Genomic DNA, 55,976 nt, shown 5'->3' with positions numbered 1-55,976 from the left:
TGTTTCTTCAAACCGAGCATGTCGCTGCGCATGGCCTTCACCTGGCCGACCAGGGTGGCGACCGTGTCGCGTGGGGTGTCGCCCGCAATGCCGAGCGACTTGGCTTGCTCGGCGGATAACTGAATGTTGCCCTGATTAACCGGGTGCTCTGGAGAGGGAGTACTACCCGCGACCCAGCTTTTCAGGATGATCAAAACCACGGCCAACAACGCCGCCGGTACCAGCCATTTGAGCAAGGCGTTAGCTTTCATCGCTAGCACCTCGCGCAACGGGCGGAGGTAATAGCACCGCGTGTTCGAGGCCGGCACCGCGGGTGACGAGGTAGGCAATCGTGGTGTCTTCAGCACTGCCGACAGGTCCGAGGAAAGCATGCTGGAAGGCCGCGGCAAATAGCTTGGCCTGAAGCTGGCGCGGATCGAGTTGCACCGTCTCTAAGCCACGATTGCGCAACTTCACCGCCGTCACCCAGTAATCACCGAGTCGCCAGGCGGCGATGGGCGTGCTGGACACGTTTTCGGTCGGCAGCAGGGCCGGCAATTCGGTGCGCAGCTTGAGCGGGACGCGGCGTACGCCGGGCAGGGACTCCACGGTGCGCAGAGGCCCGTACAGGCTTTGCGCGGCGTAGCGCGTCAAAGCGACCGGGATCGGTGTACGTTCTGGAGCCGGGACGGTGCTAGAGTCAGCTTCGGCAGCTTGCTCCTGAGCGTTCTTGAGAATACGCACGGGCTCCAGCGGTTGATCACCAGGCGTGGCCGCGATATCCAGCAGGATGATTTCACCCGTCGTGACCGATTGCAGTTGCAGTCGGGTCGGGGCAATGGCTTCCGACGCGCGCAGGTACAGCGTGCCGCCAGTTGATTGTACGCGCAGCTTACCTGTCAGGGTTGAGGGCACGCCGACTCGAACATTCTCATCGACAAAGACCACCCGTTCCTGATTGATCACCAGAGGGACCGCGAGGGGTAGGCGTTCCCAGTGCATCAGCTCGACGGCCTGCGCTGCAGCTCCCCATAGCATCAGTGCGACGGTGAGTCCCAGGGTAGACATCCGCTTCATGGCTCACCTCCAGGCAGGGAGATTTTTTGCGGAGTGCCCTGATAACAATCCAGTGCCAGCCCCCATTTATTGCGCTCGGGATCCTGGTCGAAACGCACTACGCGTAATGGATAACGCACCACCACCCGTTTCACCGGTTCCGCGGCGTAATATTCATCGGCATTGAGGTCGAGCTTGACCAACCAGCTGTCGCGGTCGAGTTGCTTGACCCTGAGTTCCGGATCCTCACTGTAACCTCGACCCAGAATTTCGTAGACGCCACGCACCCGCTGGCGCAGTTCGCCGGCGGCCTTGCGGTACTCGTAGTCGCCGTCGAGGAAGGCCTTGCAGGCGGGTGTCAGGTAGGACTGCAAACTATAGATAGCGCGGCGATAATCCTGCTCGCCATCCGAGGGCCAACGGTTGAGCTGACCGAAGATGTACAGGGCAAAGGCATAGACATTCTCTGAGGGGATATCCCACCACTTGCGCGTGCTGCCCGAGCGCAGATCCGGGGGGACATGCACGGTCAGATCGGTCGGTGCCGAGCGCCAGCCGTACCAGAGTCCGGCACAGAGCAGGGTCAGGATCATTACCGCCAGGCGCAGACTGAAGATATGGGCCTGTTGGGCATCCACCTTGTTCCGAAATCGGCTCATGGCTGCCACCGGGACAGGGCAGGACGCAGTCGACTCGAACGGCGAACCGTCCAGGCGCCGGAGTGGAGGATCAGACTGCCGCGACCCAAGCGCCAACGGCTGGCCAGTACCCATTCGAGCTTGCGGTACAACCAGGTCTCGGGGCGGGCCCGTTTGGCCCGACGCAGTAGCGTGCCACCGGCAAATAGCACCAGCGCCATGCTTGCGATCATGCTGGTCGGCGCCACGGCAATCGAGGCGGTGGCGATCGCTAAAGGCACGCCCAGCATCAGACCGACGAGTGCGCCGGCACTGAGTGCCACCCACATCTCATCATTGGTCAAACCGCGCAACACGGCGGGATCACGATTGAGTCGCTCCGGCAGAAAGACCAAGGTGCCGTCGGCAAGACGTTCGATAGTGTCGTTCATGCCAACCTCACAAAATCGCGGCGGCCTTGGTCAGAAACCAGATGATGATCACCACCAGCAGGGCGCCGATGCCAACCACCGCGCCGAGGTCTTTCCAGGTCTTGCGCTGGTTCTGCACGTCGGCATACACGGTCAGGGAATGCCACGCCACACCCAAGAAAGCGAGCAGGGCGATCAGCAAGCCGAGCAGGATACCGCCGTCGTAGGCGTAGTTTTTGATCGTCTCGATCAACCCGGAACCTTCACCACGTGAAGGCGCTTCCATGGTCGGGAGTTCGGCAAAAGCCAGGCTTGGACCGAGCACCAGCAGCAGACCGATCAAGCGCTGGCTCGCGCGATCACGCAGGTTGTTTTTCAGGGGGACAAGGCACTTGAGCATGACGGCGATCTCCTGGATTAGGAAAGGGTGAAGAACATCAGGACCAACAATGCGAGCAGCACGCGCATGGCGCTGCCACCGAAGGCTCCAAAGCGCACACTGCCGGCGGCCCACCCCCGGTAAGCCGTCCACATCACCCAGGCACACCAGAGCAAAGCCAGGGCGAGAACCAGGGACAGCCAGAGCGTCGAACTGCTCTGCGGTGAGAAACCGGAGGCGTTTTGGAACGCCGAGGTCTGAGCTTCAGTCATGGCGACGGCTCCGCGGACGGAGTGTCGAGGCGGTATTCGCCGACCAATTCAGCGGGATCGCGGGGTTGCGCACGGGAAGGAAACAGGTATCCCAGCACACCATGGCGGATGCGTTGGATGTCTTGAGTCAGTTGGGGATAGTCGAAGCGATAGCGGTCATTTGGTTCAAAGGTACTGGCTACCTCAGCTTGCGTCGCAAGGCGTTCGATAATGTCGAGTTGTTGCTGGACCAGGCTGAGCTGTTCCTGCTCATGAGCAGATGCGGCATAGCTGCTGCCTTGAACAATGGTCAGTGAAAGGAGCAAAAAGTTGCGATAGATGGTAATCGACATGATGCTGGCCCATGTGGAGATGGAGCCAGAATCAAGTTAGCGTTTGAATTATTCAGTATTAAACGCGAGGTGCGATGTATCGCTTTTTTAGGGGGAAGCGGAAGAAGACACTCACACTACATCAGCAATCGATTGGACCATAAAGAAAGCTCAGACAGCACTCTTACCCATTAATAATGTGTTGTTCATGCAGCAATGAGTGGATTTGCTCGTGCTTGAAGGCAGCATGGGTGACGAAGAGCTAATCATCGCTTAACATTGGAATGTTCATTTTTCATTTCCCTAAACTGAAGGAAGTTTCACATGTCTCGGTTGGTTGAATTTCGTAAGCTTGAGCAACAACTGGCCGAACAGCTCGCAGAGCTTGAGTCGATGAAAAGTGATTCCGGCCTGAAAAAAGAAATGGAATTTGAGAGCAAATTGCGGGCGTTGCTTGGCGAGTACGGCTTCAGCTTGAAGAACATCATTAGCATCCTAGATCCAGAGGCTGGCCGTCGTACCTCGACACTAATAGCAGCTCCTGTGAAGGCCGCCCGTAAAGCTCGCGATGTGAAAATTTACAAAAATCCGAACTCTGGTGAGCTGATCGAAACCAAGGGAGGTAACCATCGGCAGTTGAAAGAATGGAAAATCGAGTTTGGCGCAGACGTTGTCGAGTCGTGGCGTACGCAGTAAGAACGGTTTGATTGCAAGGGCTCTGCATGCGCCCTTGTTTGTTGGTGAGGGTGATGAGTCCTGAATGCGAATCTTGGTCCCTCTCCTGCACCAATCTTGAGGCACACTCCCAAACTTTGGGAGCCTCCCTTTCACTCAACACTTCGCTCGAAGTGGGGAATCTCGGTCGAATTCTGGCGGGTTAACTCGTGCGGTGTATCAGTTCTGCAGACGCTGGATAACTATCCTGATACCAGGGGGATATACGACGGAAAATATAATTTTTCCGAGTCAGAGATATTTCTTAAATGTAGTTGCCGTGATTGCCATTGCGATGCCAAGCATTACAGCACAAGGCAAAAATACGGCCATAGGGTCGAGCGAAAAGGGCAGGGACAGGTAAATGACCCAGGGCACGACCAACAGTGGTATCACTGCTCGTTTAGCGCGGTGATAGACAAAACTGCTTTCTCGCCCGGCTCCAAATTTGCGCAGGTCGCGACGCATCAAGCCATCGACAAAACCGGTGAGCGTGGCCAACAAAAATAGTGGTGTTGCCAGGACCAGAATGGTTAGGCGCACCACGAAGGTAAAGGTCACATACACCGCCGCCAGCACGAAATCCTCAATGCTCACGTAGAGCTGATTGGTCCAACTCCAGAAACTGATGCCCTGGCTCGATACCCGCGCCTGCTGGGCAAAGTCCGCAAAGCCGGTCTTGACCAACAACCACTGATTGAGAAAATCCAGCCACTGGACAATCGTTGCCCCTGGCTGTCGGATGAGAAGTGAAGATTTGAAGTGCTCGCTGAGCCAGCCCAATTCACTGGTTAGCGTGGCCTGACTATGCCGCCAGCCCTGATCACCCCAGAAGAGCAGCAGGCCCGCGAACTCGATGAGGATCGAGAACAGCAATGAGGCGATCAGCAAACTGATGACGCGCAGTACCAGGCTGATCGCCGAGACGATTAATCCAGGGCGTTGGATCGGTTGTGGCGGCGTGTTCTGGGCGGAAGTCGCCATTGTTCACTCCATTGCGCGCTGCAAAGTTATGTCGTCACAACGCCTTCTGGATCGTTTTCTGCTGAATCGAAACCTGTCGCGGGTACGGACTACCCCACCTGATCCAGATCGAAGTTTGTTGTTGGGCCACCACCACTGGCGCTCCACCATTGCCCCGCCTGCTCGTTGTAGGTGGCCCGCATTCGCTGGGTGAGCTCCTGCAAGTCCTTGGGCATGGCATCATCGTTGGAGGGTTTAGGCAAAGGCATACGGACTTTCCAGAGCTGCCCACCGGCTTGGAAGGAGAACATTTGCCCTTTGGGTAAACTGACGATGTGGGCAGGCTCGATCAACGGCACGCTGGTGCTGCTGACGCGGTCCTGCGAGGACGAAGTGAAGTCCGTATTGGCTTCCGGATCGGAGGTGTCGGTGGCACCCGACACCAGGGTCTTGGTCAGCACGTTGACCTTGGGCAATTGCTGAGTGAGCAGTTCAGCGGTGGCGGTTTCGCGCACCCGCAGCATCTGCAGGGTGTTGAAGTTGCCAATAACCTGGCCAGCTTTGGCGCGGTTGCCGATACGTGCTTCGATATCACTGAGGGTCTGGGTGTAGGCGGTTACCTGAATACCGGCACCGCCGCCCTTATTGATCAGTGGGATGAATTCATCACCCATCAACTCGTTGAACTCATCGGCGTGGAGGTTGATCGGCAACTTGTCACTGCTGTTACCCGATGGGGGCAGGCCATGGTCGATGCCGTGTTTGTAAATGTGTCCGGCGACCGAGACTAAGTCGGCGAACATGGAGTTGCCCACAGCGGCGGCCACCTCGGCGTCGGTCAGAGCATCCAAACCGACGTAGACGATGCCGCGTTTTCGGATGATCTGCATCCAGTCGAAGATTGGCCGCGGGTCATCTAAGTCGGTGTAGTTTGGCGCCAGCAGTTGGGCGGTCTTACCGGTGGTGAGTTTCTCCAGCAGCGGCAGCAGCGAGGCAACGATTTTGTCGAAGTAGGTACGGTCATATCGCACCGCCGAGCGCAGTCCATCCAGTACCGGGTCGAATACCCGCTTCACCGCCAGGTACTGTTCGATGGCCACCACGCGTTTTTCGCGCCCGATCATATGCCGGGGAATGTTCTTCTCGGTGAGCTTGCCTTCAAGCTGAACGATCACCTCCCACGCCTTCGGGTCGGTCTTGGCGAAAAACTGCTGGGCGTACTCGATGAACAGTGCGTCGATGTTGACCACATGCCGTTGGATCTGCAGGTAGTCCGGACGCCGGCCTAACTCGATTAGGGCACGGGCGATGATGTTGACGAAACGCCAGGCAAACTCGCGAAAGGCTGCGGAGTTACCTTCGCCGCTGAGCTGCCCAGCGATGCGTGACGCCACTTCCGAGATACGCCCGAAGCGTCCCACCGCATTGTATCGAGCGGAGATCTCCGGCCAGCCTAGATGGAAAACATAAAACTCCTTATCTCGACCGGCGCGTTTGGCTTCGACATACATGCGCTTGAGCAGGTCGGCATCACCCTTCGGATCGAAGACGATGACCACCTCATGTTCGATGCGATGAATGTCCTGGGTGATGTACACCTCGGCGAGTCGCGTCTTGCCGACACGGGTAGTGCCGAGCACCAGGGTGTGACCGACCCGTTCGCCCAGCGGTAGACTGACTTCTGTTTCGTCAGGCTCGACCCCATGCAACAGCGGCGAGCCACCTACTGGGGGCAAAGGGCGCAACGGATTGAAGGCACTGTCCCAGGCGGTGGCTCGGGCCAGTGTCGAGAACGGAAACGGTGCATGTTCCAGGCGCCGTTCGAGTCCGCGTGCCAAGCGGTAGTGGGTCGGTTGGTCGACATAGTGGGCGACAGCCGGATCCTGGGCCTCGACCAAGCGCTGGGTGTGCAGGCGGGTCCAGAGAAAGCCGCGGCCCATGAACAATCGCTTACGGCTAACCGGAATCTGTCGGCTGGTCAGCTCGTAGCGGGTCAGCCGACGGATATTGCGCCGATAACGCAGCACGTCCCAGGCTTGTCGCAGCCGGAGCAGGCCGAACAGGGCATAGGCCAGTGCCGCAATCAGACCGATTTCGGGTGACAGGGCCACGGCCCAGGGCGAGTACACGCACAACACCGCAGCGGCGATGCAGATCGCTACGGTGTACAGCTCCACCGCTGGCCGGAGCTTGGACTCCATCGCATGCTCGGCCATGGCCTGGACTCACTGTTCCAGTGAGGTGGCGGTGATCAAGACGGGGTAGTGCTCGATCTGCAGGCGGTCTGCGATGTCGTTGCCATTGACCGGCAGGATGGTGATGCCCGGACCGGCTGCTCGAATCCGGGCCAGGGCTTCGGTATCGGCCACTTCGACGGCGAGGCCTGCCGCGCCCATTTCCTGCAGTTCAGCCGCACGTTGACGCAACCAAACCAGAGATTGGGGATTGTCACCGACCAAGAAAAATGGCCGCAAACCAGGCATGTTGAGGGCACGAGGCGTGATTTGGCCGGGGCTCAACCGAGAACTACTGATTGGTAGTATCCAGGCTTCCTCGGCAAACGTGGACAGGTCCGCATGCACGGCCCGGTCAGCCTGAACTCTGTTATTTATGGGCAGGCCCGTAGCTTGGAAATAGGGTTGGGTGACGTCGCCAGCCGGATCCCTGACTACGGTTGGTTTCGCCTGGGCGACAGGTGCCAAGAACAGGATGAAATAACAGGTAAAGAATATTCGCGTCATGGCGGTGTGCCCTGTTTGAAGGAAACCAGCAACCGTTCGAGTTGCCGGGAAAATCCGGCGCGGTAACGCGCCGCCGGCGTTCCTCCTGCCGCGCGGTGATAGCGTCCGGCAGCTGACACCCAGTCACCGGTGGCGGCGTGATGCTCCTGCAGCAGCGCGGCGGTCACGGCGAGATTTCGGTAGGGGTCGAGGGCCTCGCAGGGGCTGGAAAAACGTTGTCCGTGGTAGCCCAGGTTGGTTTGCCCAAGTCCGGCGTCGACCCGCTTGGCGTCATACTGAGTGAGCGCCTGGAGCAAGGCGTGACAGGCAGCCGGGCGAGTGGCGAAGCGGTAGGGGGTTCCGGCGATGTTCAGGGTCCAAGGCCAGGGCAGCAGTCGACCACGGACATGGATACCACTCTCCTGCAGGGCAATCGCGAACAGCACCGTAGAAGGGATGTCCGCGTCATGCGCCGCCAGTTGGTAGGCAGGAGGCGGAAGTTCGTCAGCGTGGACGACGAGTATCGTCAGCATGAGCGCAATACCACTCAGTCGAGGCGTTGCCATTGTCCACTCACCTGTTGAAATGTGGCAGGCAATGGCCCCGGGGCACCCAGGCTGAACCAGCGACCACGGTCATGGTTCAGGGTGATCTGCTGGCGTTGAACCTTGGCCGGATCGATGTCTGCTTGCCGAGCCCAGCTACGGACGCGTTCATCCTCGCCTTGGCTGCCCACCAGGTAGATATCGAACGCCGTGTCGCTGCTTTGCAGACGCTGTGCTTCGGCGGTGCACGCTGGGCAGTGGTCCTCCACAAACAGGACCTGGCGCGGCACGACCGATGAGCTGGCAGGGGACGGGGATGCCATGCCCTGGATCGGCAGCAGCCCGGGAAACAGCTTGGCCCAGGCTGCGGTGTAAGCGTTTTGGTAGGTCAACTCGCGCTCAGCGCGTTTGGCTTCCAGCGCTACCTGTAATTCGGCATAGCGCTGGCGCTCTTGGTCGGTCTCGGCCTCAACCCCGAGTGTGGTCAACGGATCAAGGTTCGGGCTCCAGAAACCGCGTGGGCCGGCTTGGATCTGTTCGAAGCGCGTCCACTCCTGCTCCGTCAGCCCCCAGCTCGCCGCCTGTTCAGAGTGAGAGCGCCTCAGCGGAGCGGACTGCGTGCCCTGGATCTGTAACTGTGTCGTGATGGGGGTACCCATCGCAGCACCTGCGGTCAGTAGCGAAACCAGACAGGCGACGGGGAGTAGTGACGCTCTGTTCATGATCGCTTCTCAAGGGATTTGCACGGTCTGGTCTGGCTGAGTGGCCACCGCGAAGATGGCTGAGTTCGGTTCCAGCACTTTCAGCTGCCAAGTTCCGAGCCGCTCGTCGCTATGCAGCAGCCGGACATCCGTGAGAGAGCGACTGTCATGAGGTGCGACCGCCAGAAAACGCTCACCACCACGGGACTCGACACTCAACACCGAGAACGGTGGCGAGAGCGGGGCGGGCTTGGGGCGAATGGTCTTTTTCAGCTTGGTCGCGGAAGACGTCGGTGGTGGAGTTGATGACAGAGTTTTGAGCCCCAGGAGCTGCCGCTCGACGTGCTCAAGGCGTGCGCGTAGCGCTGTCAGGTCCGCTGCGGTGGCGCGGGCTGTCAGGCCATCACGCAGCTCCTGTAGCTCTTGCGCCCATTGATCCAACATCGGATCGAGGGTATTGGCCTGTTGCTCACCGGAGTCGACCATCTGTTTCAGGTCTTTCAGCGCGTACTGCAGCTTCTCCTGGGCGTCCTTGAACGCGCTTGAATCACGTTGCAGGGTGTCCAGGGTTTGTCGGTATTGCGTGTTCGTGCTCTGTAGTTCTGCCACGCGCTGATACTGGTTATACAAACCACCGCACAGACCGGCGGCCGTTAGGCAAAGTAGCCCGACAATGAGGGTTTGAAACGTCGAGGCCTTCATGAGCGTGCCTCCGACTGATGGGACGAGCCTGGTGTGGCCCGCACGATGCCGACATCAGCCTTCTGTTGTTCGAAGCAGACCGTACGGCTGACTTCATCGGTCGTGAGTTGCCAGACGGGGCCAGCCAGCACTTGTAGCGCGCCGCGCAAAGGGATTGGACCAAGCCGGTAATGGGCCGCGGGCAGAGACCGGGTAAAAAGCACCTTCACTGACGCGGAAACTGGACAGAGCGAATACCCCGAGCGCTGCAGTACGTACTGCAACGCATCCTGCACCGAAGGGCTCAGGCTGGACGGGATGCTCACGTCAATAATTTGGGCGAGAAGGTCGCGTTGCTCTGTGTTGGGCTCGGTGCTAACCAGCGTGTAGCGACCATAACGAAGTTCTGCCGGATGGCTTTCTTCGGCTGGGCCCCTCAAGTGCTGGGCCTGATTTGAGCCACTGCCGATTTCTGGATGGGGCGGCAATGTATTGGGGATTTGCGCAGTGCAAGCGCTCAACAAACCCAGCAGGCAGACAGGCGGGAAAAAACGCTCCATGGAAAAAACCTCATGTCAGATTCAGTGCAGAACCTGACATGAGGTGAAGGAGCGATTCAGTGAGAAAGATGATTTAAGGCGGGTCGTGTTAAAGCCGAACGTGTTGTTACTCATCAAAAATGGCGAGTCCATCCAAAACGGTGGCGTCGGGGTCGAAGATCAACAATCGCACATCCGCCAACGCCGCCAGGTATAACACCGTGACCAGGGCTTCCGGTGTGCCGGCGTCGAGTTGCTCTTGTCTCAAGCTTGAATAACGTTTGCCCTCAATGTTCAGCAAGTTCTCGTCCGTCCATGGTGTGCCGATCAACTTGCAACCGATGCCGCAGCAATCCGGCAACGCGAAAAGTTCGAACAAAAGACCGATTTGCCTCGGAGCGGAGTGACTGACCCACCCTTCCAGATAGAACATCGCTTCTTCAGGAAGGTGTGCGGTACTGATCTCCCAGGCTCGACTGTAGTGTCCCGTTTCGAAGCGCAAGCGATGGACCATGGCTTGGGCTTCTTCCAGGGAGTACAGATCGCCGACGTGATGCTGCTCGTTGAACATCTCGCCCATCACGGCGTAGATCACTTGGCGCACCAGTCCGGTGGACTGGCAGCGTTCATCCAACTCTTCAGGAATGGATTGACCTTCGCTGATCAAGGCGAAATCGTCATTGAACAGGCAGGGGAACAGTTGCAGTTCATCGTCGGGCAGATGGGCCTGTGAGTCGTGCACGGGTCGAAAGCAGGGAGGGCAGTCGTTTTCGTAGGTGATCAGTAGCAGCCGTTCGATATGCAGGTTGTCGTAACCGCGAGCAAATGGATTTGAGGCTACCAGTAGGGCTGGGGCCTGGTGTGTGAGGTTCATGAGGGCTCTCCAGAATGAAAATGAACAAGGCGCCCGAAGACGCCTGTGAGGGTTAAAGCCAGCCATGTTCGGCAAGGGAGAGAGGACGACCTTCACCCACGATGAAGTGATCCAGTACACGCACTTCGATCAAGGCCAAGGCCTCCTTCAGCCGTGCAGTCAAGACGCAATCCGCCTGGCTGGGTTCCGTACACCCTGAGGGGTGGTTGTGAACAAAAATGGCGGCCGCAGCGTTATGCGCCAATGAGCGTTTAACGACCTGTCTGGGGTAAACGCTGGCGCCATCAATGCTGCCGTGAAAGAGGACTTCGAATGCCAGCACCCGGTGCCTGGCATCGAGAAAGATCACACCGAAGACTTCATGCTCTTGTTGCGCAAGGTGCAGTTTTAGGTATGAGGCCACAGTGTCAGGCGACGTCAGGATAGGGCCGCGGGCGAACAGCCGACGATCCAGAATATGCAGCGCTTCGTCGATCAGCTGGTTTTCTTGGACAATGCGATCAGCCTCGAAATCCGAGGTCTCAATCAGTGTGAGTTGGGTGCTCATGGCGGTACCTCCGAAGGGAACAATCAGGGGTACACGCCCGAGGGGAGTGGTATCCCCAAGGTGGGTGTGGAGTCGTGGGCGTTAGCCGATGACGCGCTGTTTACAGCCGAGTGAATCGGTGGCGTTGACCGTGTAGATGTGAACCACAACCGTCACAGGGCAATGGAGAAAAGGCTCTTATTCCCCAGCCGGCTTCGGGATCGAAGTCGGCACTGATGGGCATCAACCGAACCAGCCCACGATGGATACCGGCGATGCGTTTCTCAATTTCATCCGTCGTGTAGTAGAGCGATAACGAGCTGTAGTCCTCGTAAGCCGCCGCGAACAGGCAGGCGTCGCAAAGCCAGAAGGATTCCATGTTGGTTCTCCTGTGCCGATTGAAGACAAGGCGCTCGACGGAGCGCCTTGATGAGGAACATCGTGGACTGTTCAGTCGGACTGAACGGTATGGGTGGCATCACGGCGGGCCGTGCGCGGAGTGGGTGGAGATTCAGGTTCAACCCGAGCCTCTATTGGGTTTCCGATATCCTCAGCTTCGGCATCAGCCGATGGTGCGGATGACTCACTGTTTGGCACTTGCTCAGCAGGTGCTGTTGCTTCCTGCCTGGCGGGCGCTTTGTACTCAAATGTGCCGTTGACTTTGATCCAGTCGATGAACAGCAAACGACCTTTCAGACTGGCGCCCGGTTGGCCTTGTTTATCGCCTTTTTCGTAGAGAAATGGATCGATCCACAGGTCGCCGATACGGAACGACAGCAAGACCTTTTTCTCGGCGTTGACGGCGTCCATATAGAGACGAACCAAGCGTTCAGCTTCACCCCCAGCAACTTTGCAGTCGAAGCGGGTGTACTCCACCGCATCGGTGGCACCGTGCAGGGCGGCGATATCGCAAGCCATGAACGGCTGGCCGCGGCGGACTTGGACTTCACGAACACGGTTGAGGTAACCGATACCGACGGTGTGCAGGTTGAAGTAAGTGGTCGCTTCTTGGGATTGGTTGGCGTGGGCCATGGTGGTTCTCCTGTTTCAAGGGAAAACGGCGACGCACAGCCCCTGACGGGGAAGTGAGCCTCCGTCAGGGTAGGTAAGGTGAAGGTGAGCGATGAACGATTCACCACCGGCAAGCCGATGACGAGCAGAACGATGCGTCTGGGGGAATAGCGGTGCAGCAGAGGAACGTCTGCGGTGGTGATCCGCAGGCATGGGGTAGTGGGCATTCATCACCGCTGAAGCGGTAACCGCGCGAGCTTCCGAACGCTGATCGCACTTGGGTAAACCACCACGAACGTGGCGTAGCCTTGAAGGTTCAAGCTACCTGGGCTGGGCTGTCAACGACAGCGAACCACGCCCTTTGTATAAGCCTGTCACAGGGGAGCGTCAAGACGCTGCAACCCGATTTTTTACGGCCGGAATACGGTGGCGGTCACTGGAATGAGAAAAAGAAGAGCTGGCCTGGTGGGTCACCAGGCGAGGAATAGAAAAGCCACCTTTGACGGTCATACGCAGTCGAAAAGCTCCTCGCAAAGCTTGGTTTAACTGCGCCTTGATTCGTCAACCGACCCTTGTCGTGGCCTGGGTCGGAATATGCTGGCACGCATCCGCGCACAAAGGGTGCCCAGGGTTTCCCCGGCGGGCCCCGGGGCTGAATACGATCGCCGAGGCGGATGACCGCTGTTGCCTTGTAGAGGCAACACTGGTCATCCGCCACCACGATCAGGTCGAGCACAAAACGGGAATGAAATCCCGCAGAGGAGAAGGCTCCGAACTCTAAGAGTCTGACCGAGCTGCCCGGAGCGAATCGGTCTTGGGTCGCCGTTGGCGATGATCCTGAGGCACTACAGCAGAGAGGGTGGGACGACGTCAAGGCAGAGTGCGCCGCCTCAAAGACCCCGGTATCGGATGCGAGCGCATGAACTCACTTGTTGGCGAGATGAGCGGCTAATTGTTCGACGGTTGCCAAGATAAAGGCACGGTCACTTTCTTTCAGTCCACTCAGCAGACCCGCGATCACCTGGCCCTGGTCATTGGGACGATTGCTCGACGCCGTCAGCAGTTCATCCATCCGGCAGTCGAAAATATCCGCCAGTTGCATCAGCTTGACCACGGAAAGCTCCACCACACCTCGCTCTAGACGCGATACAGCTTCGCTGCCGATCCCCAAGCGTTCAGCCACCTCTTCCTGAGTCAGATTACGCTCGCTGCGGTGCTTCGCGATCATGCGCCCGATTTGGGCTTGGGTTGGATGTTTATGTGCCAAGTGATGAGTTCTCCAGTTCAACCCGAATGGTTGAGCAAAGACCCGTTGACATGAACATCCTTAACGGTTGAGTATCGACTTATAAGGTTGTTATATTGGCTGAAATCGCTGTGTAATGCGACGTGGCTTCTATTCCTCCAGGAATCAGAGTCCGAGGTGGTCAGTGAGAATGAGTGGTCTGATAGGGCCAAGCTGAGGAACGGTTGAGCATGGAAGAGAAGAGCGAGAACGTCATGGATCAGATCTGGGATCGAACACTGGAGCTGTTCATCAAGATCCATGATTGCCCGGATAACCCCGAACACTTCGACAGCCTTGTTCATTGGCTCAACGAAAATCCTGATCACCTGAAAGCGTTCAACGAACTGGGGCAGATATGGATTTCGACAGGCATCGCCCTGGCCCGTGAAATCGGACAACCGCTAAGCGACTTAGAGAGGGATCAGTCGCCGTTGATGATGCACTGACCACTACATTGACCCCAATGCTTATGTTGATCTCCAATGGCGCGTTATGGGCGAGGCGTATCTTTTTTGATCGGGGCAGTGCCCTTGCAGTCTGGGTAGTGGGAGCATGACCAGAACGGCCCTGATTTTCCCTTTCGCTTGAGCATTGAGGCGTTGCAAATGGGGCAGGCCGGGCTGGCTTCGACAGGCATGGCTAAAGTCAGTGAACCGCAGTGTGCGACCAACTGCGCAATCCAGTTTGCCTGTTTGGCGACGAATGCATCCAGGCTCAGACGTCCCGCTTCGATTTCGTCCAGAGCCTGTTCCCAGACTGCGGTCATACCCGGATCTGCAACCGCTGTTGGTACCGCTTCGATCAGGGTATGGGCCGCCGCCGAGGCCATTAAGGCGCGTTTTTTCTTCAGCAAATAACCGCGATCAATCAACCCCTTGATGATGCTGGCTCGCGTGGCTTCGGTACCGATACCGGTGGTGTCCCGAAGTTTCTGTTTCAGGCGTGGATCGTTGACCAGCTTGGCCACATTTTTCATCGCCTTGATCAGATCGCCCTCAGTGAGAGGTTTGGGGGCGGCGGTGCGCATGGACTTGAGTTCGACGTCGTCCACTGCGCACTGCGTACCCTGTTGCAAGACGGGTAAGACTTGGGACTTGTGATTGGGCTCATCCTCCTCGGTGTTTTCGTAGAGCAAGCCTTTCCAGCCCTGAACCAGGATCTGTTTGCCAACAGCGGTCAATCGCTCTGCGCCACACTCCAGTTCGACCTGGGTCCGATCAACCTCATGGTGCGGAAGAAATTGTGCGAGGTAGTGGCTACGGATCAGTTCGTAGACATTGCGCTCTTGTTCAGACATCCGCGCAAGGTCGGCCGACTCGGTGGTGGGGATGATGGCGTGGTGCGCGGTGACCTTGGCATCGTTCCATGCCCGTGAGCGCAGTGATCGATCGAGGCTTCCGAGTGCGTGCCGCAGTGCGGGATCCGTTTTCAGCAGGGCATCGAATACCGCGGGTACCTCGTCGAACATACTCGCTGGCAAATAGCGGCAATCGCTGCGCGGGTAGGTGGTGGCTTTGTGGGTTTCATACAGGGCTTGGGCGATGTTTAGGGTTTCCTGAACGCCGAGCCCCAGCTTGCGCGAGCAGATTTCCTGCAGGGTACTCAGGTCGAAGGGCAGGGGCGGTGGTTCTCGGGAATGCTCAGTCTGCAATGAGAGTACCGCGGCGGTCTTATTGCAAGAGATTGCTTGGACCGTTTGATTGGCAAGCGTCTGCTGCAGGCAACGACCGGCTTCATCTTGTCCTGAGCTGTGTGGTAACCACGACGCGATGAATGGTTGCCCCATGGAGGACAGGTGTACCTCCACTTCCCAGTAGGGCACCGAGACGAAGCTGGCAATCGCACGATCCCGATCGACCACCAGACGTAAGGTGGGTGTCTGGACGCGTCCAACCGACAGTACACCGTCGTAGCCCGCCCGCCGACCAAGAAGGGTAAACAAACGACTGAGGTTCATGCCGATCAGCCAGTCGGCGCGGCTACGGGCGAGGGCTGAGTGGTAGAGCGGGAAGGTCTCCTGACCAGACTTCAGCGAGGACAGTGCTTTGCGAATCGACGCCTCGTTGAGTGCGGACAGCCAGAGGCGCTGAACGGGGCCTCGATACTGGCAGCGTTCCAGTAATTCGCGGGCAATCATTTCACCTTCGCGATCGGCGTCGGTGGCGATGACGACGGTGGCCGCGTCACTGAGCAGGCGCTTGATGACTTTGAATTGTGCCGCGGTCTTGGGTTTGACCTCGACCTGCCACCGCACGGGAATGATCGGTAGATGATCCAACGACCAGGATTTGTACTGAGCACCATAAGCTTCAGGTGGGGCTGTCTCCAGCAGGTGGCCGATACACCAGGTGACGGTTGTCTCGGGTCCGATCAGGCAACCATCACCACGCCGAGTGGCTCCGAGAACCTTGGCGATATCACGACCTTGGGAAGGTTTCTCGCAGAGGAAGAGGCGCATGGAACTGCTCCGGATTGAGTTCGGAGCAGCGTTGTTGGAAACAGCAGCTGAGGAATATGAGAAACCTGAATGGCAGGTTCCTCATATTAGTCGGTGAGGGCAGCCTTGAATGGGCCGAGGCTGGTGCCTTGTTGTAGCCTGGGCAACAGCGTGGGTCTTCACGAGCAGCCAGTAAAAACTGGCCAGCAACTTCGCGTAAAGGCGCAATTTTTATGCCTGAAGTCTGTCAGTCCGTGGGTGGTTGCCCTCTGCGCTTTCTGGGTTTCGACGCAGGTGAACGGGCGTGCTCTGTGTTTTGCCCGACGGGTGTCGCAGATGCTGCCGGTTCACTGGAGCGTTCCCGCATGACCACGCTGTGCACGCGGTGAGGCAGGATGCCGACGCGACGGGCCTCGATCTTGAAGGTCACCCGTGCGTTGTCTTCGCTGTCTTCCCACTCATCTCGTACTGTGCGGCCCTCAACCAGTACACGCATGCCTTTCTGGTACAGCGTGCTCCAGTGTTCAGCCTCGCGGTGCCAGAGCTCAACCGGCGCCCAATAGCCGCCTCGATCTTCATAGCTTCCTTCGCGTGGCACGGGGTTGTCGAAGTACACATTCAACCGCAGTAGACGCCGTGGTTCGTCATTGCCTGAGGCGAATTCTTGGAACTCTGGCGCGCTGCCGATGTTGCCTTCGCCGACGAATAAAGTACTCATCGTGATATCTCCACTGCTGGTGTGAACTGGCGCAGCAGCTGTTCGGCACTGGCCATTTTGATCGCACAGGTTGTGGCCTGGCGGTAGAGCGAATGGACCACACTCATCTGCAGGTTCAGTGCGATGCGATTGCATTCGAAACGGTGCAATCCCTCGCGTACGACCTGCGGCAGGGTTTTGCTGCGGACCTGGCGTTCCCAGACTGCAACCCCCATACGGACGAAGTCGCGGGTGCGCCAACGCAAAAAAGTGCTGCCCGCGCTGGTGTTCTGCAACACCAATCGAATGTCCAGCAGTGAGTAAGGGGGCTGTCCGGCTTGCTGCACCACAGCCGCCATCAGGTGACATAGCTGCGCCTCGGTTTCCCTCGCCACCTGCGCCAGGTGCTCCAACTCCCCCTTACCCTTAAAAGGCTTTAAAAGGCCTTTTAGGGAGGCCGCGTGTTCGAGCTGTCGATAGGCATCCGGTGTCAATGCTTCGAAGGGCATTGGTTGGGCTGAGGTCAGGGGATTCATACTTCGTCCTCCGGCTCATCCAATGTCGCAGATGGCCCTCCCGCGTCCTCTGCCAACGCGTCAGCGTCATCCACTGCCACAGCGCCACGACGAATGATCGGGGGCGCGAACTGGGAGCGCCGATGACCCTCAAGAATGTCCATGGGCGGCATACCCAATTTATCGACGGCTGCTAGGGCGCGAGCGTTGTTCGCCGCCATGTCATCGCGTGTGACACCAGCATGCCGATAGCGCTGCGCTTGGCCGAACAGGCTGCGCAGCAGATGGGCGCCGTCATCGATCCAGGCTTCCATGTCCCTGCGACCGATCAAGGCGGTGTGATGAGACAACAAGGTTCGGCGCACCAGAGTGTCGTAATCGGTCAGCAGGTAGACCGCTAGAAAACCCAGCTGGCTGCCGATGTACAGCGGCAAAGTGACGGGGTGGATGTTGAGGTTGTCGCCCATGTCGATTTGTGTCGGCAGGTCCTGCCTGATCCGATCCAGCTGTTGGGTCAGTTCCAGCATCCCAGCCTTGGCCTGCATCAGTTTTTCTTCGAGTTGCACGATGGCCCAGTCGGCATAGGGATCATCCTGGGCCGCGGTTTGTTTGATCAGGTTGGTGACACTGATATAGCCGGCCATGCCCATGATCGAGTGGACGCCTTCGCGTGCGGTTCGACCTTGCCAGATACGGGCGGCGTGGTGAGTGTGCAGGGTCAGGGTGATACTGCTGCGCAATGAACCCAGATTGAGTTGATAGTGGTCGGCCACGGTGTTGTCCTCGCATTGGCTTGGACGGGAACGTTGCGACAGATGAGGGTCAAGGGCAGCCAAAAAGCTGAATGCGGTCTGTTCGGTTTGAGAGGGTTAATTTCGGAGACGTTCGTGAGTGATGCCGATGGCTGTATCGGTCGGATTGCGCAGATTCGGCCCTTTGCGATCCCACAGTAGAGCTCAGTAGATTTGATGCCACTGGCATCAAATCTACTGACGTCCAGGGCGTTTGCCGCGCAGTTGGCGTAGCTCATTCAGACACGCTTGGGCGAGAGCGGAGGCGGGTTCGCCCTGTTTTCGGGACGGACGTGACGGTGCTGTGGGGGGCGGCTCTGCAACGGGTGAGGGCGCTGTCTGACCTGCCCAAGGACGAAAGTCGCCGTTCAGTGCGCGTTGGATCAGACCCATCAGATACGCCGCTGGCTTGCGGATACCTCCAGCCGTACAGCGTGCACCCGCTTCGTTGAGCACCGCTTGACGATCCGCGGGTTTGAGCTTGTTCAGCGCCACGGCGACGGCCTGATGCTCGCTTGGACTCAGGTGCAGCGGATCGGGCCAGTGCAGGTTATCCACCGCCGGGGTCGCGCGCGGTACAGTACAAGTACTTTCTTTTAATACAGTACAGGCGGCGTTCGGATTCCGAACTGCGCCGGAAACATTGGCGTTCAGACCCGGTTCGGAATCCGAACGAGGGCCTGCACGATTCCGAACGAGGTGATCTTCCCCCAGTTCGGAATCGTGCATGGTGGCGTCGATTGCCTGATCCAATCCTTGCTGCATCCAGTGTTCGCCCCAACTATCGAGCCGTGTGGGTAGCTGACCTAAATCGATACGAGTGTCCTGGCGAACTTCTTCCAGAACATGCTGAGCGACAATGCGTACAGCCTTGGTCGCATGACCGAGGGCATGTCCGACCAGCTCGAGGTAATCCTGATCCAGTTCCATGGCTTCGGCGGGGGTTAACGGCTCATCGTGCAGGACGTACAGAGAACCTTGCAGGCGTCCGCTGAGCTGATCGCGCCCGCGACTCACCAAGCTAAGCCAGCGCGTCAGTCTGAGCATGGTCAAGACGCGAGCGATGGTTTCACGGGAGGCTGACGCACCGTAGGGCACGCTCGACAGGTAAGGCTGCAAATCTTCATAGCGCGGTGTGACCACGCCTTGACCTTGCAGCATGAGTCGAAACACTTGCCAGGCATTACGTTCCAATGGCGTCAGTCGATGATCCAACAGCAGCCGACGCGGCACGACTTCGTGTGATTGGCCACTGAACAGAAAGCCCGCTTGTAGAGCCTGGTTGGAGGGATGTTCAGTGGTAGGGCGTGCGGGCCAGCGTTCACTCAGCTGCTGGGTGCATTGCTGCAGGACACGCTGCCAGCGACTGGAAGGGGCAGTGTTCATGTTCCATTGCTGTACTGGTCAATCTGCTGCCAAACGATGGTCAAGCTGATCTGTTGTTCTTCGGCCAGCATCATCATGGCGTCGAGCTGATCCTCGGTACCGTCTTGAGCGCGTAGCTGGCACCATCGCTGCCAGAGGGCATGTTCCTGTGCTTCGCTCAAATGCTGAGGGCGGCCCTTGCGGGTTTCTATCTTGAGCAGACGGCGGCGCAGGGCGGTTTCCGAATGCGCCAAGCCGAAGCACTGGTACATGATGGTGCTGCTGGCGCCGAGCTTGAGCGCGCGGTTGATCAAGCGCTCGTTCTGCTCGTCGCGTTCGGCTTGCTCGATCAACCGATGCAGCACCGGCGAGTCGATCTTGACCTCGACCCAAGACACTGTGGCATGGGCCAGGCGCGACAGCGTGGTGGGCGGTAAGGATTGCAACAGGTAGATGTCGTCCTCACCCAGTCCGAGTGCTTTGCAGCGTTGCAGATTACCCAGGCGCAGCTCATGCAGTACCTGAGTCAGCATGGCCTGGTTGAGCACATTGAAGGACAGGTTCATGGCAGCTCCTTCGGTGAGTCATCTTCAGGGGTAAGCGTTAAGTCGATCAGGCGACGGGCCAGTCGGATGAGGCGATACAGTTTGATTAACAGACTGTCGGGCAGTCGCTCCAGTCCCACATCCATGGCGGGACGATCTGTGAGCGGAAGTTGGTAAACCCCCAGCAACAGCTGGCCGAACAGGGCGGAGGGCAGTTGCTTGCGATCCTCCCAGTTCACTTCATCTTGAGCGCGCAGCAGGGCCATGAGCAGTAGGTGAACGCCGGTTGCGCGAGGCGCTGCAAGATCAACTCGCTCGATGTTCAGGGCGAAGCCCAAGCCAAGCTGCTGATCGATAATGCTCTCGGGATGTCCGGCATAGGCCGCCATTTCCCGTGCCAGTCCGGCGATGGCTAAACGCAGTTGTTCGGGGCAATCCAGTGCTGGTGCAATGGTCCAGATGTCGTTGGTCGTGCAGCCCTCGACGCTCGGTGCTGTTTCGGTGGCGGTTTCGCGATCGATCTGCTCGCGAATCTGTTGAACGCGTGACGGAGGGCTGACCGCCGATGCGACATTCGTTTCGGGCGGTGTGAGCAGCTCCTCTCGCGCTGTTTCGGTCTGGGTTCTGGTCTCAGTTGATTTGGGATGAGACACGGAGGAGGGCGGTCCTGCCGCCGCTTCATCAACGCTCGGCAGATGGCTGTTCTCCGAGGGCGTGGTGACGACAACGCCAGGCGTCGAGATGACCCGTTGGGTATCGCTCAATTCCAGGGCCAACATACGGTAGGACTGTCCGAGTAAGCGGCTCATGCGTTCGAGCAGTTCATCCTGGATTTGCTCAAGATCGAAGGACTCGGGTTCGGTATCGAAGTAGCCCAGGGTGTCGAACCAAAACTCGGTGAACGCAACGGTGGCGGTTGGATAACGGTTCCAGGTTCGCTCTGCCTGGCTACGCAGAGCGATCAGGCGTTCGATTTGGGGCTTACCTAGTCCGGCATACAGCGTTTGCGGAATGGCGGGCAGTAGGTGTTCGAGGGTGTCGAGCATCCGGCTGATGTGCGACTGCGAAATGGGATAGCCTCCAGCGGCAAGACGTCGTGCCAGCTCCCGTTGCGAGAGCACAGCTCCCTCCGGTTCGAGCATGGATTTGAGTTTGGCTACGGCCAAAGCACGTTCAATGAAGGTGAGTTGGCCGTGCAGATCGCTTTCGGCCAGATGGCCAAGTAGGGCGCTGATTTCATTGGTCCAAGGTCGGAACAGGCAATGAATGCGAAAGAAACGCTCGTCGCGGGTTTCCTGCCACAGCTCGCCGAGAATCGCCAAGCGCGTATTACCGCCGTTGCGGATGATGAAAGAGGTTTCTCCGGGGCGGCGGGTAATCGGCGGTGGTTGATCCAGCCCACGTTCACGGATAGACGCCTTTATATCGTCATACAGCGGATTACGAATGAAGCGCGGGTTGTGTTCGTAGGGCCGCAACTGCTCCAGAGTGACCAGCATGGGTGTGTCAGTGAGCGGATCGGACAGCCGCTCCAGCTCTGGGCCGCGAGGGAAGTGGTCCTGGTGCAGCTTGTCGGTGATCTGCTCCTGACTGAGCTTCTTCATCTGAACAGCCTCACTTAACGCCGGTTGCGCAAATGGTCACCGACCTCGAACTTGACGATCTCGGCAGTCCCCGAACCTTCGAAGTGTCGGGAAAGTTCTGCGAGGAACCACCCCATGGCCGAGCGCCCACCCTGCAGGCGAAAGACCACGGTGCAGTATTCCTCGCAAGGTGGGTGGTGTATTCGAATGGATGGCTGAACGATGATGGGCAGTTGATCCAACATCACAAGACTCCTTGCCAAACGCTGTTGACATCAAGGTTGATAAAAAATGACTTGGCGAGAAATGCCGGCTCGGTGGTTCGTCTCATCGAATCTCCGCGCATCTGCTCACCGTAGAGATCGCTTCGCGCCATTCCGGAAACAACTCGATGGCCAGCGCTTGCATGGTTTCCAGCGCTGATGGCGAGCGTCGTTCCCGTGACCGGCGTGTCTCTATTCGGTGGACCGGTAGGCCGAGTGAAGCGGCATTGAGATAAGCCACTCGGTCTGGAACGACGGTGTCTAGAACCGAGATGTTGGTAGCCCCAGCGAAGGTCTCGCGCAGGCCACGGACGATCATTCGTGTGTCTACCCGGATGCTATTTACCTGGTTCAGCAGCAGTCGCAACGGTGGCGGTGTAATGCCCAGGTGACGGAATGGTTCGAGTTCACTCAGCAGCTTCAAAGTGCCACGCTGCAGTTCGCGGGCGGCGAGCATTTCCGGGGTGATGGGAGAGAGGGCGAGGTCGGAGGCCAGGATGGCCATCTCCAGCAGCACGCTGCGTGCGCCCTGGGTGTCGATCAAAAGCACGTCATAGTTGGGACGGAAATTGCCCAGCAAATTGCGCAGCCGTAATCGCCCGTCAGGGGCATGCAGCAGCAAGGTGCTCAGTCGGCCTTGATCGTCGTTGGAGAGGATCAGGTCGAGCCCTGCGATCACTGTCTTGGAAACAATCTGTGCAGGAGTTGTGAGGTTGAGTGCGATGAACTCGTACGCACCTGCCTCAGCCTTCTGGCTCAAGGTGTAATAGCTGGAGAGGGTGGGTTGGCTATCTAGATCGAGCAACAGGACGCGCAGGCCAGCATCCGCCAGTAGACCACCGAGGTTGGCCGCCACAGTGGTTTTACCCACGCCCCCTTTGGTGGAAATCACCGATACCACGCGCATGGCGTTAGACCTGTTGCGCCAAGCGCTCGGTGACCCACTGCTCTATTTCCAGCGAGTCCCAGCCGACTGCACGCAACCCAATGCGTTTAGCCCGAGGGAATTTACCTTCCTTCATCAGATTGTAGATGTGCGCCCGCTTGAAGCCGGTTTTCCGCTCCACTTCGTCACGCCGCATAATGTGGCGTTCGATCTGTGGTCGAGCTGTTTCATCGTTGGGGGAGGGTTGGCTGGACATGCTGGTCATTCCTGGCGTCGATTGGCGCGTGGTGGGAAGTGACCTGAATTGAATAGCAGAAATGGGTGAGAGTCATTGCACTGCAATTGGGCCGATTGCAGTGCAATATGACTCAGCGCTTGGAGAGGCTGCGCTTAGCGGTGGCGAATTTCTCATCTAGGGTGCGCTTGGAAATGCCAGACAGGTTTTTATGGTGAGCGGTCAGTGCGTCGACAATGGCGGCTTGGGATCGGAAAACAGAATGAGGTTTTCCCGAGGGAGAGTGACCTAGAAACAGACTGACCATTGCGCCGATGATGTGGAGATAAGCTGTTTCGCTCCGGTCGCTGACTTTGCTATTGGTCTTGAGCAGATGATGGATGTTTTCCTTTTCCAACCCGACAGCCTCGAGTTCATTTAGCAGTTGTTGATAGGCTGTTTCTATATTCTTTACCTGTAGCTGCAAGGCATCCCGGTCGGCTTGTAAGGCCAGATAGGTACCGATGCTAATAGCTCCATGTTGGTCCAATGATTGTTCGAAAAGAAAAGCTGGTCTTTGTTCAGGGTGGAAGCGTGACATCCAAAGTTTGAGATCGGTATGGCGGATGGTTATCTGGAGGTAATCGACGTGAGTCCCAATGGCGACCGGTATACCTAGGCAGCCATAGGGTAGTTCTCCATGTTGGATAGCATCCAAAATTTTCTCAGTGTTGGCATGTAGACACGGCCATTGTGGAAAGGCAGATCCGAGCGTAGTAAGTGAGTTCCAGGCGACCTCAAGAATTTGCGCTTCGTAGGCCATTAGGTTGCACCAACGTATTGCCGCATCGACGGGACGATAAAATACCTTGGCGTACGGATTACAGCTTTGGGTCGCATACATGCTGAAAAGCCTCCTAAACATCCGGCCTCCCAAAAACCAATCGAATGAAGCCTTCATGCATGGAGCATTCATGCTGTGTCTAACATGGCTTATTCAAAAGGCCCCATGTTTAGCTAACTGACGCTCCAAATTGCTGGGTAAGGTCGAAATTTTTTCCAGATTTACCTAAGGTATCGATCATCGTGACATCGATATCTACTAGCTTCGAATTCCACCTGGACAATCTGCTCGATGAAGCGCCCATTCATCAATGGCACGACTCGCCCTCTGTTGGTATTACATGGCGCGGACGTCCTGCATCGCGCGCCCAATATAATGCGCTCGACAATATTCTCGGCGGTGATGTCTATAGGGGTGAGATGCAGTTCTTCAGCAAACACGGCGAACAGTGCAGGTGACGTAGTTCCATGTCGCATCCCTTGCATCTGGTATGGGTAGTAGGCGCTGTCAAAAGTTTCTGTGCCAATGCCAGAGTTCTTCCTTCGTCGCGGTCATGAAAATTGGGTAACCCCCCAAAACTTTCATACACGAGTGCAAATGCTCTGGCCACCAGGCGTTTGGTAGTACTCGATTCGATGTGGATCGAGGCTTGGACGAAGGCCGCAATTCACTATTGTGACGCTCGGCCTAGCCGAACGGGTAACCCGCACAATCAATCTTACGATAACTCAGCAAACGACTGGATGTCATTGCACAAGTTGGCCATGATATTGTTCAAATCAGCCATGTGGCTTGGCGTTGGTTCCAGGCTCATACCAACCATGCCAGATATCGTACACAGCGACCTTGTCGCGTTGGGATACCGACAGCATCCGAGTTCGAAGTAGGTCTTGTAGCCGCCGAAATCGTCGTAGACTAGCTTGCCCTTCCAGTCTTGCAGGAAGGACGGGCGTGTTCTCTGGCGCGGCTGGGGCTGAAGTCGTAAACGACCGCTGCCAAGTCCGAGAACTGGCTGGTGACATAGGCCCATACATCGGTGCGATGGGTTTTCTTCGCGCCCGGCGTGAGCATCTGTATCGGCGTTTCATTGGCGTGGATTACGCCATGTTTGAGGATCGCATCAGGCAGCGCATTGACCAACGGCTGCAACTGAACACCACCGTTAGCGACTCAAGGTTTTTGCCGAGCCTCGGTCAACACGGGAGCGGGTTTCAGCACCTCAAGCTCGGCTTCGATGGCCGCGATGTCAGTATCAATCAGCTCATCGAGCAGGCTAACTTGATCCGGACTTAATTGCTCGCTGCGTTTAGCAAACTTGAAGTGCTTGAGCAGCGCGATCACATGGGCCAGTTTCTCGTTGACCGATTTCTGATGGTGGATTTGCTTGTCCATCATCTCGACGCGCTGCATCAATTACGTAGCCAGAGCGCGCAGTTGTTCAGGGTTCAGTTGGTTGAGATTTTGAAGCGAAGTCATGCCGCCGTTTTTGCCAGAGAGGGCTTTGGGCGGCGATAGACTGATGCGCCAATTGCGCTGGAAAGCTGGTCACCTTACTTCCCGAGAGTTTCGACGACTACGTCAGCGATACCAATCCGGTGCGCGTAGTCGACGTTCGTCAACGAACTCGATTATAGAAGTCCTCACTCAAGGGGGCGGTCGTTGTGAGTTGGCTGGCGGATAATGCAGCGGCGTTACCGCTTTTCTCCGCGACATACTGTGATGATCCTCGTCGATTCAATCTGGCTCGCCCGAGCCGATATACATGCGTGCGGGCACTGACACCGCGCCGACGCAGGTAGTGGCTGGGGTTCGGTGTGGCGAAGCCGCACTGTACTTATCTATTTGCCAACCGCTGCAAGAATGCCAAGCCCACCATGCGGTTTTTGCATACGCGGATCGTAAGGCGGCCGAGTAGGGCAATGTAGGTGGTCGATTATTTGGAAAATATTTCTAAAATTGGTTGAAATAGAAAAAAGATTCCAATAAAGTGGATTCTAAGGTTGACGACCATGCCCCTCTTGGCCTCCCAGGATGGGAGCCAACAACAATAATAAGTAGGTAGCGTCGATGAACAGATCATTCCCTCTCAGGGCCAGGTCCCTGCAGTCTCGCCTCTTCATCATGGCTTTGCAGTCAGGTATCGAGTGCCACTCCCGCATCCCAGCTGTCGCTAGTGCCCCGATTCGCTCAGGGCCGGCCGCGCGCAATGCGGTGCTATCCGGAATTCACGAATAACAGCCAGATGGCTTTTGGGCCTCCCACTGCGGCCCTTTTTTCTTCGGAGGCTGTGATGAGCGTATGCATCGGTATCGATCGTCATCGGGTCGGCGAGCGGACGTTGACCTACGAACAGCCCAGCTCATCACTGCAATCCCAAGAAAGCGGCAAGCTCGATGGCGGTTTCGTCCCGGTGGACTTCGCCATGAGCGGCGCGTACCGGGTGAAGACCCTCGACGAATTGCACGGCGTACAGACGGACGCCCGGCAGCAGACGGTTTCCACCCTGATCGATATCAAGTGCTGCCCAAGACCATTATCCAGGTACCCCATTGTGGTGGCGGGTCGGTGGTGCCGAGGTCTCCGTTAGCGAACGCATCGCCGTGGTGTCGCGGATGCTCAAGGAGAACACTGGCAAGGCCCGCCAGTACTGATTGGCAACAGGCTCGCAGCGCAGCACGCGTAGCGGTTTTCGAACAAGAACAAGAGGAAACAGATCATGACATCGAGTATCGGAGCGACAGACAGGGGGCACGGCCGTCCCCGCGATAGCGACGGCTTAGTACCGGACTCGGTCAGGGCTGGTAGCTTTGGTCAGCTGGACGTCGAGTCCCGTGTGGCCGCAGCGCACGGCAGCAGCGACGAGCTGGTTCTGGAGATGCGTGGCATCAGCAAATCCTTTCCCGGCGTCAAGGCGCTGGACGGCGTCAATCTCAAGGTGCGCAAAGGCACCGTGCATGTGCTGTGCGGGGAAAACGGCGCCGGCAAGTCCACGCTGATGAAGATCCTCAGCGGCGAGTACAGCGTCGATGCGGGAGAGATCTATTTCAAGGGCGAGCGCCTGAACCTGCAGGACACCCGCGCCGCTCTGGAGATGGGTATTGCCATGATCCATCAGGAGCTCAGCCCGGTTCTCGAAATGACTATCGCCGAGAATGTCTTCCTCGGCCGCGAGCCGGTGTGGGGCAGCGGCCATGGTTTCTCACCCCTGAATCTACTGGTGGACTTCGGCGGCATGATCGACGAAACCCAGAAGCTGCTCGACCGCCTCGGCCTCAAGTACCGGGCCGAACAGAAAATGGGCGAACTCAGCGTGGCTGGCATGCAGTTGATCGAGATCGCCAAGGCGATTTCGCGCAACGCCTCGCTGGTGATCATGGACGAGCCCACCTCGGCGATCAGCGACACCGAGGTGACGATGCTGTTCAGCCAGATCGCCGATCTCAAGGCCAATGGCGTGGCAATCATCTACATTTCGCACAAGATGGACGAGATTTTTCAGATCGCCGACGACATCAGCATCATCCGCGATGGCCAGCACGTGGACTCCAACGTCGCCAGTGCCTACGACGAGGGCAAGCTGATCTCGCTCATGGTGGGGCGTACCATTTCCAACATCTTTCCGAAAGACGCGGTCGACATCGGTCCGGTCGTGCTGTCGGTTCGCCACGCCACGCGCAACGGTGTCTTCCGCGATATCAGCTTCGACGTGCGCCAGGGCGAGATTCTCGGCCTGGCCGGCCTCATCGGCGCCGGGCGGACGGAAGTCGTGCGCGCGATCTTCGGTCTCGATGCCCTCGATACCGGGGAAGTCCTGTTGAACGGGCGCGCGCTGAAGGTCGACTCGCCGGCCGAGGCGATCCGCAACGGCATCGCCATGGTTTCCGAGGACCGCAAAGGCGAGGGACTAGTGCTTTGTCGTTCCGTGCAGGAAAACATTTCCATGGCTAGCCTCGTGCAGTTTTCGCCGCACTACCTGCTCGATTTGAAGAAGGAAACTGCAGCCGGGAAGCGGATGCGCGATCTCCTGCAAATCAAGACGGCCAGCCTGGACACCACCATCGAAAACCTCAGCGGTGGAAATCAACAGAAGATCGCCATCGCCAAATGGCTGCTCGGCGATCTGAAGGTGCTGATCCTCGATGAGCCGACGCGCGGCATCGACGTCGGGGCGAAATCCGAGATTCACAAACTCATGAGCCAATTCGCCAAGCAGGGCCTGGCGATCATCATGATTTCTTCGGAGCTGCCAGAGGTTCTCGGCATGAGTGATCGCGTTCTGGTCATGCGCGAAGGCGAGATGACCGGCGAGTTGAGCCGCAAGGACGCCACCCAGGAAAACATTATGGCCTTGGCCACGGGAGCACATCAATGACTGCCAAAGTTCAGGGAATCACCGCAACCGGTGACAACATCCTCGAGCGAATCCGAGACATGGGATTTGCCGGAATCTACAGAAAATACGGAACAATCCTGATATTCGCAGGCATCTTCATTCTCGCATCGCTTTTGAATGAAACCTTTTTGACCACCGGTAACCTGACCAACGTGTTGCGTCAGGTTGTGGTGATCAGCCTGCTTGCCTGCGGGGTGCACTTTGTCATCACCCTCGGGCATATCGACGTCTCCCTCGGATCCGTCGTGGCGCTGACTGGAACCATTGCCGCCAGTGTCATGTCGCTCACTCAGAATTTGTATCTGGCGCTCGCTGCAGGGATTCTGGTGGGCATCCTCGCGGGTCTGATAAACGGCTTGGTCGTCACCTATTTCAAGATCCCTTCGTTCATCATGACCTTGGCCATGACGACCGTGGCGCGCGGCGCCATTCTGCTCTACACCGCGGGTGTGCCGATCAGCAATCTTGGCGATGACTTCCAGATCATCGGCCAGGGCAATATCGGCCCCGTCCCGATCTCCGTGCTGATCCTGGTCGTGGCAATTCTGCTCTGTTGGGTATTGCTGCACCGCACCCGCTTCGGTCGCCACGTCTATGCCGTGGGCGGCAATCCGAAAGCCGCGGTGGCGTCGGGTATAAACAGCGACAGCATCATTCGCAAGGCCTTCATCATCAACGGCGTCCTGGCCGGCGTCGCCGGGATCGTGCTGATGTCACGCATTAATTCCGGCCAGCCGGCCGCGGGCGTGGGCTATGAGTTCGATGCGATCACCGCGGTCGTGGTCGGCGGAACCAGTCTGATGGGCGGGACCGGCTCCATGATGGGCACGGTCATCGGCTCGATGATCATCGGGGTGATCAACAACATCCTGAACCTGATGAACGTCAGTTCCTACTGGCAGCAGATTATCAAGGGTTTGATCATTGCCGTCGCAGTGATTCTGGACGTCAAGACGAAATCTTCGGGTAAAGGCAAGAAGGCTTGAGTGCAGTAACTGGATTGGCAGCAATTCCGTGCAGTCGGGTTGCCGTGTCCATTTGAGCTACCCCTTTAAACAACAAGAGAGACGATCATGAAGAAACTGACCCAGCTACTTTCGATGTGTGCCGTTGCGGTTGCGATCGGTGCCGGAGCCTTTGCGCTCCCTGGTACCTCCGACGCGCAGAGCAAGAAAATCGTCGTCGGTTATACCAATCTGCAAGACACCGACGTATTCACCATGAGCCGCAAGACCGAATTCAGCGCTTCTGCCAAGACGGATCCCGATGTGCTTGTCCGCTTTGCCGACGCCAATGGCGACATCAGCAAGCAGCTCGACCAGATCGACAATTTCATCGCTCAGGAAGTCGACGTGATCGTCGTGGTGCCGGTCGATTACCACGGCATCGTGTCGGGTGTGAAGAAAGCCAACAAGGCCGGTATTCCGGTGATCGCCCTTGGCATCGAATCGGCCGGCGGAGATTACACCTTCGTCGGTTCGAAAAACCTCGATGCGGGCCGCCTGCAAGGTGAGTTCATGTCCAAGAATCTGCCCAGGAACGCCGAGATCCTTTATCTCCAGGGCGAGCCCGGTCTCTACCACTCCACGGAGCGCCTCGATGGCTTCACCAAAGCCATGGCGGCGCGCGATGACGTCAAGCTACTGGGCAATCTGCCTGGCAACTACGACCGCGCCGGCGGCATGAAGGTCACCGAAGACTGGATCCAGCGTTTCCCGAAATTCGACGCCATCATTGCCGCCAATGACCAGATGGCCCTGGGTGCCCTGCAGGCGCTCAAGGCCGCCGGGCGCAAGGGCGTGATGATTTCCGGTATCGACGGCACCAAGGATGCACTCGCCGCGATCGAAGCCGGCGAAATGACCCAGTCGATCTTCCAGAACGCCAAGGGCCAGGCGCAGGCGGCCTTCGAGGTCGTCGAGATGATCAAGAAGGGCGAGACACCGCCCAAAGAGAAACTGGTGGCCTTCGAATCAATCGTCAAGGACAACGTCACCAACTATCGCAACTGAAGCGCACCCTAGGCACGGCGTTTCACCGGTGCATTTCGTCGTCGCCTATGACGTTGAACGGCAAGCGTTCATCGACGGTGTGCAGGACCGGTCGGATCAGCGGCCCGGCCTGGAACGGTTACGCCGCGACGGTGGCGGTGGATGCCTGTGGCGAGGTACAGCTCAGTGGCGCGGTACCGATCAGCATGCCGGCCCGTCCGGTGTTCTATCGCCCTGATCGCCACGACTTACCCGGAATACCTGAAATTCGACGGTATCGCCATGGTCGCGGTCTTTGGCCAGGAAGAGCGAGCTGACGAATCGAGCCGCTTCATGCTCGAAAAGTGCGCAGCGAACTGCTCGGCTGATGGGCATGCCAGCCTTCCTCATCCGGCGTTTCGCATCACATTAACTCGCAGGGGGGCAAAGACGGAACTCTCGCCGGCGACCTCATGGACGGGAGGAGGAAAAATTCGAAATCCGTCTCCCAAGGAGGGAGGGGAGAAGAAGGGCGTCGCTACCAATAGCTGTGCATACCTCGATTAACTAATTCCACCAGGCCAAAACAGCACGGCGCAGTGCCATGTCCGAACGGTCGCGACAGCGATCTTTTCGATGTGCGCACAGCGCCGTAGGGGAGCCTTTTGCCCGGAAAAAAGCAGGGGGTGTTTGTTCCAGGAGTGGTTCGACGTTTTCGCAAAAAACCATCAGCAAAACAAAAACAATGAGGGTTGATATGAGAGTTACGACTAAATTGAGTGCGGCGTTTACTCTGGGTTGCCTGATGCTGCCTTCGGCGCAGGCATTGGAGACCGATGGTTATTTCCGCACCGGCCTGGGGGCTTCTTCCGGTTCGCAAGCGCAGAGCTGTTTCAAGTTAGAGGGAGCGTTGTCGAAATACCGACTGGGCAACGAGTGCGAACAGTTGGCCGAGATCGGCATGAAACAGGACTTCTTCCAGTTGGACGACGGTTCCAAGGTCGGTGTGTATGGCATGGTCCAGCTCTTCAACGAGTACGACCATACGCCGACCTTCCAGAACGAGCATGGCCGCACCTACCTGCCGCAGATCTATGGCTACTGGAACAACCTGGAGGCGCTCAATGGCGGAAACTTGTGGGCGGGACGGCGCTACTACAAAAAACGCTCCATCGGTATGAGTGACTTCTCCTACTGGAACCAGAGCGCCACCGGTGGCGGTTTGGAGGATGTGCTGATCGGCGGCCTGAAGTACAGCTACGCCTTCTCGCGCAAGGACAATTTCGACCAGAAGGAATTCATCAATCGCCATGACTTCAACGTCGCCGGCTTCCAGACCAACCCCAACGGCGAGCTCGAACTGGGCCTGAGCTACATCGACAAACCCGAGCATATCGAGGGCGCCTACAGTGGTTGGTCGGTGAGCGCGCAACATAAGCAAAAGGATTTTCTCGGCTACGGCGGTACCAATACTTTCGCCTTGCAGTATGGCCCCGGTCCCGGTACCGCGCTGGGCTCCACCGGTGACGTGATGCTGGATAAGGATTCCAAGCGCTACCGCCTGGTCGAGTATTTCGAGATGCAGTTCACGTCGCGTTTCGGCAGCCAGTTCCAGGTGGTCTACCAGAAGGACCAGCGGCCGAACGAGGATGACCAGAACTGGCTGTCGGTCGGGGTGCGTCCGGCCTATAGCTTCAGCGACGACTTCAAGCTACAGGGCGATGTCGGTTATGACCAGGTCGAAGCCACCGGTGGCACTCGCCGTTTGACCAAATTCACCATCGCGCCGACCTGGACACCCGCCGCGCCGGGGATCTGGAACCGCCCGGAAATCCGCCTGTTCTATACCTATGCGCGCTGGAATCAGGCAGCCCAGGATGCGGCCAGCGAGTTCGATCCCGGCTCGGCGCTTTCGGACAGCGGCTCATTTGGCAGCAGCAGACATGGTTCGACCCTGGGCCTGCAAGTCGAACATAGCTGGTAATGCATCATCTGCTCGCCATTCGAACTCCCGCGACGAGTTCGAATGGCGTAGCGGGACAACCCAGGTTGCTCCGCAGTGAGTCAAAGCAAGCGAGGACGTATTGAACGATCGTCCTCGACTGTTTCCCCAAAGCCTATTCAGGCGCAGTTATTTATCCCCTTTATCTACAAGCCCGGCCTCAGGAGTGCGCCTGTCGCTACAGCGCCAGCACCCATTGGAAGTTGGTTGTCAGGCGCTGGAGCAGGGTGGCATTGTTGATCCGACCGGAAAACCAGCCGACTGCGGCCAAGGCAGATCCGAGAGACGATTGCTCTTATGGGTTGTCGGTGTAAGTGCCCGGCAACTGGATTGATGTGTTTATAATGGAATGAAATTTCCATCTCAATGCTGCGCAGAAAATCTGCGAGTTCGTGCGATCAGGGGGAGCAATGCAAGCATCCGTACCGGCGACCTTGGATGAGTTACGTGAACAGATCACCCTGCGCTACGACAGTCTGAGCAAGCGGCTCAAGCAGGTCGGCCGCTTCGTCCTGGATTATCCCGACGATGTGGCGCTGGAGACCGTGGTGGTGATCGCCGAGCGTTCCGCAGTGCAGCCGTCGGCTTTGATCCGCTTTGCCCAGGCGTTCGGCTACAGCGGTTTCAGCGACATGCAGGGGGTATTCCAGGCGGAGCTGATGCACGGCAAGACAAATTACCGCGAGCGTATTCGCCTGTTTCGCGAGGGCGAGGAAGACATCGACGCCGAGCAACCGATCAGTGTCCTGCGAGCCTTCGCCAGCGCCGACATGGCTGCCCTGGAACAACTGCCAGCGGCGGTGGATGTTCAGGCCTTCACTAAGGCGGTAGAGCTGTTGGCCGGCGCCCCTGGCATTCTGGTGGCCGGCCAGCGCCGCTCCTTTCCGGTCGCTGCCTACCTGGCTTATGCCCTGAGCCACCTCGACCACCCGGTAAGGCTGCTCGACGGTCTGGGCGGCATGCTCAAAGAGCAGGTGCGCAGCGCCGGTCGTCAGGACGTGCTTGTGGCCATCAGCTTCTCGCCCTACGCCCCGGAAACCCGCGAAGTGATCGAGTTGGCTCGCCAGCGCGGTCTGCGCGTCATCGCCCTGACCGACAGCCCGCTCAGCCCCTTGGTGCAGCAGGCCGACGTCTGGTTCGATGTGCGTGACGCCGAAGTGCAGGGCTTCCGCACCCTCAACGCGACCCTGTGCCTAGCGCAGTCGCTGGCAGTGGCGGCGGGCTATCGACTGGAACGGTTGCTGGCGCAGGCTGTAGATAGTGCATGACGGTGCGCTTGCTTGCGGTCGAAGGCGCAGTGGGCGAATCTTCTGAGACGTCGAGATCGTATATCTTTGGTATCCGGGAAAAACCTCTCCCCGTGGTTCAGCTGCAAGCAAAGTCGGACAGCACCTTCATCTTCGTCAAAACCCGTACGCAGAAAAGGATGCAGTGGTTCATCTTAAATTTTGAAGCGTCCTACCAGTCGATTCAGATTGATCGCCAAATTGGACATTTCGCCACAAGCGATGGCCGTTTCACTGGCCCCCGCTGCGCACAGGGTAGAGAACTCCCGAATGCTCGTCAGGTTCCGATCGACTTCATGGGCCGCCTGCGCCTGCTCCTCGGAAGCGGTGGCGATCAACAAATTCCGCTCGTTGATCTGGGTGATGGCCTCAGCGATCTGTCTGAGCGAAACGTCCGCATTCTGCGCAACAACGATGGAATTACTCGCCATGTCGGTACTCGTGCTCATTGCACTCACGGCCTGCGCTGAGTCGCTTTGAATCGCGATAATCATCTGTTCGATTTCCTGAGTCGACTGCTGGGTGCGATGCGCGAGCGCTCTCACCTCGTCGGCCACCACCGCGAACCCGCGCCCTTGCTCACCAGCTCGTGCCGCCTCGATCGCCGCGTTGAGCGCGAGCAGATTGGTCTGTTCCGCAATGGCGCGAATCACCTCTACCACTTTGCTGATGCCCTGCGCCCCGGTTGACAACGCCTTGACCTGTTCGCCGGTGCTGGCCACGTTACCGGCAAGCCCTTCGATGGCCTTCAACGTCTGGGCTAGGTTTTCAATACCGGTGCGGGTGAATTCCTGGGTTTTTCGGGAAGTTTTAGAGGCGGCTTCGGCATTCCGAGCGACCTCATCCACCGCCGCGCTCATCTCGGTCATGGCGGTGGCAGCCTGATTGACTTCGTCGTTCTGCTCGATCAGTCCTCTGCTGGCTTCTTCAATCTCGACGGTCATTTCTCCTGACGCCGAGGCCAGCTGAGTGGCGGTGTCGGCAATGTGCGCGATCGTTTCACGCAGGTTTGTCTGCATCTTCGCCAATGCACTGAGCAGGCGCCCAACCTCATCGCGACCGTTCAATTTTATATCTCTGGAAAGGTCACTGGAGGCGATGTGCTCAACCACTGCCAATGCGTCGATGATCGGTGCGGTGATGCTGCGGGTCAGCAGAATGGCCAGCACCATGGTGAGCAATACGGTGATGGCTACCAGTCCGATCACTAGCTTCTTGCCGTTGGAGTGGGCAGCAGAAGCATAGATACCAGCATCTTTGACCCCTTGATCGTTATAGGCCGCGAGGTTACTTATCTGGCCCTCCAATGTGTTGGTCAAGGGTCGAATGTTGGTGTTGATCAGCGTCACTGCGGCGGCGTTGTCACCAGAACGAAGCAGCGGTTCGAGTGCGTCCAGTTCCTTGGCATAATCATCGGCCGTGGCTCGCACGGCCAAGTACAGCGCACGCTCGTCTTCGTCCGTAATAAAGGGTTCATAACGACTGACAGCATCAAAGAAGGTGCTGCGATAACCGCTGAATGCGGCTACTGTTTTCTGTCTCAGTTGCGGGTCCGACGTGATGGTGGCCCGCAGGCTTTCCAGGCGCAAGCGCAAAGCGCCCGCGTTCATGAGATCTGTCTGGCGGATGCTCGCTATCCAGTTTGTTTCGACGTCCTGCCCGGACTCACGAAGCTTATCCATTTGCAATGCAGCAACACTCCCCAGTACGAAAACCACCAAAACGATAAGAGAGAAAAATACCGCGACCCTTGGAGCGACGTTTATTGTTCTGAGATTCATGGTTTTTTCGCCTTCCAGCACTGACGGATTGTTGAGGCGTTGGCAATTGCCCGCGGTATTGGCTAGCCCCGAGCGTGCTAAATTTCAGGCCGACGCATGGCTTCACCATCACCGTAAGCTGCATTTTTTGGAGAGATGGTTGATCACAAGTGGCAAGGCGCGTGTCCCGTGACTTAAGTGGGCGGCCCTTTTTCTGAGGTCGTGATTGTATGCAGGGGTTGTCACAGCGGTACTATTGATTCCGCCAAGTTATATTGCCAAAGCGCCAGGTCGGCTTAAACACTGTTAGTGCCAATCACTAACAAGCGGCTCGCGGTAGGAATGACAGTTACCTTCCTCTTCCTTCCTCTTCCTCTTCGGCGCTGGAGCGTGGGAATTCGGCAATGGGTTGGCCGGTCCGCATGGCATCGCACTGGAGATAAAAAATTCTATGGATTATTGATATGGAATAATTATTCCATTAGTCTGAGTTTCACAGCCCATCGTTCCGGCTTCTCCCGTCTCCCACAATAAAAAAGGATCACATGACATGAGGCATTTTCTCGGCTGCCTATGCGCACTGCTGCTGTCCGTTTCCGCCCACGCCGAACTGCGCATTGGCGTGACGGTGGGCCAGTTCGACAACTACATTTCCTACTTGGTGAAAGCCATGCAGGATCACGCCAAACAGGTCCCGGGGGGGATCAGCCTGCAAGTGGAAGACTCCGGCAGCGACGTGGTGCGGCAACTGAGCCAGGTCGAAAGCTTTATCAGTCAGAAGGTCGATGCGATCATCGTCAACCCGGCGGATACCGCCGCTACCCGCCAGATCAGCGAGAAGGTCATGGCCGCCGGTATTCCACTGGTCTATATGAACAGCCGTCCAGAAGTTGACAGCTTGCCAGCCGGAGTAGTGTTCGTCGGCACCGACGAGCGTGCCATCGGCCGGATGCAAATGCAGTACCTGGCCGAAAAAATGGGTGGCAAAGGTAACCTCGCGGTTATTCTCGGGCGCCTCACACATAGCGACACCGGCAAACGCACCAGTGGGGTCAAAGATGTACTCGCCAAGTACCCGCAGATCAAGATCGTCGAAGAGCAGTCCGGCGACTGGCAGCGGGAAAAAGGCATGGACCTGATGAACGAATGGCTGACCAAGGGCCAGCGTATTGATGCGGTGGCCGCCAACAACGACGAAATGGGTATCGGCGCTGCCATGGCTCTGCGCCAGGCCGGGTCTGACGACATCCTGGTTGGCGGTATTGACGGCACATCGGATGGCTTACTCGCACTGAAGAAAGGCCAGCTCACTGTCAGTGTCTTCCGCGATCCGGTGGCAATTGGCGCGGGCTCTCTCGACGCTGCGTTAAAGCTGGTCAAACAGCAGGAACTGCAAGGCGATCTGTGGGTGCCGACCCAACTGATCACCCAGGAAAATTACGCAGAGTTTCAGCGTCAGTAGGTATCCACCCTCGCTAACATCGGTGTGTGAGCACGTCCAAGCTACGCAGCGGGCTTTGAATTTCTTCGGTCAAGTGCGACTCCAGTCCTTCAATGGTGTTTAGCGTTCGTAGGCCAGTTCAGTGGTTAGAGCCCTCAGATGTTCTCTGCACTGATGATGTCGAAGGGCAGCAGCAGGGATGCCGATCCATTTTGCCGGGAGTCCGCAGTGCGAGTCATTGTCTCCATCAGTGTGCGAGCCAATTGCTCGCAGCGGATGGACAGGACTACATCCACGACGCCTTCGACCAGTGCGCTGCGGGTGACTTCGGTCAGTTCATGGCAGACCACGACGATGTCGCGCGCACGGCCACTCTCCTTGAGTGCCTCCACTACGCCCTCCATTCCACCGCCGCTGACGTAAAGGCCCACCAGGTCCGGGTGCCCGGCAAGTAGGGCATGGGTTGCTTCTGCTGCGCGCTGGGCATCCTCGTAAACCAGGCGCGGTTCCAGTACCTGAAAATCATTGCAGTGCTCTCGGATATAGGAGCGGAAGCTTATTTCGCATAGTTCCTGGCAAAGGAAGCGATGATCACCTATCAGCATGCCGATCTTGCCGGTGCGCCGGCTCAAGCCTGCCACTGCCCAGGCGGCAGTACGTCCGGCCTTGCGGTTATCCAGACCGATATAGCCGGCGCGATGGGTTGCGGTAAGGTCGGTGATCAGGGCGTAGACCGGAATGCCGCGTCCGTAGAGGGTGTCGATCGCTTGGTTGATAGCCGGATGATCAACGCTCACCAGGGCGATGGCATCGAAGCGCTCGCCGAGTTCCAGCAAGGTTTCGGCGACTTGGGTTGGAGGTCGATCGTCGAGAAAGAATACCTCGGAGTCTCCGCGGACTCCGGGTACTGAAATGCTCATCAATGTGAGAGCGGCTGCAAGCATCTGATAAAAAGGTGAAGAGCTGCGTAAAAGAACAAATGCAATTTTCCTGATGTTAGACCTATCATTCTCTTGATAGATGTCATCCAGGCTTTTGAGTTTCCCCAAAGCGAAGCCTAGTCTTTTCGCGGCTTCCAGCACCTTCTTTTCCGTGCCCGAGCGCACGGGCGCCCTTTTATTTAATACGCGGTCAACGGTCGCGATTGCCACGCCCGCCTCGCGTGCAACGTCTGACATTGTTGGTGTGATCCTTGACATCAAAAAATTCTCCGATAATCTGAGTTGAGTCTCTCAAAAATAATCACAAAAAGATAGAAATATATCATTATAACTGACGCCATCACTGTCAGCCGCAAGATGATATATGAACGAGGTCCAGCATGGTGCTTGCCACTCCCGCTCCACCGTTCGCCCCCATTCTCTCTCTGTGCAGTCATTGCTCATTCGCAGCTCTATTGCTTCGCGATTTCTCTCGATCCAGCCCTCGCGGTACCGGTTCAAAAAGGCCGCTGTCATTCGTGACGACGGTCGCTTCTGGTTGCCGGCAGTCGGGTGGGTAGCAGGGCTGCGCTCGTTCCATTTTCCCTATTGTTCAAGCAAGGCGGCAAAGCCGCGGAGTACTGGTAATGAAGCTTTCTTATGTAACCGACAGTCTCGGGCATCTGCCCTTCGAAGCAATGCTCGACCGGGTGGCGCAGATGGGCGTCACGGCAGTGGAGATGACCACCGGGGGCTGGTCAGGCGCGCCGCACCTACGGATGAATGAACTGCTGGAAAGCGCGGAGAAACGTAACGCGTTCCTCGGCGCCCTGGAGAGTCGTGGCATTGAACTGTGCGCTCTCAACGTTTCCGGTAACCCCTTGGACCCGGGCGCCCTTGGGGCCAAACACCGAGATGATACCGAGCGTACCTTAGAGCTCGCTGAAGCTCTCGGGGTGAAGAAGATCATCATGATGAGTGGGCTTCCACCCGCTTGCGCCGAAGACCGAGTGCCGAACTGGATCAGCTACACCGTGAGCTGGCCACCCGTGCTCAAGGACTATCTGAACTACCAGTGGAATGACGTCGCCATCCCTTACTGGCACAAGCTGGTGGATAAGGCCGGTGGTTGCGGGGTGGAAAAAATAGCCCTGGAAAACTTCAGCAGCATGCTGGTGTACAACCCCGAGACACTATTCCGGCTGCGGGATGCAGTGGGTCCTCTGGTGGGCCTGAACCTTGACCCCAGCCACCTGTTCTGGATGGGCGCGGACCCCATTGCCGCTGCCCGCGCTTTGGGGCCGGCGATCCATCACGTGCATGGCAAAGACTCGCGCCTGGAGCGCGGCCTGGTGGATATCAACGGCGTCATGGAAACCAAGGAAGTCACCGATACGGTGGCCCGCGCCTGGAACTACGTGGCGGTTGGCTGTGGCCATGATTTGCAGTGGTGGCGCGAGTTCTTCTCGGTGGTGCGCATGCTCGGCTACGACGGGCATGTATCTCTAGAGATGGAAGACCTGACCATGAGCGTAGACGCGGGCATTCGTACATCTATCGACGCCCTTAAACAGACCATCAGCCAGTAACCGCCCAAGCGGTTTTCTATTCGTCTCAAATGAACGGAGTCCCAGAAATGACCCTTAATATTGGTGTGATCGGTAGCGGTGCCATTGGCCAGGACCATATGCGCCGTTGCCACTTCGCGCTCAATGGCAGTCGCGTGACGGCCGTGAATGACATCAACCTCGAGCAGGCGCAGCGGGCGCTGAAAACCTTGGGGATCGCCGCTGAGGTGTACGCCGATGGCCATGAGTTGATTAGGTCCAAGGAGGTTGATGCGATACTGGTGACCTCTTGGGGGCCGAGCCACGAAGAGTTCGTGCTATCGGCCATTTCCGAGGGCAAGCCGGTGTTCTGCGAGAAGCCGCTGGCGGTCACTGCCGAGGGCTGTCGACGCATCATCGAAGCCGAAATCGCCCACGGCAAGCGCCTGGTGCAAGTAGGTTACATGCGGCCCTGGGACAAGGGCTACAACGCCCTGCGCGAAGAAATTCGTACGGGTGATTTGGGTGTGCCGCTGATGGTGCACTGTAAGCACCGTAATCCTGAGGTCAACGATGCCTACACAACCAATATGGCGGTGTCGGACACGCTGGTGCATGAACTCGATGTTTTGCGCTGGTTGCTTGACGACGATTACGTCTCGGCGCAAGTGGTTTTCCCTCGGGTAACCCGGCATGCCCACAGCAATCTGCGCGACCCGCAAATCGTCCTTCTGGAAACCGCCAAGGGCGTGCGCATCGACGTCGAAATTTTCGTCAACTGCAAGTACGGCTATGACATCCAGTGCGAAGTGGTGTGCGAAGACGGGACCGCTGAACTGGCGGCGCCGCCTTCACCGCGGGTGCGCCATGCAGGTTCGAATTCGCAACACGTATTGCTGGACTGGAAGCAGCGCTTCATCGAGGCCTATGACCATGAATTGCAGGCCTTCGTTGACGGTGCCAGCAAGGGCCAGATCCAAGGGCCCTCTGCCTGGAACGGTTTCGCTGCGGCGCTGGCTGCTGATGCCTGTGCCGAAGCGCAAATCAGCGGTGCCATCGTGCCGATCAACATGCCAGCCAGGCCCGCATTTTATGACCCGAACTGATTAATCGTTCTTGCCCGGCCCTCGGGACGGGCAGGCTGACTGAAAAATACGGAGAATAACAATGACAATCCCCGTTTATGAAACGGCCGGATCTGGATCCGGCTCGGCGCAGGTGCTTTCGGAAAAACGCAAAGCCAAACGCTATCTACGTTTGATCACCATGATTTCCACCTTTGGAGGGTTGTTGTTCGGCTTCGACACCGGTGTGATCAATGGTGCACTGCTATACATGAAGCATGACCTGGGGCTGACGCCCTTCACTGAAGGCCTGGTGGCCAGTTCCCTACTACTGGGGGCGGCGGTGGGCGCATTTCTCGGTGGACGGCGGTCCGACCGCCGCGGACGGCGTAACAACATTCTGTTGCTGGCGATCTTGTTTTTCGTCGGTGCCTTGGCCTGTTCCTTTGCACCCAGCATGGAAGTCATGGTTGCTGCGCGTTTTCTCCTGGGGATTGCGGTAGGGGGCGCTTCGGTCACGGTGCCGGCCTATCTGGCGGAGATGGCGCCTTCCCATATCCGCGGCAAGGTCGTCACTCAGAATGAGTTGATGATCGTGGCAGGGCAGTTTCTTGCCTTCACCTCAAATGCAACCATTGGCAATCTCTTTGGCGATGTCGACGGCGTATGGCGCTGGATGCTGGTCATCGCCAGCGTGCCGGCGGTGGCGCTCTGGGGGGGGATGATATTCATGCCGGAAAGTCCTCGGTGGCTAGCCTCCAAGGGACGTTTTGCGGAGGCGCTGAAGGTGCTCAAGCGGGTGCGCGAGGAATACCAGGCCAGCGCGGAGCTTGAGGAAATCAAACATTTGGCCGCCGAAGACAATCTGGCTCGTCGCGGTGGGTGGCACGAACTTTCAAAGCCCTGGATTCGTCGGGTGTTCTTTATCGGTATCGGGATTGGTATCGTCATGCAGTGCACCGGCGTCAATTCGATCATGTACTACGGCACCCAGATTCTCACCGAGGCCGGCTTTGAGCGGGGTGGGGCGCTGTATGCCAATATCGTCAACGGCGTGATTTCGGTTCTTGCGACCTTCGGCGGCATTTACCTGCTGGACCGCATAGGCCGACGGACGATGCTATTGCTCGGGCTGTCCGGCACGACCCTGGCATTGTTTCTGATCGGGCTGGTGTCGTTGATGGTCGCACCTTCGGAGTTTCGTGCCTTTCTGATTCTGGGGGCCATGGCACTGTTTCTGACATTCATGCAGGGCCTGATAGCGCCGGTGGCCTGGGTGATGATCTCCGAAATTTTCCCGCTGCGTATGCGCGGCTTCAGCATGGGGGTATCGATTTGCGTCCTGTGGATCACCAATTTCACCATCGGGTTATTCTTCCCGACCCTGGTCGCTTTGGTAGGCATTGGCTACACATTCTTTATCTTCGTGGCTTTGGGGGTGTTGTCTCTGGGATTTGTGAAGATGTGCGTTCCGGAAACACGTGGACGTAGTCTGGAATCCATCGAGGAGGAGTTTCGCCGGCAGTGCGGTTGAAATGTCCGGGGGAATCGATGATCACGAACAGGAGTTCGAGAAGTCTATGAATTGATCCCGGCGGGGTGCCCAGCACGCTCTGGCACAGTTCCTGCTCGTGCTCGCCGGGGGAGTGCAGCCTATTGCAAGGTTCGTGTGTGGCTCTCGTTTTCCTGTCTGGTCCCCGCTCGATATGCCCCGCAGGGCCGCTTGATCGTAAAGGCGGCGTTTGGCGCGGTGCGTATCGAGTCTTGGGGACTGTTTGATCATCGATAGAGTAGTGCGACCTTTAAATGAATATCTCTGCGGTTAGAACTGACAACAATTGGCAACCGGTCCTGGCGCTGACGTTAGCCGCCTTTGTGTTCAACACCTCGGAGTTTGTGCCTGTCGGTTTGTTGAGCTCGATCGGTAGCAGTTTTGACCTGTCGACGGCTCGGGTCGGCCTGATGCTCACGATCTATGCGTGGGTGGTGTCCTTGGCGTCGCTGCCGGTTATGCTGCTGACGCGTAACATCGAGCGGCGTAAGCTGTTGATCGTCCTGTCGGCGATCTTCATCATCAGTCACGTTCTCTCCAGCCTGGCCACAAGCTTCGGAGTACTGTTGCTCAGTCGTATCGGTGTGGCGCTGTCCCATGCGTTGTTCTGGTCCATCACCGCTTCCCTGGCTGTGCGTCTGGCGCCAGCGGGTAAGCAGGTGCAGGCGTTGGGCTTATTGGCAACCGGTACTTCCCTGGCGATGGTGCTGGGTGTTCCGCTTGGCAGGTTGTTGGGCGAGGCCCTGAGCTGGCGCACCACCTTCATCGTGATCGCTGTGGTGGCGACTGCGCTGGTGTTGTGGTTGGCCAGGATCCTGCCATTGTTGCCTAGTCAGAACTCGGGTTCCCTCAGAAGCCTTCCCATATTGTTCAAACGGCCTGCGCTGGTGTCACTCTATGGGCTGACGGTGGTGGTGGTTACCGCTCAGTTCACTGCCTACAGTTACATCGAGCCCTTCGTCCAACTGGTGGCCGGCATGAGTGGTCATGTCGTGACCCTAATACTGCTGCTGTTCGGTGGGGCCGGTCTCTTCGGGTCGCTGCTTTTCAGTTGGCTTCACCGGTATAGCCCGCGGCGCTTTCTGATCGTGACCGTGGCGTTGCTCTCGCTCTGCTTGGCATTGCTATTGCCTTTGAGCGGTAAGGTCTCGTCTCTGGGGGGGCTCAGTCTGATTTGGGGGATGGCGATCATGGGTTTTGGGCTGGCTCTGCAATCGAAGATCCTGGTGTTGGCTCCAGACGCTACCGATGTGGCGATGGCGCTGTATTCGGGTATCTACAACGTGGGCATAGGGGGTGGTGCACTATTGGGGAGTTGGGTAGGCGGCCAGTTCGGGTTCGCCTACATAGGGCTGGTTGGAGGCGTGCTGGCGGCCTTGGCGTTGCTGTTTTATTGCGTGTCAATCTACCGCTTCAGCCAGCCCCGAATTCCGATTTGATTTCCTTCGCCAAAAGTTTCTGTGCCAATACCAGCGCCTCTTCCTTGGTGGCTGTCATGAGCATGGGGTAACCCCAGAACTTTTCATACACGATTGAAAATGCTCTGGCTGCCACGCGTTTGGGGGTGCTCGGTTCGATGTGGATCGAGGCCTTGACGAAGGTCCTCAAATCACTCTTGTGAAGCTTCATCCAAAGCGAAGTTTGCTTCATTTCATCCGGTGAATGCTCATGGTCTCCCTGACCGAGACCTTCATCGTTCAGGAGCACGAAGGGTTCTTTACGAGCGAGCAAAGCTTCGAACTCGGCAAACGGCGAGTCGCCAGGATTCTTGCTGGGCGTGGCGATTTGCATCCAAACGAGTGGGAACCGGGAGGCATCTATAAGCATGTCAATCTTCCTTCTGTAGGTGGTAAAAATCGCTGGCAATCTCGCTTGGTCACAGAAGAAGCGGCCGAACGGGTAACCAGTACGATCAATCTCACGATACCCAGCAAGCGACTGGACGTCATTGCACAAGTTGGCCATGATATTGTTCAAGTCAGCCATTTGGCTGTTTTCGTTCGAGGTCCACCCCTACCATGTCAGACACCGTATTCAGAGAACCTGTCGCGAGCCTGGATGTCGACAGCATCTCTCGGCCGGTTGTTGCTCTGAGCGCTTCGATGGTGAGTAAGGACTGGGAGCAGGCCAAGCATCATCATCGCAAGGCGCAACTGCTCTACTCCGTGCGTGGCATCCTCAATTGCGAGATAGAAGATGGTGTCTGGATCGTTCCGCCGCAATGCGCCATATGGATACCAGGAGATTTGTCGCATTCGGCACGCGGTTCGGGTGAAACAGAGTGTTATTGCCTGTTTGTCGAGCCCGACGCCACGCCAGATCTTCCAAAGACCTGCTGCACGATCTCGGTATCGCCGCTGCTCCGTGAGTTGCTTCTGAAGGCCGCGGGGTTCCCTAAGCTATACGCTTGCGAGGGGCGTGAAGGCCGGTTGATCGCAACATTGCTGGACGAGTTGTCGGCGGCCCCCGTGGAAAGTCTTCACTTGCCGATGCCTCGCGATGCGCGGCTGCGTCGACTCGCGCAAATGTTGTTGGCCGATCCCACCGACAAGACATCGATGGGTGACTGGGCCATTCGCATTGGCATGAGTGAGCGGAGTATGAGTCGGCTTTTGCTGCACGAAATAGGGATGAGTTTCGGACGCTGGCGTCGGCAGTTGCATGTGATTCTATCGCTGCAGCGCTTGACTAAAGGGGAGAGTGTGCAGACGGTTGCGTTGGAGCTTGGTTACGAGAGCGCCAGTGGTTTTGTCACCATGTTCCGTAAAGCGGTAGGCAAGCCGCCAGCGCGATACCTTTCCGATCGCATGGCCAGCGCCTTGATCGTAGGTGAATCAGTTTCTGTGCCCGGTATCATGTTTCCCGATCAGGTCTGACCCTATTGAATCGTGTAGCGATGCTGATTGTCTGGATTGAACAACGATCTGACCAGACATCGCTACCGAGTCACGTAAAACACCGCTAGATTTAAAAATCAACAAATAGGCGGGAGACGGGTCATGGATCTGGGATTGAAAGGTAAGCGGGCGCTGGTGACGGGATCAACGGCCGGCATCGGACTGGCAACCGCACGCGCGCTGGCGGCCGAGGGCGCTCACGTCACGGTGAATGGCCGGACTCAGGCGCGAGTCGACAGCGCAGTAGCCGAGCTCAGATGTGACCTTCCCGGTGCGACTATTACCGGGATCGCAGCCGATCTGAGTAGCCGTGAAGGGTGCGAGACTCTGGTTGGTCAGCTTCCGGAGATCGATGTGTTGGTCAACAACCTTGGCATCTTCGAGCCGAAATCGTTCGAACAGATCGCGGATGAAGATTGGCTGCGTTTCTTCGAGACCAACGTACTCAGCGGAGTTCGGCTTTCGCGTCACTATGTGAGCGGGATGCGATCGCGCAACTGGGGACGGATCGTGTTCGTTTCCAGCGAGTCGGCCCTTCAGATTCCGGCTGAGATGGTCCATTACGGCATGACCAAGACCGCGCAACTTGCTGTGGCCCGCGGGCTTGCCGAGACTCTGGTAGGGACCAATGTCACGGTAAACAGTGTTTTACCTGGGCCGACTTCGTCGGAAGGCGTAGGGGCGATAGTTGCGCGGATGGCTGCTGAACGTGAAGTCGATATCGCGACAGTCGAACGCGAATTCCTATCGACGGCGCGGCCATCTTCGCTTCTGCAGCGATTTACGAAACCTGCAGAAATTGCCGCATTGATTACTTATGTGTGCAGCACTCAAGCATCCGCCACCACTGGCGCAGCGCTACGGGCAGACGGTGGCGTGGTCCGCTCGGTAGTATAATCTTTAGACGCTGACGGGCACTTAGCCTGCAGACTCCATCTCAAGTGAAAAGTTATTGTTGCTTCTAAAGGTGACTCGCGACGTCGTGCATGAACTGCAATGAACTTACGGCGCTGTTATTAATAGTCAGCGAACATGGTTTTTCACCAAGACTAAAGCGATTGGCTGATTTGAATAACAATATGGCAGTCTTTCGAAATGACGGACAGAGATTGGCGAGGCATCATTAAAAAAGATTAAGCGGTTTTGTCTGAAAACCTGCTTCATGCGGTTTTCAGTTTTTTTAGTGAGCTGAAGATAAATTTTATTATTGGTTCCTCTGGTTTGCGTGGGTGTTGATTTGCGCGCAATTATAACTGTATCTCATATTAAGGTTTTCTCGATGGCCTATCGGTGTCGGGGGAAAGGTCCCATTAATTGGGAAACAAAAGCTCCATTATTTTCTGAAATGAGGTGTCTTATGAGTAATTCCATCGGAAACACGTTTAGAAATAAAATTCTTGGCAACGGTGTCGGTCGCAAGCGGGTCATTGCCGTTTGCCTTCAGGCTATTTTGGCAGTGGGTAGCGTCGCCGTATTGGCAGAAGTTGCACAGGCCTCATCGATTAACTGTTCTTCATATATTCCTGATCCGACCTGCCATTAACTGTGTTTGGCATGCGCTCTCGCCATGAGAGCGCATGCTGATTCGCAACTGTTTTTCAGGTGGACAGGTCTGCATTTTTTTCTGAAATGAGGTGTCTTATGAGCAATGCCATCAAAAACACGTTTAGAAATAAAATGCTTAGCAACGTTGTGATTCGCAAGCGGATCATTGTTGGTTGCCTCCAGGCTATATTGGCAGTGGGTAGCGTCGTTGTAATGGGAGGCGTTGCACAGGCTGACTCAGGTTCTAACTGTGCTGGACATATTACTGATCCAACTTGTAATTAACTGTGTATGGCATGCGCTCTCGCCATGAGAGCGCATGCTGATTCGCAACTGTTGTTCAGGTGACGGTCTTTTTTTTACTACTGCGCGATACGCTTTGAATTACCGAAGCTTTTGTCATGCTTGAATCTCGCCATAACTACCACTTATTGAAATAATGGTCATCCCATAGGGTGGCTATTTTTATAGTTGTCGTTCTCTGGTCTTTTTAGAGGATGATCGCTCGCGTGATCACAAATAAATCTTCGGCAGATTCAGGATGTGTGTAGCGCGTTCAAATATGGGTGCTTTTCGAAAAATTAAACCAAAAGCCTATCGCAGTTTCTACTGCGAGATTGCGATCATTTTTGTCTGCCGAGTTCAGCCAGGAAGACCTGATTGATGTCCTGGAAATGGCCGGCGACAAGAGCCGCGCAGCCAGATCTACCAGTGCAGAGGATGCGAAACAATTCAGCGGCATTGAGGAGCAACATTCTCTTTTACTGCGTACTGACGTGCTCCCATCCACCACCAAGCGCCTTGAAGACACTGACTAGGGTGGAACCCACCTTCTGGTCGGCGCTGGCCACCTGCGATTTGGCATCGATCAGAGTATTCTGCGCCACGATGACATCCAGATAGCTGATGGACCCGCCGCGGTAGCGCTGGTCTGCCAGCCGGAAGGCGTTATCGGCACGGTTGCGCGCTTCGATCAGGGCATCGCGTTGCTCCATCGCCGCACCATAGGCGCTCAGCGATTGCTCGGACTCCTTCAGGGCATTCAGCACAGCGCCGTCGAAGCTGGCCAGTGAGGCCGCACTCTGTGCTTTTGCCTGGGCGATGCGGCTGCGAGCCACCATGGTGTTGGGAAAACTCCAGGAAATCAGCGGGCCGACAGAGAAGGAGAACGTGCGATTGCCTTTCAGATAGTCATTGCGCAGGTAGTTACCCGAAGCACCCAGCGTAACGCGTGGATAGAGATCGGCTACGGCCACGCCGATCCGAGCGGTGTCGGCCGCCAGTTGTCGTTCGGCCTGCCGCACGTCGGGACGACGGCGCAGCAGCGCGGTGCCGTCGCCGACTGGCAGCTCACCGGCTATTTCCGGCGCCTTGGAGCAGGCGCGTGCCGCCTCCGGTACCTGCGACGGAGTGCGGCCCATCAGCGCCGCCAACTCGAAGAGAGCGGAATCGCGCTGACCCTGCAGCGGCGGCAAGGCGGCCTCGGTCTGGGCCAGCGTGCCTGCTGCCCGCTCCACATCCAGACGAGACGCCGAGCCTGCCTGTTCCTGGCTGCTCACGAGGTCAAAGCTGCGCCGTGCCAATTCGATGGATGAGCGGGCAACGTCGATGGATTCGCCATAGGTACAGGCGTCCACATAGGCTCGAGTTGTTTCTGCGACCACCATCACCCGAGCGGCATCGTAGGCCGCGGCAACTGCATCGGTGTCGTCACGCGCGGCCTCGATGTCGCGTCTGACCCGACCGAACAAGTCGAGTTCGTAGGAGACGTCGAGCCCGCCGCTGTAACTCCACTGTTTGGGCGCCTGCCCTGTGCCAGTCCAGGTGGTTTGGTCACGTCCGTAGCCTGCACCCGTCGATACATTGGTCGAGGGGTACAGTCCTCCGCGGGCTTCCTTGTAGATGGCTCGTGCGCGGTCGAGATTCGCCAGGGCCTCGCGCAGATTGGTATTGGCCGAGAAGGCTTCCTGGACCAGGCTGTCGAGCACTGAATCGTCGTACAGCTTCCACCAGTCCGCTGGCAATGATGCAGCGAAATCCGTCTTGGCCGGTCGGCTGATGAAGGGGTCGGCGGCGGTATGAGGAGTGGCCGGGGCACGATAGTCCGGCCCGCTGGCGCAGCCGGCCATCGACAGGACGAGCAGTGCCAGGGTCGCCCGCGACATGTGCCGAGGGCGAATGATGGTGCCGTTTGATCGGTGGTTTTGATCAGACATTGGGGGCCTCCGCCGACGCCAGTTCACGGGCACGAGGGCTTTGCGCCGCCGTCCGGTGGTCCTTGGCGATAAAGCTGTAGATGGTGGGCAGGACGAACAAGGTGAAGAAGGTACCGACCAGCATGCCCATCACCACCACGATTCCGATGGAGAAACGGCTGGCCGAACCCGCGCCGTCGGCGAACAGCAACGGCACCAGACCGGCGACCATCGCCGCCGTGGTCATCAGGACGGGACGCATACGTACCGCCGCGGCCTTTTCGATGGCCTCAATGCGACTGAGGTTCTCGTGGTGCTGGATATGGTTGGCGAAAGTGACCATCAGGATGCCGTGTTTAGAGATCAGCCCGATCAACGTGACCAGTCCGATCTGGGTGTAGATGTTGAGTGTCGCGTAGCCCAGCCACAGCGGTACCAGTGCGCCACAAACCGCCAGCGGCACGGTGACCAGGATCACCAGCGGATCGCGCAGGCTCTCGAACTGCGCGGCCAACACCAGGAAAATCACCACCAGCGCAAAGCAGAAGGAGACCAGTAGGCGGTTGCCTTCCTGAACGAACTGGCGGCTGTCACTGAGCCAGTCGACGCTGGTGCCGGGCGGCAGTTGTTGCGACTGCAGGAATGCCACGGCTTCGCCCATGCTCACGCCTGGAGCCGGCAGCGCTTCGAGCGTTGCCGAGTTCATCTGGCCGAACTGGGTGAGCTGGTTGGCCTGCGGGCGCATTTCGACGCGGGTCACCGTCGATAGCGGCACCTGCGCACCGGAGGTCGCCTTGACATAGAAGCGTCCGAGGTCTTCGGGTGTCATGCGCTCGCTGCCGCGCACCTGAGGGATCACATCGTAGGAGCGGTCGTGAAAGTTGAAACGGTTGACGTAATTCTCACCGACCAGCACCGCCAACGTATCGGCGATGGCCTGCATGGTCACGCCCATTTCGCTGGCCTTGGCATTATCGATGGTGATGTGTGCCTGCGCGCTGTCATAGGCCAGGTCATTCTGCACATAGAGGAACAGGCCGCTGGCATAGGCGGCGTTTTTGATCTTCTCGGCCGTCTCGTACAGTGTTTTGAAGTCGTCGGGAGAACGCAGCACCATCTGCACCGGCAGGCCGCCGGCAGAGCCGGGCAGCGGAGGCAACTGCACGGCGGTGAGCGTTTCACCGTCGATGGCGCCGCCGGCTGCCTGGATCTGGCCCTGGATCTCGGTAGCCGAGCGTTTGCGCTCGGACCAATCCTTGAGGATTGCGCCGCCGAGCATCTGGTTCTGGCCGCCGGCGATACCGGAGATGTGCATAAAGCTACTGTCAAACTCCGGAATTGACTCGAACAGCTTTTCAATCTGCTCCGCATAGCGGGCGGTGTAGCCCACTCCCGCATACTGCGGTGCCTTGGTGACGACGATCACCAGGCCCTGGTCTTCGGTCGGGGCCAGTTCGTGGCGCGCGCCACTGAACAGCACCATGATAGCTGCCAGCACTACCGCACCGACCAGCAACACCGCACCGCGCACGGCCAACGTGTACGCCAGCAGCCGTCCGTACACAGCGGTCAGCCGTGCCATGTAGCGCTCGATGAATTTCTCCAGACGAGCTTCGCCCTGCTTTGAATGCAGCAGCATCGAACTCATCACCGGCGACAGCGTCAGTGCGACCACGCCCGAGACGATGACCGAACCGGCCAGCGTGAAGGCGAACTCTTTGAACAACGCACCGGTCAACCCGCCCATCATGCCGATAGGTGCATACACCGCCGCCAGGGTGATGGTCATGGCGATCACCGGCCCGACAATCTCGCGTGCCCCCAGTAGTGCTGCGTGCACGGGCGTCAAGCCCTCCTCGATGTGGCGATGGATGTTCTCCACCACGACGATGGCGTCGTCCACCACCAGGCCGATCGCCAGCACCATGGCCAGCAGCGTCAGCAGGTTGATCGAGAAGCCGCAGGCCAGCATCAGCGCCGCAGTGCCTACCAATGAGAGGGGTATGGTGACGACCGGGATGATGACGGCGCGGAAGGTGCCGAGGAACAGGAAAATCACCACGATGACGATCACGATGGCTTCGATCAGCGTGTGTTTTACCTCCTCGATAGACGCGTTAACGAAACGCGCGACATCGTAGTTGGGCGACACTGTCAGCCCGGGCGGCGCCATGTCGCGGATCTTGGAGATCAGTTCGCTGGCGTGCTTGACGATTTCGATCGGGTTGCCATCGGGCGAGGGCTGGATGCCGATGAAAATGGCCGGCGTGCCGGTGGCGAATGCAGCGTTGTTGTAGTTCTGGCCGCCGATCTCGACAGTGGCTACATCGGACAGCCGCACCACGCCACCCTCGGGACTGGACTTGATCACCATCTGGCGGAAGTCCTCGACACTACGCAAGTCAGTTGCGGCGCTGATGTTAGTGACGGTCAGCGCGCTCTTGAGCTGGCCCGGCGCGGCCTGTACGTTATTTGCACGCAACGCGGCGGAGATCTCGCCAGCCGACAATCCGCGTCCAGCCAATCGCACCGGGTCGATCCAGATCCGCATCGCCAGCGTCTGTCCACCGAGGATGTCGGCCGAGGCTACGCCGGGAATGCCAGTGAACAGCGGCTGCGCCACTCGGGTGGCAAAGTCCGTCACCTGCGGGATCGACAGTGTGTCGCTGTAGAAGGCAACGTACTGCACTGCCGTGCCGCCTTCGGTGGACTTGTTGATGACCGGGTCAGTGACGCCGGCCGGCAACTGGTATTTGACTTGCTGCACTTTGGCCAGGATCTCGGTCATCGCACGGTCGGCATTGGCATTGAGCACCAGTCGCGCCTTGATCTCACTTTTGCCTTGCGTAGTGGTGGAGCTCAGGTACTCGATACCGCTGGCAGTCGCGATCGACTGCGCAATCGGCGTGGTCACGAAGCCTTGCATCACTTCCTGGGTCGCGCCTGGCAGGGTGGTACTCACGCTGATGGTGGCATTTTCGAGATACGGGTACTGCCGCACGGGCAGCAGGAACACTGCGGTGGCGCCCATCAGCAGGATCAGCAGGCTGACGACCAGCGCCAGGATGGGGCGACGAATGAAGATGTCGGTAAAATGCATGGTGCTGTCTCCCTACTGTGCGCTGGCGGTGGCAGAGAGAACTGACGGGGTCGCAGCAGCCGAGAGTGCGGCGGTACTGATTTTCACCGTCGCGCCAGGTGGCAGCCGATTCTGGCCGGCCGTGACCACGGTATCCCCCGGCTTGACTCCTTGGGTCACCAGAATGTCGTCGCCGAGCCGGCGCCCGGTGGTGACCGGCACCGCGACCGCTTTTCCTACCCCTTCCTCGTTCGCACCCTGCACGAGCACGACGCTGTCGCCGGAGGCTGAGGTCTGGATCGCCGTCAGCGGCAATACGATGGCGTTGGTCGTCGCGGGCAGCGCCAACCGCGTCGTCACGTACATGCCGGACTTCAGAGTCCGGTCGGCATTGGGCAGTAGCGCCTGCACGACAATGTTGCGGGTCTCGCCGTCGATACGCGGCTCGATCGTACTGATCCTGGCGTTGAACACTTGGCCCGGCGCCGCGTCCACGGTCACCTGCACCGAGGCACCCGAGGTCAGTCTGGGTAGATCTTGCTGGGGCAATGTGAAGTTGACGTAGAGTGGGTCGAGTTGGGTCAGCGTGGCGATGGCGTCACCGGCCGTGAGGTATTGGCCAGGATTGATGCGCCGTATACCGATCTGGCCGGAGAACGGTGCGCGGATAGTCTTCTGCTGGATGCGCGCGTCCAGTTGCCGAACCGCCGCGACGGCCTGTGCGGCCTCGGCCTTGCGCTGTTCAAGCAGTTCACGAGGCTCGGCACCGGTGGGCGCGAGTTCTTGCGAGCGCCGGAGTTGCAGCTGTGCGAAATCAGCCTTGGCCGCAGCGGCGGTGCGATCCGCCTGTTCCGGGGCGTCGTAAAGCTGGACCAGCACGGTCCCTTCTTTAATGACCTGACCCGCTTCGAAATTGATGGCGGTCACGCGCCCGGACGTGTCAGGGGCCACCATCACCTCGCGCACAGCTTGTAGGCTACCAACGGCCTGCAGTTCCTCTGCCACGCCGCGGGGGTCGGCGCGGATCGTCGATACGGGTATGGCGGGCATGACAGGGTGTTCGGCGGCACCGCTGCGGGAGATACGCCATGTGTATAGCAGGCCAAAGACCACGACGAGGCCGATAACGCTGATAGCGATGGGTTTGGCGTGGCGGGTGACAGCGGTGCTCATGCGCGCCTCCCTACTACAACGGAACTTAAGACGGGGCGTGACCGGCTTTGCGTCGCCGATCCACCAGGGCTAAGTGAATGCATGGGGAGATTTCCTTGGGAAGAAGTGCTCGGTCGGCTGAGCCAAGCGACGAGGGTTGACGCATAGCAGGCCACGATGAGGCGCAGCCTATCCATACCGGCCAGAATCTGCATTGCGAAAACTAGTCAGTTTATTTCGCAATACGGCCAAATAGATGGCGTTTTGCTCATTGGCCGGAACAAACAATAATCTGGCCAAATTTCGTTATCTGCGCCTGTATGCGTAGCGTTAAATAGAGCCCTCAAAAATACGAATGAGTTTTATTTGATGACTACTACGCCTTCTGTGGAAGGAAGCGGCCGTGTGCTCTCGGGCGCGGTTGACCAGTTACGCACCATGCGCCACGCATTCTTCAGGACGACGATTGCCGTCGCCGTTGTCGTCAACATGCCTGGCGTGTTTGCCGCTGAAGTGACACAAGCGCAAGCCGTCGCCAGATCGGAGGAAAGCTCAACGTCGCAATCCTCATCAACACCCATAGTGCTGGAGGCGGTTACGGTTACGGCCCGCAAAACGACTGAACGTCTTCAAGACGTTCCTGTGAGCATTACGGTTTTGCCTGCCGAAACGTTGAAAGAAACGCCTTTCGATCCGGGGGCGGCTATCGCTCGCAACGCACCCAATGTTCAATGGGTTAACCGCACTACCGGTTCTCAGTGGTTTTCGATTCGCGGTATCAGTTCACTGGGGTCGCCGGCCAACTATTCCGACGGCACCATTGGGTTCAATGTCGATGGCGTACCTACAAGCATGATGGGCGCTTCGAATGTCTTGCTTGATGTTGATCATGTCGAGGTACTGCGTGGACCTCAGGGCACTCTCTGGGGGACCAACGCGCTGGGTGGCGCAATCAATGTCATTACCAATCAGCCCGATGGCACCCATGACGTTCGGGTGACGACTGAAATGGGTGAAGATGGTTATCGTATGGGCGAGGCGATCATCGGTGACAACCTGATTCCCAACGTACTCGATGGGCGCATGGCTATCCGTTTCGGTCATGAGGATGGCGACATTAGCAGCGTACATACCGATAAGCTGGGTGAGCGTGATATCGGAGCTTTTCGAGGGGGGCTGAGATTTACCGGGTGGGATGACACCACTGTTACATTGACGGGTAATTATTTGCATGACGAAGCAAACGCTCCGCTTTATCTATTACGTAACGGTAACCACACCCCGAAAAGTGGAATTCTCACCGAGCCGGACTCGACTAATACTCAGGTGGGCACTAACTTAACCATTGAGCATTTTTTTGATCATTTCAAATTAACTTCTGTCTCCGCTTACCAATATAACGAACTGGAAAGCGAACTCGACGGCGCTGATAGCCTGGTCTATGGCGCGGTTGGGCTCCCGGCATCCAGTTCTGTCAGTTACTTGACCGATAAGGAAAATACTGTAAGCCAAGAGCTGCGGCTAAGCTCGCTTGAGGGTGAGCCAATCCGTTGGGTGGTGGGGACTAGCGCCATGCACACCGACGGCACCCGAGTGTGCCAGAGTACGCAATGTGCACCGGTTCCTTTCAGTGCGATTACGATGACCAGCAAGCTCGATACGCTGAGTCTTGGGTTGTTCGGTGATGTGTCGATCCCCTTTGCAGAGCGCTGGGAGTTGTCAATGGGTGCACGGGTAAGCCATGACGACATTGAGATGAAACGACACAACTCTTTAGGGTTGGCCTCGCTGACAGGTTCTAATTCGACCGCTCAGACGTATCTCACGGGGCGAATGGCGCTCGCTTACAAGTGGACAGATGATATTCAAACCTACGTGTCGGTTGCGCGTGGTCATGCGTCGCGAGTTTATCCGCTCTTCAGCTATCCGGTGAACGGTGTCGAGGCCGACCCTTACCCGGCGGCAACCGACTGGACCTATGAAGCCGGCATAAAAGCCGCCTTGCTTGATGATCGTCTGCAGCTTGACGCCAGCGTTTATTACAATGACGTCAAGAACGGCGTTATGTCCTATCTCGATCCCGCACTTGGAGCATTTCGCACGGCCTATCAAGATTACAAAACCAAAGGGTTTGAGTTGCAGGGGCGTGCGATTATTACGGACGGTTTGAGCTTTAATGGCGGGCTTGGATACACCCATAGTTCACTCGGAAGCAATGGCGCTGCCACTAATACCGTTTCCGGTAATCCGGTACCTAATACGCCTGAATGGACCGCGACGGCGGGACCGCAGTACGAAACGTCCGCTCAGATTATTAATTTGCCAGGCATGCTGTCATTCAACATGCAATATCAATACACGGGAAAACGCACTGCGGACATCGACAAGTCGTTCTACCTCGATCCCTACAGCATTGTGAATACCAGGCTTGGTTGGAAAGACAAGGACCTCGAGGTTTATCTTTTCGGGCGTAACCTGTTCGACAAGCGCTACGAAACATTCGGGAGTGTGTACGGCGGTCTGGAGATTGTTTCAGTGGGCCGCGGCCGAACGTTAGGGGTTGGGCTCACCAAAAGTTTTTGACGATGGTGCTTTCTTGAAGAGGTCATCAAACCCCAAACACCAGTATGACTGGCTGCGAAGGGTATCGAACTTCTTTGAGTGATCGCCTTGCACTTGCCGTGCTCGCAAGAGTGGCATGTCCTAACGTCTTTTTGCGTTTGTTATAGCTATAGGAAAACTCGGCAATGGTTAGCAAGGAACAAAACAGGCTCGCTCTATTCTGGCTGACGACTGCACTTGGCGCTGTGCTATTCGTAACGGTCCAGTCGTTTTCTTACGTCAGCGACTATGTCAGGTCGGGCGGCGCAATGCCGACGATCACGTTCGACTCAAGCATGTTGTGGATGGTATCCATGTTCTATGGCGCATGGATTATCCCCGTGCTGCTCGCGTTGATCGGAACGTCTACGGCCAATTGGACCATGTTGATCCTTGGCGGTGCTCTTGCGATCCTGAATACGCTTGCTGGCGTCATGGATGGATTGCGAGATGGCGGACATATCGTTTTCTCGGCTTTGCTGTTCATCGCGCTTCCCGGCGTCTGCGCCATTGTCGCGTCCTGGCGTCACATCAAAACAGCCTGAGCAGACTTGTCACGGTGGCTGCACGGGATTTATGCATCTTGCGATTGCCTGGAGCAACCGCAAGATCAACAGCCCCATATTTACGGGGCTGATGGTTCCAGAGCGCCACTGACGCAGGGCCGCGGGGCGCCCGGAGACCTTTGACCTCTGCGCCTGGTGAGTTGGAATGCTTCAGTAAAAAATAACAGAATATAAATTCTATTAAAAATAAAATGGAATAATTATTGATTTTTCGGTTCTGGTCGTTTTAGTCTGCACCCACCAAGAGTGTTCGGCGCCT

General features: G+C 57.5%; 55 protein-coding genes and 3 pseudogenes (1 of these 58 running past the window's edge). 20 read left to right on the top strand and 38 right to left on the bottom strand.

The window, feature by feature from the left end; genetic code table 11:
* The 7 genes in view from PMI18_RS14455 to PMI18_RS14485 are tightly spaced (at most 17 nt apart) and all read right to left on the bottom strand, a layout consistent with a single transcriptional unit that may run on beyond the window.
* Nucleotides 1–251: the start of a TIGR03752 family integrating conjugative element protein gene (locus PMI18_RS14455; RefSeq protein WP_007901067.1), read on the bottom strand. The gene continues 1,270 nt to the left of window position 1, outside the view; only the first 251 of its 1,521 coding nucleotides appear in the window; the start codon lies at nt 249–251; its stop codon lies off the left edge, out of view.
* Nucleotides 241–1,056, bottom strand: a complete 816-nt coding sequence (locus tag PMI18_RS14460; protein ID WP_007901064.1) for a TIGR03749 family integrating conjugative element protein — start codon at nt 1,054–1,056, stop codon at nt 241–243. The genes PMI18_RS14455 and PMI18_RS14460 overlap by 11 nt, the downstream gene beginning before the upstream one ends.
* The gene (locus PMI18_RS14465) at nt 1,053–1,694 is read right to left on the bottom strand and encodes a PFL_4703 family integrating conjugative element protein (RefSeq protein WP_007901048.1); all 642 of its coding nucleotides are present in this window, start codon (nt 1,692–1,694) and stop codon (nt 1,053–1,055) included. Before PMI18_RS14465 ends, PMI18_RS14460 begins: the two co-directional genes overlap by 4 nt.
* On the bottom strand, nt 1,691–2,104 hold the full coding sequence (locus PMI18_RS14470; protein ID WP_007901045.1) for a TIGR03750 family conjugal transfer protein: 414 nt from the start codon (nt 2,102–2,104) through the stop codon (nt 1,691–1,693). The genes PMI18_RS14465 and PMI18_RS14470 overlap by 4 nt, the downstream gene beginning before the upstream one ends.
* Before the next feature lie 7 nt (nt 2,105–2,111).
* Entirely contained in the window at nt 2,112–2,483 is a 372-nt protein-coding gene (locus PMI18_RS14475) for a TIGR03745 family integrating conjugative element membrane protein (protein WP_003174125.1), read from the bottom strand.
* Nucleotides 2,484–2,500: 17 nt separating this feature from the next.
* Nucleotides 2,501–2,734, bottom strand: a complete 234-nt coding sequence (locus PMI18_RS14480) for a TIGR03758 family integrating conjugative element protein (RefSeq protein WP_007901041.1) — start codon at nt 2,732–2,734, stop codon at nt 2,501–2,503.
* Nucleotides 2,731–3,066, bottom strand: coding sequence for an integrative conjugative element protein, RAQPRD family (locus tag PMI18_RS14485; RefSeq protein ID WP_007901039.1), 336 nt, complete (start codon nt 3,064–3,066; stop codon nt 2,731–2,733). The genes PMI18_RS14480 and PMI18_RS14485 overlap by 4 nt, the downstream gene beginning before the upstream one ends.
* A 303-nt stretch (nt 3,067–3,369) precedes the next feature.
* Here PMI18_RS14485 and PMI18_RS14490 point away from each other — a divergent pair, with 303 nt between their 5' ends.
* Complete coding sequence (locus tag PMI18_RS14490; RefSeq protein ID WP_003174122.1) at nt 3,370–3,741, top strand: histone-like nucleoid-structuring protein, MvaT/MvaU family; 372 nt, start codon at nt 3,370–3,372, stop codon at nt 3,739–3,741.
* A gap of 270 nt (nt 3,742–4,011) precedes the next feature.
* Here the strand turns inward: PMI18_RS14490 and PMI18_RS14495 are convergent, their stop codons facing one another.
* The 12 genes from PMI18_RS14495 to PMI18_RS14550 form a co-directional block, all read right to left on the bottom strand.
* Nucleotides 4,012–4,743, bottom strand: a complete 732-nt coding sequence (locus tag PMI18_RS14495; protein WP_007901031.1) for a TIGR03747 family integrating conjugative element membrane protein — start codon at nt 4,741–4,743, stop codon at nt 4,012–4,014.
* Between the two features lie 89 nt (nt 4,744–4,832).
* The gene (gene traD, locus PMI18_RS14500; protein ID WP_007901028.1) at nt 4,833–6,938 is read right to left on the bottom strand and encodes a type IV conjugative transfer system coupling protein TraD; all 2,106 of its coding nucleotides are present in this window, start codon (nt 6,936–6,938) and stop codon (nt 4,833–4,835) included.
* A gap of 9 nt (nt 6,939–6,947) precedes the next feature.
* Nucleotides 6,948–7,463, bottom strand: a complete 516-nt coding sequence (locus PMI18_RS14505) for an integrating conjugative element protein (protein ID WP_007901025.1) — start codon at nt 7,461–7,463, stop codon at nt 6,948–6,950.
* A complete protein-coding gene (locus tag PMI18_RS14510) occupies nt 7,460–8,008 on the bottom strand; it encodes a hypothetical protein (RefSeq protein WP_007901024.1) in 549 nt (182 codons plus the stop codon). Before PMI18_RS14510 ends, PMI18_RS14505 begins: the two co-directional genes overlap by 4 nt.
* Nucleotides 7,990–8,709 carry a TIGR03759 family integrating conjugative element protein gene (locus tag PMI18_RS14515; RefSeq protein ID WP_033036456.1) on the bottom strand — a complete coding sequence of 240 codons (720 nt, stop codon included), beginning with the start codon at nt 8,707–8,709 and terminating at the stop codon, nt 7,990–7,992. The genes PMI18_RS14510 and PMI18_RS14515 overlap by 19 nt, the downstream gene beginning before the upstream one ends.
* A gap of 9 nt (nt 8,710–8,718) precedes the next feature.
* Entirely contained in the window at nt 8,719–9,390 is a 672-nt protein-coding gene (locus tag PMI18_RS14520) for a hypothetical protein (RefSeq protein WP_007901022.1), read from the bottom strand.
* On the bottom strand, nt 9,387–9,929 hold the full coding sequence (gene pilL2, locus PMI18_RS14525; RefSeq protein ID WP_007901021.1) for a PFGI-1 class ICE element type IV pilus protein PilL2: 543 nt from the start codon (nt 9,927–9,929) through the stop codon (nt 9,387–9,389). Before pilL2 ends, PMI18_RS14520 begins: the two co-directional genes overlap by 4 nt.
* Nucleotides 9,930–10,035: 106 nt before the next feature.
* Nucleotides 10,036–10,782 (bottom strand): DUF5983 family protein, encoded by a 747-nt coding sequence (locus tag PMI18_RS14530; RefSeq protein WP_007901020.1) that lies wholly within the window; start codon nt 10,780–10,782, stop codon nt 10,036–10,038.
* A gap of 52 nt (nt 10,783–10,834) precedes the next feature.
* Nucleotides 10,835–11,329, bottom strand: coding sequence for a RadC family protein (gene radC / locus PMI18_RS14535; RefSeq protein ID WP_007901018.1), 495 nt, complete (start codon nt 11,327–11,329; stop codon nt 10,835–10,837).
* Between the two features lie 100 nt (nt 11,330–11,429).
* The gene (locus tag PMI18_RS14540; RefSeq protein ID WP_007901013.1) at nt 11,430–11,687 is read right to left on the bottom strand and encodes a hypothetical protein; all 258 of its coding nucleotides are present in this window, start codon (nt 11,685–11,687) and stop codon (nt 11,430–11,432) included.
* Between the two features lie 71 nt (nt 11,688–11,758).
* On the bottom strand, nt 11,759–12,340 hold the full coding sequence (locus PMI18_RS14545; RefSeq protein ID WP_007901012.1) for an STY4534 family ICE replication protein: 582 nt from the start codon (nt 12,338–12,340) through the stop codon (nt 11,759–11,761).
* Nucleotides 12,341–13,244: 904 nt separating this feature from the next.
* Nucleotides 13,245–13,586, bottom strand: a complete 342-nt coding sequence (locus tag PMI18_RS14550) for a helix-turn-helix domain-containing protein (RefSeq protein ID WP_033036455.1) — start codon at nt 13,584–13,586, stop codon at nt 13,245–13,247.
* 209 nt (nt 13,587–13,795) lie between these two features.
* On the opposite strand from PMI18_RS14550, the gene PMI18_RS14555 reads away from it, so the two are divergent.
* Nucleotides 13,796–14,053: a hypothetical protein gene (locus PMI18_RS14555; RefSeq protein WP_007901008.1), complete on the top strand. Its 258-nt coding sequence runs from the start codon at nt 13,796–13,798 to the stop codon at nt 14,051–14,053.
* 44 nt (nt 14,054–14,097) lie between these two features.
* Here PMI18_RS14555 and PMI18_RS14560 read toward each other — a convergent pair whose 3' ends face one another.
* The 12 genes and pseudogenes from PMI18_RS14560 to PMI18_RS30375 all read right to left on the bottom strand — a co-directional run.
* Entirely contained in the window at nt 14,098–16,065 is a 1,968-nt protein-coding gene (locus PMI18_RS14560) for a DNA topoisomerase III (RefSeq protein WP_007901001.1), read from the bottom strand.
* A gap of 226 nt (nt 16,066–16,291) precedes the next feature.
* Nucleotides 16,292–16,762: a single-stranded DNA-binding protein gene (locus tag PMI18_RS14565; RefSeq protein ID WP_007900999.1), complete on the bottom strand. Its 471-nt coding sequence runs from the start codon at nt 16,760–16,762 to the stop codon at nt 16,292–16,294.
* On the bottom strand, nt 16,759–17,277 hold the full coding sequence (locus tag PMI18_RS14570) for a DUF3158 family protein (RefSeq protein WP_007900998.1): 519 nt from the start codon (nt 17,275–17,277) through the stop codon (nt 16,759–16,761). The genes PMI18_RS14565 and PMI18_RS14570 overlap by 4 nt, the downstream gene beginning before the upstream one ends.
* Nucleotides 17,274–18,029 carry a PFL_4669 family integrating conjugative element protein gene (locus PMI18_RS14575; RefSeq protein WP_007900992.1) on the bottom strand — a complete coding sequence of 252 codons (756 nt, stop codon included), beginning with the start codon at nt 18,027–18,029 and terminating at the stop codon, nt 17,274–17,276. Before PMI18_RS14575 ends, PMI18_RS14570 begins: the two co-directional genes overlap by 4 nt.
* A gap of 213 nt (nt 18,030–18,242) precedes the next feature.
* Nucleotides 18,243–19,433, bottom strand: a complete 1,191-nt coding sequence (locus PMI18_RS14580; RefSeq protein ID WP_007900991.1) for an STY4528 family pathogenicity island replication protein — start codon at nt 19,431–19,433, stop codon at nt 18,243–18,245.
* Entirely contained in the window at nt 19,430–19,978 is a 549-nt protein-coding gene (locus PMI18_RS14585) for a DUF2857 domain-containing protein (protein WP_007900990.1), read from the bottom strand. Before PMI18_RS14585 ends, PMI18_RS14580 begins: the two co-directional genes overlap by 4 nt.
* Nucleotides 19,975–21,561 carry a ParB family protein gene (locus PMI18_RS14590; protein ID WP_007900989.1) on the bottom strand — a complete coding sequence of 529 codons (1,587 nt, stop codon included), beginning with the start codon at nt 21,559–21,561 and terminating at the stop codon, nt 19,975–19,977. Before PMI18_RS14590 ends, PMI18_RS14585 begins: the two co-directional genes overlap by 4 nt.
* A gap of 14 nt (nt 21,562–21,575) precedes the next feature.
* Nucleotides 21,576–21,785, bottom strand: coding sequence for a hypothetical protein (locus PMI18_RS14595; protein ID WP_007900988.1), 210 nt, complete (start codon nt 21,783–21,785; stop codon nt 21,576–21,578).
* A gap of 82 nt (nt 21,786–21,867) precedes the next feature.
* Nucleotides 21,868–22,710: a ParA family protein gene (locus PMI18_RS14600; RefSeq protein ID WP_007900987.1), complete on the bottom strand. Its 843-nt coding sequence runs from the start codon at nt 22,708–22,710 to the stop codon at nt 21,868–21,870.
* A gap of 4 nt (nt 22,711–22,714) precedes the next feature.
* Complete coding sequence (locus tag PMI18_RS14605; protein ID WP_007900985.1) at nt 22,715–22,945, bottom strand: AlpA family transcriptional regulator; 231 nt, start codon at nt 22,943–22,945, stop codon at nt 22,715–22,717.
* Between the two features lie 112 nt (nt 22,946–23,057).
* Nucleotides 23,058–23,807 carry a hypothetical protein gene (locus PMI18_RS14610; protein WP_007900984.1) on the bottom strand — a complete coding sequence of 250 codons (750 nt, stop codon included), beginning with the start codon at nt 23,805–23,807 and terminating at the stop codon, nt 23,058–23,060.
* 811 nt (nt 23,808–24,618) lie between these two features.
* Nucleotides 24,619–25,223, bottom strand: a pseudogene (locus PMI18_RS30375) (IS66 family transposase); the annotation flags it as partial.
* An 814-nt stretch (nt 25,224–26,037) separates the two neighbouring features.
* On the opposite strand from PMI18_RS30375, the gene PMI18_RS30370 reads away from it, so the two are divergent.
* The 7 genes and pseudogenes from PMI18_RS30370 (at nt 26,038) to PMI18_RS14640 (ending at nt 33,380) form a co-directional block, all read left to right on the top strand.
* The gene (locus PMI18_RS30370; RefSeq protein ID WP_007900975.1) at nt 26,038–26,334 is read left to right on the top strand and encodes a hypothetical protein; all 297 of its coding nucleotides are present in this window, start codon (nt 26,038–26,040) and stop codon (nt 26,332–26,334) included.
* 129 nt (nt 26,335–26,463) lie between these two features.
* On the top strand, nt 26,464–28,119 hold the full coding sequence (locus PMI18_RS14620; RefSeq protein ID WP_007900972.1) for a sugar ABC transporter ATP-binding protein: 1,656 nt from the start codon (nt 26,464–26,466) through the stop codon (nt 28,117–28,119).
* Nucleotides 28,116–29,126 (top strand): ABC transporter permease, encoded by a 1,011-nt coding sequence (locus PMI18_RS14625; protein ID WP_007900970.1) that lies wholly within the window; start codon nt 28,116–28,118, stop codon nt 29,124–29,126. Before PMI18_RS14620 ends, PMI18_RS14625 begins: the two co-directional genes overlap by 4 nt.
* Before the next feature lie 87 nt (nt 29,127–29,213).
* A complete protein-coding gene (locus PMI18_RS14630; RefSeq protein WP_007900968.1) occupies nt 29,214–30,152 on the top strand; it encodes a sugar ABC transporter substrate-binding protein in 939 nt (312 codons plus the stop codon).
* A 34-nt stretch (nt 30,153–30,186) separates the two neighbouring features.
* Nucleotides 30,187–30,361, top strand: a pseudogene (locus PMI18_RS31335) (inositol 2-dehydrogenase); the annotation flags it as partial.
* A gap of 506 nt (nt 30,362–30,867) precedes the next feature.
* A complete protein-coding gene (locus PMI18_RS14635; RefSeq protein ID WP_007900967.1) occupies nt 30,868–32,094 on the top strand; it encodes a maltoporin in 1,227 nt (408 codons plus the stop codon).
* Nucleotides 32,095–32,522: 428 nt separating this feature from the next.
* The gene (locus PMI18_RS14640) at nt 32,523–33,380 is read left to right on the top strand and encodes a MurR/RpiR family transcriptional regulator (protein WP_007900964.1); all 858 of its coding nucleotides are present in this window, start codon (nt 32,523–32,525) and stop codon (nt 33,378–33,380) included.
* Nucleotides 33,381–33,553: 173 nt separating this feature from the next.
* Here PMI18_RS14640 and PMI18_RS31930 read toward each other — a convergent pair whose 3' ends face one another.
* Together PMI18_RS31930 and PMI18_RS31925 are read right to left on the bottom strand one after the other, a co-directional pair.
* Nucleotides 33,554–34,342, bottom strand: a complete 789-nt coding sequence (locus PMI18_RS31930) for a methyl-accepting chemotaxis protein (protein ID WP_443200872.1) — start codon at nt 34,340–34,342, stop codon at nt 33,554–33,556.
* Nucleotides 34,343–34,408: 66 nt separating this feature from the next.
* Nucleotides 34,409–35,179: pseudogene (locus tag PMI18_RS31925) on the bottom strand (MCP four helix bundle domain-containing protein); the annotation flags it as partial.
* 529 nt (nt 35,180–35,708) lie between these two features.
* Between PMI18_RS31925 and PMI18_RS14650 the strand changes: the two are divergent.
* Complete coding sequence (locus PMI18_RS14650) at nt 35,709–36,620, top strand: sugar ABC transporter substrate-binding protein (protein ID WP_007900960.1); 912 nt, start codon at nt 35,709–35,711, stop codon at nt 36,618–36,620.
* A gap of 134 nt (nt 36,621–36,754) precedes the next feature.
* On the opposite strand, the gene PMI18_RS14655 is transcribed toward PMI18_RS14650, so the two are convergent.
* Nucleotides 36,755–37,777 (bottom strand): LacI family DNA-binding transcriptional regulator, encoded by a 1,023-nt coding sequence (locus tag PMI18_RS14655; RefSeq protein ID WP_050548147.1) that lies wholly within the window; start codon nt 37,775–37,777, stop codon nt 36,755–36,757.
* Nucleotides 37,778–38,166: 389 nt separating this feature from the next.
* Here PMI18_RS14655 and PMI18_RS14660 point away from each other — a divergent pair, with 389 nt between their 5' ends.
* From PMI18_RS14660 to PMI18_RS14675, 4 genes are all read left to right on the top strand, one after another.
* A complete protein-coding gene (locus PMI18_RS14660; RefSeq protein WP_007900954.1) occupies nt 38,167–39,108 on the top strand; it encodes a sugar phosphate isomerase/epimerase family protein in 942 nt (313 codons plus the stop codon).
* Between the two features lie 47 nt (nt 39,109–39,155).
* Nucleotides 39,156–40,172 (top strand): Gfo/Idh/MocA family protein, encoded by a 1,017-nt coding sequence (locus tag PMI18_RS14665; RefSeq protein ID WP_007900953.1) that lies wholly within the window; start codon nt 39,156–39,158, stop codon nt 40,170–40,172.
* Nucleotides 40,173–40,233: 61 nt separating this feature from the next.
* Nucleotides 40,234–41,664, top strand: coding sequence for a sugar porter family MFS transporter (locus PMI18_RS14670; protein ID WP_007900952.1), 1,431 nt, complete (start codon nt 40,234–40,236; stop codon nt 41,662–41,664).
* A gap of 272 nt (nt 41,665–41,936) precedes the next feature.
* Nucleotides 41,937–43,121, top strand: a complete 1,185-nt coding sequence (locus PMI18_RS14675; protein WP_007900951.1) for a sugar transporter — start codon at nt 41,937–41,939, stop codon at nt 43,119–43,121.
* On the opposite strand, the gene PMI18_RS14680 is transcribed toward PMI18_RS14675, so the two are convergent.
* Complete coding sequence (locus PMI18_RS14680) at nt 43,096–43,668, bottom strand: hypothetical protein (protein WP_238542605.1); 573 nt, start codon at nt 43,666–43,668, stop codon at nt 43,096–43,098. The two genes, PMI18_RS14675 and PMI18_RS14680, sit on opposite strands and share 26 nt — an antisense overlap.
* Nucleotides 43,669–43,700: 32 nt before the next feature.
* On the opposite strand from PMI18_RS14680, the gene PMI18_RS14685 reads away from it, so the two are divergent.
* From PMI18_RS14685 to PMI18_RS31085, 4 genes are all read left to right on the top strand, one after another.
* Complete coding sequence (locus PMI18_RS14685; RefSeq protein WP_007900949.1) at nt 43,701–44,558, top strand: AraC family transcriptional regulator; 858 nt, start codon at nt 43,701–43,703, stop codon at nt 44,556–44,558.
* 123 nt (nt 44,559–44,681) lie between these two features.
* Nucleotides 44,682–45,476: an SDR family NAD(P)-dependent oxidoreductase gene (locus PMI18_RS14690; RefSeq protein ID WP_007900946.1), complete on the top strand. Its 795-nt coding sequence runs from the start codon at nt 44,682–44,684 to the stop codon at nt 45,474–45,476.
* Nucleotides 45,477–45,936: 460 nt separating this feature from the next.
* The gene (locus PMI18_RS31090; RefSeq protein ID WP_157221679.1) at nt 45,937–46,122 is read left to right on the top strand and encodes a hypothetical protein; all 186 of its coding nucleotides are present in this window, start codon (nt 45,937–45,939) and stop codon (nt 46,120–46,122) included.
* A gap of 98 nt (nt 46,123–46,220) precedes the next feature.
* Nucleotides 46,221–46,409: a hypothetical protein gene (locus PMI18_RS31085; RefSeq protein ID WP_157221678.1), complete on the top strand. Its 189-nt coding sequence runs from the start codon at nt 46,221–46,223 to the stop codon at nt 46,407–46,409.
* A 476-nt stretch (nt 46,410–46,885) separates the two neighbouring features.
* Here PMI18_RS31085 and PMI18_RS14695 read toward each other — a convergent pair whose 3' ends face one another.
* Genes PMI18_RS14695 through PMI18_RS14705 form a run of 3 tightly spaced genes read right to left on the bottom strand, consistent with a single transcriptional unit; the run spans nt 46,886 to nt 52,571 of the window.
* On the bottom strand, nt 46,886–48,340 hold the full coding sequence (locus tag PMI18_RS14695; protein WP_007900941.1) for an efflux transporter outer membrane subunit: 1,455 nt from the start codon (nt 48,338–48,340) through the stop codon (nt 46,886–46,888).
* Nucleotides 48,333–51,419, bottom strand: a complete 3,087-nt coding sequence (locus PMI18_RS14700; RefSeq protein ID WP_007900938.1) for an efflux RND transporter permease subunit — start codon at nt 51,417–51,419, stop codon at nt 48,333–48,335. Before PMI18_RS14700 ends, PMI18_RS14695 begins: the two co-directional genes overlap by 8 nt.
* 12 nt (nt 51,420–51,431) lie before the next feature.
* Nucleotides 51,432–52,571 (bottom strand): efflux RND transporter periplasmic adaptor subunit, encoded by a 1,140-nt coding sequence (locus PMI18_RS14705; RefSeq protein ID WP_007900936.1) that lies wholly within the window; start codon nt 52,569–52,571, stop codon nt 51,432–51,434.
* 348 nt (nt 52,572–52,919) lie between these two features.
* On the opposite strand from PMI18_RS14705, the gene PMI18_RS14710 reads away from it, so the two are divergent.
* Nucleotides 52,920–55,133, top strand: a complete 2,214-nt coding sequence (locus PMI18_RS14710) for a TonB-dependent receptor (RefSeq protein WP_007900933.1) — start codon at nt 52,920–52,922, stop codon at nt 55,131–55,133.
* A 164-nt stretch (nt 55,134–55,297) separates the two neighbouring features.
* A complete protein-coding gene (locus PMI18_RS14715) occupies nt 55,298–55,696 on the top strand; it encodes a hypothetical protein (protein WP_007900930.1) in 399 nt (132 codons plus the stop codon).
* Nucleotides 55,697–55,976: the final 280 nt, after the last annotated feature.

It is taken from the genome of Pseudomonas sp. GM102, assembly GCF_000282555.1.
Taxonomy (GTDB): domain Bacteria; phylum Pseudomonadota; class Gammaproteobacteria; order Pseudomonadales; family Pseudomonadaceae; genus Aquipseudomonas.
The sequence above is the reverse complement of the archived record's forward strand: the minus strand, read 5'-3'. Positions and strand labels throughout refer to the sequence as shown.

Coding starts and splice junctions, on each gene's coding strand:
- PMI18_RS14570 (WP_007900998.1), bottom strand. CDS start 17,277: ATGAATCCCCTGACCTCAGCCCAACCAATGCCCTTCGAAGCATTGACA.
- PMI18_RS14700 (WP_007900938.1), bottom strand. CDS start 51,419: ATGCATTTTACCGACATCTTCATTCGTCGCCCCATCCTGGCGCTGGTC.
- PMI18_RS14490 (WP_003174122.1), top strand. CDS start 3,370: ATGTCTCGGTTGGTTGAATTTCGTAAGCTTGAGCAACAACTGGCCGAA.
- PMI18_RS14495 (WP_007901031.1), bottom strand. CDS start 4,743: ATGGCGACTTCCGCCCAGAACACGCCGCCACAACCGATCCAACGCCCT.
- PMI18_RS14715 (WP_007900930.1), top strand. CDS start 55,298: ATGGTTAGCAAGGAACAAAACAGGCTCGCTCTATTCTGGCTGACGACT.
- PMI18_RS14685 (WP_007900949.1), top strand. CDS start 43,701: ATGTCAGACACCGTATTCAGAGAACCTGTCGCGAGCCTGGATGTCGAC.
- PMI18_RS14505 (WP_007901025.1), bottom strand. CDS start 7,463: ATGACGCGAATATTCTTTACCTGTTATTTCATCCTGTTCTTGGCACCT.
- PMI18_RS14695 (WP_007900941.1), bottom strand. CDS start 48,340: ATGTCTGATCAAAACCACCGATCAAACGGCACCATCATTCGCCCTCGG.
- PMI18_RS14590 (WP_007900989.1), bottom strand. CDS start 21,561: ATGAAGAAGCTCAGTCAGGAGCAGATCACCGACAAGCTGCACCAGGAC.
- PMI18_RS14600 (WP_007900987.1), bottom strand. CDS start 22,710: ATGCGCGTGGTATCGGTGATTTCCACCAAAGGGGGCGTGGGTAAAACC.
- radC (WP_007901018.1), bottom strand. CDS start 11,329: ATGAGCACCCAACTCACACTGATTGAGACCTCGGATTTCGAGGCTGAT.
- pilL2 (WP_007901021.1), bottom strand. CDS start 9,929: ATGGAGCGTTTTTTCCCGCCTGTCTGCCTGCTGGGTTTGTTGAGCGCT.
- PMI18_RS14655 (WP_050548147.1), bottom strand. CDS start 37,777: ATGTCAGACGTTGCACGCGAGGCGGGCGTGGCAATCGCGACCGTTGAC.
- PMI18_RS30370 (WP_007900975.1), top strand. CDS start 26,038: ATGAGCGTATGCATCGGTATCGATCGTCATCGGGTCGGCGAGCGGACG.
- PMI18_RS14665 (WP_007900953.1), top strand. CDS start 39,156: ATGACCCTTAATATTGGTGTGATCGGTAGCGGTGCCATTGGCCAGGAC.
- PMI18_RS14690 (WP_007900946.1), top strand. CDS start 44,682: ATGGATCTGGGATTGAAAGGTAAGCGGGCGCTGGTGACGGGATCAACG.
- PMI18_RS14620 (WP_007900972.1), top strand. CDS start 26,464: ATGACATCGAGTATCGGAGCGACAGACAGGGGGCACGGCCGTCCCCGC.
- PMI18_RS14485 (WP_007901039.1), bottom strand. CDS start 3,066: ATGTCGATTACCATCTATCGCAACTTTTTGCTCCTTTCACTGACCATT.
- PMI18_RS14660 (WP_007900954.1), top strand. CDS start 38,167: ATGAAGCTTTCTTATGTAACCGACAGTCTCGGGCATCTGCCCTTCGAA.
- PMI18_RS14650 (WP_007900960.1), top strand. CDS start 35,709: ATGAGGCATTTTCTCGGCTGCCTATGCGCACTGCTGCTGTCCGTTTCC.
- PMI18_RS14460 (WP_007901064.1), bottom strand. CDS start 1,056: ATGAAGCGGATGTCTACCCTGGGACTCACCGTCGCACTGATGCTATGG.
- PMI18_RS31090 (WP_157221679.1), top strand. CDS start 45,937: ATGAGTAATTCCATCGGAAACACGTTTAGAAATAAAATTCTTGGCAAC.
- traD (WP_007901028.1), bottom strand. CDS start 6,938: ATGGCCGAGCATGCGATGGAGTCCAAGCTCCGGCCAGCGGTGGAGCTG.
- PMI18_RS14540 (WP_007901013.1), bottom strand. CDS start 11,687: ATGGAATCCTTCTGGCTTTGCGACGCCTGCCTGTTCGCGGCGGCTTAC.
- PMI18_RS14475 (WP_003174125.1), bottom strand. CDS start 2,483: ATGCTCAAGTGCCTTGTCCCCCTGAAAAACAACCTGCGTGATCGCGCG.
- PMI18_RS14595 (WP_007900988.1), bottom strand. CDS start 21,785: ATGTTGGATCAACTGCCCATCATCGTTCAGCCATCCATTCGAATACAC.
- PMI18_RS14710 (WP_007900933.1), top strand. CDS start 52,920: ATGACTACTACGCCTTCTGTGGAAGGAAGCGGCCGTGTGCTCTCGGGC.
- PMI18_RS14555 (WP_007901008.1), top strand. CDS start 13,796: ATGGAAGAGAAGAGCGAGAACGTCATGGATCAGATCTGGGATCGAACA.
- PMI18_RS14625 (WP_007900970.1), top strand. CDS start 28,116: ATGACTGCCAAAGTTCAGGGAATCACCGCAACCGGTGACAACATCCTC.
- PMI18_RS14635 (WP_007900967.1), top strand. CDS start 30,868: ATGAGAGTTACGACTAAATTGAGTGCGGCGTTTACTCTGGGTTGCCTG.
- PMI18_RS14520 (WP_007901022.1), bottom strand. CDS start 9,390: ATGAAGGCCTCGACGTTTCAAACCCTCATTGTCGGGCTACTTTGCCTA.
- PMI18_RS14630 (WP_007900968.1), top strand. CDS start 29,214: ATGAAGAAACTGACCCAGCTACTTTCGATGTGTGCCGTTGCGGTTGCG.
- PMI18_RS14515 (WP_033036456.1), bottom strand. CDS start 8,709: ATGAACAGAGCGTCACTACTCCCCGTCGCCTGTCTGGTTTCGCTACTG.
- PMI18_RS31085 (WP_157221678.1), top strand. CDS start 46,221: ATGAGCAATGCCATCAAAAACACGTTTAGAAATAAAATGCTTAGCAAC.
- PMI18_RS14640 (WP_007900964.1), top strand. CDS start 32,523: ATGCAAGCATCCGTACCGGCGACCTTGGATGAGTTACGTGAACAGATC.
- PMI18_RS14510 (WP_007901024.1), bottom strand. CDS start 8,008: ATGGCAACGCCTCGACTGAGTGGTATTGCGCTCATGCTGACGATACTC.
- PMI18_RS14465 (WP_007901048.1), bottom strand. CDS start 1,694: ATGAGCCGATTTCGGAACAAGGTGGATGCCCAACAGGCCCATATCTTC.
- PMI18_RS31930 (WP_443200872.1), bottom strand. CDS start 34,342: ATGACCGTCGAGATTGAAGAAGCCAGCAGAGGACTGATCGAGCAGAAC.
- PMI18_RS14670 (WP_007900952.1), top strand. CDS start 40,234: ATGACAATCCCCGTTTATGAAACGGCCGGATCTGGATCCGGCTCGGCG.
- PMI18_RS14680 (WP_238542605.1), bottom strand. CDS start 43,668: ATGGCTGACTTGAACAATATCATGGCCAACTTGTGCAATGACGTCCAG.
- PMI18_RS14530 (WP_007901020.1), bottom strand. CDS start 10,782: ATGAACCTCACACACCAGGCCCCAGCCCTACTGGTAGCCTCAAATCCA.
- PMI18_RS14480 (WP_007901041.1), bottom strand. CDS start 2,734: ATGACTGAAGCTCAGACCTCGGCGTTCCAAAACGCCTCCGGTTTCTCA.
- PMI18_RS14560 (WP_007901001.1), bottom strand. CDS start 16,065: ATGCGCCTCTTCCTCTGCGAGAAACCTTCCCAAGGTCGTGATATCGCC.
- PMI18_RS14610 (WP_007900984.1), bottom strand. CDS start 23,807: ATGTATGCGACCCAAAGCTGTAATCCGTACGCCAAGGTATTTTATCGT.
- PMI18_RS14565 (WP_007900999.1), bottom strand. CDS start 16,762: ATGAGTACTTTATTCGTCGGCGAAGGCAACATCGGCAGCGCGCCAGAG.
- PMI18_RS14470 (WP_007901045.1), bottom strand. CDS start 2,104: ATGAACGACACTATCGAACGTCTTGCCGACGGCACCTTGGTCTTTCTG.
- PMI18_RS14585 (WP_007900990.1), bottom strand. CDS start 19,978: ATGAACCTGTCCTTCAATGTGCTCAACCAGGCCATGCTGACTCAGGTA.
- PMI18_RS14545 (WP_007901012.1), bottom strand. CDS start 12,340: ATGGCCCACGCCAACCAATCCCAAGAAGCGACCACTTACTTCAACCTG.
- PMI18_RS14705 (WP_007900936.1), bottom strand. CDS start 52,571: ATGAGCACCGCTGTCACCCGCCACGCCAAACCCATCGCTATCAGCGTT.
- PMI18_RS14675 (WP_007900951.1), top strand. CDS start 41,937: ATGAATATCTCTGCGGTTAGAACTGACAACAATTGGCAACCGGTCCTG.
- PMI18_RS14605 (WP_007900985.1), bottom strand. CDS start 22,945: ATGTCCAGCCAACCCTCCCCCAACGATGAAACAGCTCGACCACAGATC.
- PMI18_RS14580 (WP_007900991.1), bottom strand. CDS start 19,433: ATGAACACTGCCCCTTCCAGTCGCTGGCAGCGTGTCCTGCAGCAATGC.